The following is a 57,671-nucleotide window of genomic DNA, read 5'->3' as shown; positions in this document are numbered from 1 at the left end:
AAGGTATCTTTTTCGGTATTTTGACGGGCATGGCAACTGGTGCTGTGTTTTTGGCCGTGGACAAGAACCCTGCTTTGGCGAGGCTTGGTCCCTTAATTGCAGCATTTGCGAGTGGCCTGATTGCTATGGTCGGTTGGCAAACGGGTTATGCCTTAGCTGCACCGGGACTTTTGCTGATCGCATCCACTTTTGTCTTCATCCCAGGAGACTCCATCAGTATGCAGGCTTACGAGCTGGCGCAGGGTAGGTGGTCGCCTGCGGTAGATCGATTTTTCTACAGTGTCTTCATACTGGTGCTGTTGGCTTCTGGTGCATACTTCGCTGCGGTTGTTACTTCGACACCGGTCTCAGCTCTTCTCCCTGTTGCGCCTGACGGCGAGGAGTTTCCGTGGTGGGCCATCTATTTTGCTCGAATTCCATTCCTTCTTGGTATCATGTGGGCGTTTCAGATGGACAAAGACCATTTCCTGACTGCACTGGGCGTCTTGCTGCTCTCCACGGCAACAGCGCAGGCTGTAGCGATAGGCACAAATGGTATCTTTGGGACGTTGGTTTCAGCAGCAGTGTGTATGTACGTAAGCTTGTGGATTTCACAAAAACCACGCGCTGTTCCGACGTTTGTGCTGATGGTGCCGGTCGTTTTTGCGTTGTCGCCGGGATCTCACGGTGTTCGTGAAATCGAAACGTGGATTTCTCATGGTGAGATGACAGGTATTGCAGACCTCATGCCGCTGTTTGGTAATCTCCTCGCGATTGGCCTAGGGATGCTGATTGGACGAATGATCTCCGGGAAGCATTGGATCAGGGGGTTTGAGGAAAAAATGAGCGCATGATCAACCTTCCAGCAAGCCAAGAACACGAGCTACGCGTCACCCGAAAGCAAGAAGATTTTTGCGCGAAGTGTGCTGCAAAAAGATGTTCTTTTGGCACGTCAGTGCTGAGTGTTCTTGGTTTACGCCGCTGGACAAAGGTCATCGCCGCATTTCTTTGCTGGATATTTATCGGTCAGCAAGTGATTGCGCAGGCAATTACGGAAGATATTGAGCCATTCGAAAGCCTGCCGCCAGTTTTGACGCATTCGCCACGAGACACGTTGCAGTCATTGGAAAATTTGCGCGATGCACTCATTGGTATCTACTTGGAATACCAGGTTGGGAAATCAGCTCAACAATGGGAGCAACTGGTTCTAATCGGTGATGCGCTCATTTCACTTCTTGATCTAACGGAAGAAAACGTTGCGGAGAGACGTGATGCGAGCATTAGAACTGCCCTGGCTCTCATCGACATCATTGGTGAAGTTGGAACGGAAGAAGCGGAAGCTCTACCCGACGATGAGACGGTGTACTTGGAGGATCGAACTACTTTTTTGGTGCCCAATACCCCACTAATAATCCAAAGGGTCAACGCGGGAAACCGGGAGGGTGAGTTTCTTTTCTCGGCGAGTTCGTCGCAAATCGCTCCACGCTACTTGCGTGAAATTGCAATGCAGTCACCGCATCGCATCGGCGAGTTATGGAGCACTCGTTTTCTTCAACTGAGTGGACCGTTTATCCCTTTGTTTGTCGAAAACGCCCTTCCCCCCGCCTCCCGTAAAATCTTTTGGGGAACTCCAATTTGGAAGATTTGTTTCACTGTCTTCTTCTTAATTGTCTCTCTGGCACTTCTTTACGGGCTTAGTTTTCTGCTTAACCGTCGCGTTGCTTCGGGACAAATGCCAGAGTCGACAAGGAAGTTCGTTTTTGCCAGCGCAGGGCTTTTGATCTTACTCGCGCTCAACAATTTCTTTAACAACCAACTCTTTTTGACAGGTTCTTTGGCTCTAACGGAGACGTTCTTTGCAACAATCGCGATCTATGCAGCTGCGGCTGTAACCTTCTGGCGATTTATGTCGCTCTTAAGCGACAGGGTAGCCGAGAAAAAAACGTCCATTGTGCGTCAGTATGATGAAAGTATGATGCGTTTGCTCAACCATATTATCGCTCTTGTTGGAGCCACATGGATTCTCGCCTACGGTGCGCAAACCCTAGGATTCCCGCTCTTAAGCATTATAGCAGGACTTGGCGTTGGCGGTCTTGCAGTCGCGCTCGCGATCCGCCCGACCCTTGAGAACCTGATCAGCGGCTTTGTGATCTATATGGAAAAGGCTGTGAAGGTTGGTGATTATTGTTCGTTCCTCGACAAGGAAGGAACAATTGAAAGCATTGGAGTACGATCAACCCATGTTCGTGGATTGGACCGAACCACGATAGCCATTCCGAATTCAAAGTTTGTGAATATGGAGCTCGTCAACTGGGCCCGTTGTGATGAAATGATGATCCGGACAACGCTTGGCTTGCGACTTGAAACGGATACTGACCAGTTGAGGTATGTTCTCGCCGAAACTCGTTCAATGATGTACGCACACCCACGTATCACTTCAGATACAGCGCGGGTGAGGTTTATAGGGTATGGAGACTCATCTCTGAATATTGAAATCCGTGTTTACGCTCAAACCCGCGAGTGGAACGCTTTTTATGCTATTCAGGAAGATGTCTTGTTCAGAATGAAGGAAATTGTCGAAGCTTCGGGTACTGGCTTCGCGTTTCCCAGCCAAACGGTTTACATGTCTCAGGACGGAGGGCTTGATGCTGCAAAGTCAAAGCATGCCGTCGAACAGGTTGAACAGTGGCGCCGCCGGCGTGAACTTCCATTCCCGGATTTTGCAACTGCCGAACGCGACAGGCTTGAGGGCACGTTACGTTATCCCCCAAGAGGATCTCCGGAATTTGATGGCCCGGACGATGAGAAAAGCAGTGTTGAGGAACCGTTGTCGGTTGAGGAGCCTGAGGCTGAAGAAACAAGCAAGAGCGAGGAAAGTACACCGAACGATGAAGAAAACAGCCCGCTCCGTCAATCTCGAGAAGACAAACCCTCATGAACGAAAGCCGTGGAAAGTCCCACCTTCAAACCCCCACTTGGTTTTAGGAACTTGGCCGCAAACAACCGGAAACTAGAAAGATACGACCAAGTATGCTTTGTTGCAGTCTGCGGTACGGAAACACGTTTCGATATCAATATGGAAGCAACGCCAGGTTGCAAACCAATTGAACCTTAAAATAATCGGCTCAGGGGATTGATGTTATGAACGATGAAGTGGAATCTCGCGCTACCAGTTCTTTGATCGCCTCGCTCGTAACCGTCGGTGGAATGGTGTCACTGATATTCGCATCAGTTTTGCTGTTCGGTGAAAAAGCCGAAGATGGTCCATTACAGATTGCCATGACGCTTGGTCTCACACTTGCACTTGTGATCGCCATCACGACTGGCAATTCCGCCGAAGACCTCGCGGCGGTCATGTCCGATAGTATCAATTCAGCTCTGGGAACAATTTTTGTGCTGATTGCGGTGGGTGCTCTAATTGGAGCACTTTTTATGTCTGGGACGATTGCTTCAGTGATTTATTTCGGAGCTCAATACGGTTCGCCGCGCTTTCTGTACATAATCGTCTTTGTGGTCGCATCTGGTCTTTCGTATGCAATTGGAAGTTCATTCACCACGATAGCCGCTGTGGGTTTGCCGTTTGTAGCTCTCGCACCAGCTATGCATGTTTCTCCACTGGTCACAGCAGCCGCTGCCGTTTGTGGAGCGTTTACGGGGGACAGCCTAGGTCGAATTTCGGATACCTTCATTCTCACGGCATCGGTGGTGGGTGCCGAAGCTAAGGACCACGCACGCGCGCTACGTACTGTCCTTGCGCCTGGCTGGATTGCTAGCGCAGTGCTTTTCCTTTTTCTTGGTTGGCGACACGGTATGTCTGACAACTATGACAGTGCTCAAATACTCCAGGCTATTGAAGAGCATTTTACCGTGTCTTTCATCTCATTCTTGCCACTCATCTTGGTTCTCGTGCTGTCGGCGCGGACGACCGCGTTCTTGTCGCTAATGGCAGGAGCAATAACTGCGGCAGTACTCGCTGCATTTACACAGCAGGATCTGATTGACGCGTTAATGATCGACGAGGGCCTTGGAACGTTAGGAGGCTGGGGTAAGCTTTCACTTGAAGTATTGGGCAACGGTTTTTCACTAAACAGCGGGAGTGAAACACTCGACTCCACATTCGTAGGCGGTGGCGTTGTGTCCATGTTGCCGACTATTTGGTTGATACTCGTTGCGGCTGCATTTGGAGCGCTGGTCGAGTTTTCCGGGATGCTTAGGCGCTTGCTTGCTCCGCTGCTGGCATGGGCCACTGGAGGCGCACGTCTGATTGTCGCTACAGCAGTAACTGGAATTGGCTTGAACGCGGCTACGGCAGATCCTTACATGTCGATAATACTAAATTCAGCGACCTATCGAGAACGCTATATAAAGGCTCGTCTGGAACCATATGTCGCCTCAGCAGCAATAGCGGGATCAGGGTCCATTTTTTCACCATTGATTCCGTGGAACGTTCATGGCGCCTTTGTGGCGGGCACAATGGGCATAGGCGTTCTTTCGATAGCGCCTTACGCCGTCCTGCTCTGGATCACACCCGTCGTTTTGATTGGTATTGGAATTACAAAGTTCAAGCGGGATGAAATCCCAGATTCCGTGACCGCGGAAGAGTCCTATGGTTCCGAACCCAGCGAACTACCGCAGCGGCGAACCTCAACTTAGAGGGCCGAAAATTTTCCGTCTTGGGGTCGCTTTCTGGAACGCGTTGAAACTTTGGCGACTATGCGGCTAACTGCATGATTAAAAAACTTTTCATACAAATGCATATGTGAGATGCCAATGAAAAATGGACTTATGCTATCTGAGAAGGGCAGGGCGGTATCAGTCAAAGCTCTCTCAAGCCAATAAATGATTGGAGCTAAAAACAAAAAACCCGCCGGGTGTGACGGGGTGCCGGCCAGTGGCGAAATTGTGCATCGGTTCAAACCATCGAAAGAGCCAGCATCGCTGCCCGGCGGCGCAGTCTTACAAATGACGCACTAAAAACGGAGTCCTGCGTCTGCCCTCAGGCGCAGGGAAAAGCCAAGAAGCAAAAGCGATTTTGTTGCTATTTTTGTGCGACGGTGTGCAGACTGTCGAACATGAGTGTATGCATGTCAGTCGCTTCGTAACCTTTTTCTGTTAGGAAGCCGAGGGCGTCCACATTTTGCTTGTCACGAATGGGGCTTGCGACCCATTGCTCGTAGGCGGCTTTATCCGTCCAGTTGCACATAACGCAAAGCTGCCCATCGCCTTCATGCGACACCATCAACTCGCCGTGGCGAAAGCCTGGAATGGCATCGGCGCATTCCTCGATAATGTTGCGGTGAATGAATGCTTCTGCGGTTTGCTTTGCCTTCTCCGCAGGCACTTTTATCATGAGAAGTGTCCAAAACGACATTTTAGAATTCTTGTTTCCATAATCACGAGGGATAAGCCCGAAGTGGCTCATAAGAATCTGTGTCCAGTCTCATACACGATGCTGACACGGATCCTCCCACTCACGTAACTCAAAATGCTTATTTTTCGTTTTAGGCGAGGATTGCGGTTGTGTGCATTGTCCGACTCTCCACAATTTACTTTGATTGCCCGATCCCGAGCATTAACCTTGTTATGGAGATATTTTAGGAGTTTGGGATGACCAAGGAAAAAGTCACGGTTTTCATCGCTAAGAAATTTCGCACGATGGACCCGGGCCGACCTGAGGCTGATGCCGTCGCGGTTTTGAACGGCCGTATCCTTTCGCTCGGAACGATAGATCAGATGCAGCCTTGGCTGTCGCGCTACGACGTGACGGTCGATGAAACTCTGAAAGACAAAATCGTCTTGCCAGGCTTGATCGAGCCGCATTCGCATTGCTGGATGTCCGCAGGCTTCATGGCGGTCGACTACATCGGGCCGCTGCCTTGGCCGGGACGCGAGGGCATGAACCCTGCGCATCCGCACTTTGACGATGTGATCGAATATCTTGGCGAACTCCACGAGACGAAAAAGGAAGGTGAACCCATCATCGCATGGGGCTTTGACCCTGCGAACCAAGGCGGGTCGATTGATCGTGACACGCTCGACAAGATCACGGCCACGCGGCCCATTTACATTTTGGGTTTTGCACCGCATTTCGCCTATCTGAACTCAGCTGCCATCGAAATGGCCAACGTGGCGGATGGTGCAAACCCGACCCACATTTTGCAGTATCCGGACGGGCGCTTGAACGGCGTTTTCACGGAGGTGGAAGGTGTTTCGATTGGCATCGCCCCGATCATGCCAATTATCGCCCAATTGGGTGGCGTGGACGGCTTGAAGTTTTTTGGTCAAATTGCTCTAAAGGCAGGCATTACGACAGTCGCCGACCTTATGTTCGGCGTGATGAACATTGACGCCGAACTGAATGACCACGAAACTGCAACAGAAGACCCGAACCTGCCTATCCGCTTCTGTCTGAAACCGCATGCCATGTCCTTTGTGGGGGCGCATGGGGACAAGGCATCGGACGTTGTTTGGGAGCTCGCCAAGCACGAAAAGGACAACCTGTTTATTGGCGGTGTTAAATTCCTGAGCGACGGGTCGTTCCCACTCATGGGAGCGCTGTTGAACTTTCCCGGCTACCTGGACGGTGGAAATGGTTTCCCGGGCGACGCCACTTATGAAGGCATGGTGCCGTTTTGGAAAGGTGGCCACCAGATCCACTGCCATGCCAATGGCGATCAGGCGGTAGACTTTACTTTGGACTTACTTGCTCGATTACAGGCAGAACATCCTCGGTTCGATCATCGGTTTACCATCGAGCACTATGCCATGAGCAACCCGATGCAGGCGCGCCGCCTTAAGGCCCTAGGCGGTAACGCCAGTGTGAACAATTACTTCTCGCATTTCCGCGCTCTCCTGCATTCTGAAAATGCCTATGGCCCAGACCGCGCGCAGACCGAAGCCCGCCTTGGAAGTTTGGAAAAAGAGGGCGTGATTTTTGCGCTGCACTCCGATTACCCGCAGGTCGTCGTGCCAATGCATCCTTTGACTGCCGTGTATGCAGCCGTCACTCGTCTGGCCGAAGACGAAAAGACAGTCGTCGCACCTGGCGAGCGGATCAGTGTGGAGCGGGCATTGCGCGCTGTTACTATTGATGCCGCCTACATTCTCAATCTCGAAAACGAAATTGGAAGCCTTGAAGTTGGCAAGTTCGCGGATTTTTGCGTCTTGGAGGAAGACCCGATGGAAGTCGAACCAGAGAAAATCAAAGACATTGGTATTTGGGGCACAGTCTTGGGTGGACGCGTTATTGAGGCGCCGAATGACTGAGCGCCCGCATGCTCAAAACACCGCGTCGCGGCATGATCAATTCATGCGAGCGCTTGACCAGAGGCAAACAATTGCTGGCTTGATCTTTGCCGCCATGTCGATGCCTCGCGAATTGGCGGCCCCTGCAAGGTCGCTGCCTTTAACAATCATCGGAGGATTTCTCGGCGCGGGGAAAACCACTCTACTCAATCGGTTACTGGCGGACCCGCAAGGCCGCAAAATCGTTGTTTTGGTGAACGACTTCGGCAAGATCAACATCGATGCGGAACTTATTGCCGAACAAACCGACGACACGATTACTTTGACCAACGGGTGCGCCTGTTGTGCTGTTGCGAGTGACCTGTCCAAATCACTCGTCGACATTGCCCAGCGTAGAGATCGCCCAGATGCCATCGTTCTGGAATGTAGCGGCATTTCCGAACCCGGCTCGATTGCTCAGATCGCGCTTGCAAATGAAGCGATCCGGCTTGACGGTATCATCACAGTTGTCGACGCGGAAACACTTGAAGCACGTGCGAGCGACCCTGCGACACGCGAATTATTCAACGCCCAACTCGTGTCAGCGGACATGATTTTGCTGAGCAAACTTGATTTGCTTTCCGATGAAAGCCGCGCTCGAGCAAAGTCGCGCGTCGGGGCTCTGTATGCGGATACGCCAATACTTGAGGCTATTGAAGGCCGGATACCGACAGATGTGGCGCTTGGCATTGACACAAAACAAGACGTCTCCGATTATGAATCCCCTGTGCCCGAAGCCGAACACGGTTTTGAAACCATCAGTGTGGAAACCAACGACGCGCTCGACGAAAAAGCTTTGCAGCAGTTCTTCTCTGATCTGCCTGATACGATACTCAGGGCAAAGGGATTTGTTTTCATTGCCCAAAAGCCGGATCAGCGTTTGATCTTCCAAAGAGTCGGTTCCAGATGGAGCATGCGAGAGGGCGACTGTTGGACAGAGACAGGTCCACACACGCGTCTGGTCTTTATAGGGCCGAAAGGACAAGTCTATGGCGACGCACTGCGCGGGGGTGTTCTTTCTTGCAAGGCGCAAAAAACAAGATAAGCGCTTCTACAAATGTCACTGTGCCCTTAATTCCCGGACAGTGTGTCCTGTGGATAAGTCGTGTGGGGATGATTTTGTCTAATTTAGTAGAGAACCCGACCAATCGATGACCGCTCTCAGCCCTGTACGTCGTCAGGGTTTTCCGGAGAATTTAGGCCGTTTTGTAACGGAGGCTCTGGTTCGGTTTCTGTTTGAGTTTAGGCAGCAGCGGCTTGGTGCTGCAACCTGCGTTTTCGGATTGTCTGCTTCTTGATCTCCTCTCTCCTCTTTAGGTTCTTCGCGCTGCGGCCGTGATAGACATCGGCGGGGGTTAGGTTGTCCCGGCTCTCGTGGTAGCGATGGTTGTTGTAGTGATCGACGAACGCCCCGATCTGGCGTTCCAGGTCGCCGGGCAGGAAGTAGTTTTCCAAAAGGACACGGTTCTTCATGGTCTGGTGCCAGCGTTCGATCTTGCCTTGGGTTTGCGGATGGTGCGGCGCACCACGAACATGATCCATGCCCTTGTCCTCAAGATAAACGGCAAGATCAGAGGCGACGTAAGACGAGCCATTGTCGCTGAGCAGCCGAGGTTTCTGAAGGATCGTCGCGTTGTTGCAGCCAGACGCCTCCAGCGCCAGTTCCAACGTGACGTCCACAGCCTTCATCGTCGTGCAGAGCTTCCAGGCGATGATGTAGCGGCTGTAATCGTCCAGGATTGTGCTGAGGTAGAACCAGCCCCAACCGATGACCTTCAGGTACGTGAAGTCGGTCTGCCAGAGTTCGTTCGGACGACTTGTTTTGTCCCGTAACTCATCGGCTGCGCAGATCACGACATGGGCCGGTGCCGTGATCAAATCCTCGGCGCTGAGAATGCGATACACGGATGATTCCGAGACGAAGTACCGCTTCGCATAGGGTGCGGCGTCAGTTTTCGAACTCCAGCTGCTCTGGAGGCGTCTCTGAACACATCGTCAATTGCGGTCTTGGACATGGGCATGCCATACATAGTGGGATCACGCGCCAAGTTGACAAACATGAAGGGGTTTGAGTTTCTACCGCTTTGAAAATCGATGTCGTCCCTCACATCCATCCATTCATCGAGGGTCTCGATCAGCAACGGCGACTCTTTCAAACTGATTTTCCGGTCGAAGGTCTTTGCGTTTGGCTGACGTTTCCTAGGGTCTTCTGGGTCGTTGTGGCGGCGAACGACCTCGATCAAATCATCTTCGCTCTTATAATCTTCGGTCTTCATTTGACCCAACTCGCCAGCGCGCAAACCAAGTTCGGTAAACATCAATAAAATTAGGTAGTTTCGTAGTGCACGAATTCGGTTCTTGGGCCAAACATCATACGGATTGCAGATCGCTAACCATAGGGAAAAGCGGTCAGCAGCTTCCTCATGATCGTATGCCTTGATCCGGCTTTGTGGCATACCTTTGCGTATCTTTCGATAGTAATGCGCATAACTCCCCGGCGCTGTGTGGTAGCCGCCGTCACTTAGCTTGATCGCTGGTTCCAAGAGTTGTTTGCGACGGCACAGTTTCTGTTTGGAAACTGGACTTGGCATTTTTTGAAGCAAGCGATTGCCATATTCGCCGAGCCACAGGAGGTATTCTTCAATACCTATCTGCCGTTGGATTATTGTGCCAGCTTGAACGCTTCGCTCTTCCAGACACCTGGTAAGAAACTTCTGCTCATTCATGGGCAAAACCCACGCCAGCTTACGCAAATCCTGGATTTGAAAATTCAGGAAGTAGTTTAAGTCTGCTACTTGCTCTAAGCTAAGGCATTCTCCGTCTAGCATGATGGTGTAAAGCTCGATACCTCGGTGAATTGCCCAAAGTTCAAGAATGGCGATGTGAGACAGTCGAGTGGAGATAGTATCAGGGGTGTAGTTGCGTTGACGTGTCTCGCTGACAACCCAAGCCCAAGGCCACAGAGCGATGCTGCCATCTTCCCGATAAATCGAAAATCGGGTTTCGCCAGCTCGAGTTTGAGTTTGTTTCACAGGTTGTCGGCCTAGTGTTGAAATGGGCTTCAAGGGTTTCTCCGAGGCAGTGGATGGTCTCCATACGATACTCGAATGGAGGTTAATCTTCAACTTTCTCGCGCTTGGTGCAGTCTTAAATATTTAGCAAGAACAAATGCTTATACTGTTCTTGGTCCCCAATGGATAGATGAGAGGACTGTTCTTGGTTTCAAGGATAAAAGAAGAGTGGAGAGGCAATGGTGCCCTACGAATGTCTATTCTTGGCGATGAGGGCGCTAAGATTTTTTTTGCCGGTCTAACGCGCTTTTGAGCATTGTCGGTGCCAGTTTTGACCAGCGCTGCGAATCACCGGAGATGTCCGCAACTGCAAATGATCGAAGGGAACAATCTCGACAGCCAAAGCAACTTGGAGGCGCGGATCCACGCGGCCTCACCAGGCTGCACATTTGCAACGATCATCGGCAACAACGCTTGTACCTGTCACGGTTTGATATTGTTGACCGGAGCCTTTCTCAACGGGCTTACCCATCATGTCAGAATTCTTGAGGTGAACGGTGACAGCTATAGCCTGACGCAAAGCAGGGCAAATCAGCTCAAAGACAACTCTTGAAATGGAATTTCGATTGGTCCTGACGGACCAAGGCACCTCGGCACACGCCAGCTATTTGGAGAGCGCGCGTGCCAAGGTGCCAGTCACTCTGAAATGGCCGGGTATTGCGCCTCTCAGTGGTCGGAAAACATACCGCCGTTGGCAGTCCAATAATAAAAACGTCGGAAGTAGTTGAGACCATCTGAGTCTCCGTCCGTGACTGTAAGTCAAATCTAGTCAGCAACGAGTACCTAACTAAGTGGCATCAAGTGCTGTCGGTCATTTTTGATCCCAGAACGTCCAATCTTGTAAGGCATTGTGATGATTTGTTTTTTGTAGGCGCTGCGTATGTGTATGTGGCCACATTTCGAAAGTTCCATCCGAAAAATACTTGTTCTGTAATCCCAAGTGATGAAGCAAGTCTTTCGAAGCGAGAACCTGACCTGATGAAAATATTTTTAATAATTTACAAAGGTTTAGGTGCTCGAAGCTCCCTCTGGAACGAAATGGTTGGCATATAAGTCGAACCAGTCCATATCCTCATCCTCGGAGGTCATGTCCTCGCCGACATCCAGATAACCATGCTTGGTCCATTCACCTTTCGGACGCGACCCGCCGAGGAATTCGTAATAGGCATTGATCGGGCCGCGGATGGTATTCACCGCTTCTTCCATGCTTTCACCGACATAAAAGGCCGTGCAGACACCGACGCCTTCGCCAAGTTTCACATCGCGCCCTTTACGCTTCGACAACGCCTGACGATAGGGTTCCCAACAGGCCAGCGTCGCCTTGGGGCCTGCCGCCATCGAGATCACACCCCAACCGCGCTCGCCAGCCAGCTTAAACGTTGGCGGAGCATTCGACATCAGCCAAACCGGCGGATGAGGGTTGGAGTAGGGGCGCGGATGCACATACATCGCTTTGTATTCGCCATCCTCGCCGTGATAACGCGGGTTCAGAGGGTCAAAGAACCGGTTGGTTTCTTTCCAGCCAGGAACCGGGAATTGATAGAACTCGCCGTGATGGGTGAACGCTTCGTTGGTCCAGGCTTTCAGGATGATCTCAAGGCTCTCCTGATACAGCCGCATGACCTTGGCATTGTCGCGCCGGTCCGCATTCTTGTTGAATTGGAGGGTCGAGCGTTCGTTGATGCCTTTGGCCACCCCGAAATCGAACCGGCCCAAAGTCATGTTATCCAGCATCGCCGCATCTTCGGCCACACGCAACGGATGCCAGTCAGGCAGGATGATAGGGGCTGTTCCAACCCGCAGTTTTCTGCAATGCGCAGCCACATGAGTGCCCATCTGGATCGGGTTGGGCGGCGCATTCATGTACCCGTTATGGGCAAAGTGATGCTCGGTAAACCATGCGGTTGTGAACCCTGCCTGCTCGGCCAGCGAACACTGTTCGAGGATCATTTCCAGCGTGCGCGCCCATGGAATCGTCTCGCCGGGGCTGAAATTGGCAATCAAATCAAAGCGCATAGCTTCCTCCCAGTTGATCGTGATTAGTTGAATTTCAGCTCTCTTTTCAACTAAGTTGAATTTCTCTCGAAAAATCAACAAAAATCTTTTATCTCGAATGCATGAAAAACGACTTTCCAGACACTGATGCCCAGCGACTGGGCAGTGAAATCCGCGAAGTACGCAAGGCGCGCGGACTGACCTTGAATGACTTGTCCGAGGCCGTATCCTGTTCGACCGCCTACCTGAGCCGGATCGAGCTTGGCTCGGCGAAGGTATCTGAAGACCTCCTGACAGAAATCAGCACGGCTCTGGAAGTGGATCCCGACTGGTTCTTTCCCAAACAATCAGGAGCAGGCTCGCTTGAACGCAAACATGTTGTCCGTGCAGAAAGCCGCCGCTCGTTGTCGGGCATGTACACGCGGACAACCGAAGAACTTGGTTTCGAGGATGAGCTTCTATCCAGCACTCTATCGGGGCAATGTTATCTGATCCTGTCCCGCTTTCGCCCGGGCGCGGGTACCCCGCCAGAGCCGTTGGAAGGATATTCATTTGAAGGTGAACAGCATGCGATTGTCTTGACCGGAGAAGTCGAGCTGCGTCTTGACAACGAAGTCATCGTCCTGCGCAAGGGCGACAGTTTTTCTTACCCCTCGATGATCGCACACCGGTTTCGCAATCGAACAGACAAAGAGGCCACCATGGTTTGGGCGATGCTTCCTGTAAGGATCAGCTGGTAAGGCCAAGCGCATGTTGGCCATCTGCGGTACAGATAACTATGGTTATGTTAAAAATCGTGACAACTCTGCTTGGCTCTACGTGTTAATGTTGACCGCTGATCTTTGATCAACCATCGTGTTTCATATTGATTTCAACATCATGTTAAACACCTGATTGGTTTGTTCTGGGTTCGTCTCATGTCCTTAAACTCACAGAAAAAATACATTTTGGACACGCATCGGGCGCGTGATCCTGAACAAACGCTCAGTTTGGTCAAGCCGCACCTGAAGGCGATGGGTATTACGCGAGTGGCCAACCTGACAGGTCTGGATCGAATAGGTTTGCCGACGGTTATGGTGACGCGACCAAACTCTCGGTCGGTTGCAGTGTCTTTAGGAAAAGGCTTGTCTCTTAGCGCGGCGCGGGCTTCAGGCGTCATGGAGGCGATCGAGTCCTGGCATGCAGAACAGATTCAACTTCCGCAGCGGTTGGCCCGTTACAATGATCTGATCCAGCGGGCCTTTATTATTGACATTGACGCCCTGCCCCGTGTGACCGGAGGGCGTTTCGATCCAGATCAAGCTATTATGTGGGTTCAGGGCCGTGACCTGAATACACAGTTAGACTGTTGGGTTCCTTTAGAGATGGTAGACACGGATTACACCAGTGCCCCAGTTGGAGGACATTGCGCTTTTCCAAGAACCACCAATGGGCTGGCGTCTGGAAATACGGTGACCGAAGCAAGTTGCCATGCAATCTGTGAAGTGATTGAGAGAGACGCGACAACCCTCTGGCATCATAGGGTAAAACCACATCGGATAGATGTCAGAACAATTGAAGACGACCGATGCCAACAGGCTCTGAACATGATCTCACATGCGGGGTTGGAGATTGGTCTTTGGGACACGACGTCTGATGTTGGCATCGCTTGTTTTCGCTGTGTGATATGCGAACCAGAAGGTAAGACCGGCCATATTGGCATCGGAGATGGGTGTCACCCGGATCGTTCGATTGCACTTTTGCGCGCGGTAACCGAAGCTGCGCAGACACGTCTGACCTATATCTCTGGGGCACGGGATGATTTGGATCCGTCAGAGTTTACTGATCAGGCAAAAATTGATCGGAGCGCTTTTGTACAGAGCTTGATCAAGGAAACCTCTCCGCTTCAGGATTTTACAGAGTGCGCCACCTACTCAACCGATTCATTTGACGAAGATATAGAGTTGTTACTGAACCGTTTGCGCGAGGTTGGACTTGCTCAAACAGTAGTCGTCAATCTGTCTCGCTCAGAATTGGATATCTCGGTTGTCAGGGCGATTATTCCCGGTCTTGAGGCCCCGCATGATGACCCCGATTATGTTCCGGGGCGCCGTGCGAACGCTGTTGGCGGTGCCCAGGCATGAGTGTCGTTGTATTTGTCGGCCCCACTCTGCCCCATGAAAGGATAGCAGAGTATTTGGAGGCCACGATACTCCCTCCGGTTCGGCAGGGGGATGTTTATCGGGCCGCGCGCGACCGACCAAATGCTATCGGGATTATCGACGGATATTTCGAAGGGGTGCCGTCGGTTTGGCACAAGGAAATTCTTTGGGCTATGGAGCAGGGTATACCAGTCTTCGGAAGCGCCAGTATGGGTGCGCTCAGGGCTGCAGAGCTGTCGGACATGGGAATGATCGGTGTCGGGCAGATTTTCGAAGACTACCGCGCGGATGTTTTGCAGGACGATGATGAAGTTGCCGTCCTGCATGGACCAGCAGAGCTTGGATATCCTGCGCTTAGTGTCCCGATGGTGTCGGTGCGTGCGACGGTGGCAAAGGCGGTGGCCGACGGGCTGGTGTCTTTGGCGAATGCTGATGAAATGCTAGGCGTGGCAAAAAGCATTCATTACCAGCAAAGAAGCTGGGAAAGTATCTGCCAGGCCCTCAGTCATCTTAAGGGTATCGCCGACTTCCAAGCTTGGGTGCAAACCGGGCAGGTCGATGCGAAGGCTGAGGACGCTTGTGCAATGCTTCGAAAGATGGCCGAACACTTTGCCAGATCTACCCCATCATTAGAAAACCCAATTCGAATGGAAAGGACGCTGGTTTGGAAGGGGTTGCGCGCCCGGGTTGATGTAGAAACAACCAACGGTCACGCGGTGTTGGATGAATTGCGCCTGAACCCTCAGCTTTTTTCCAGATTGCGCGAACGCGCCGCGCTAAGCCTATTGGCGCAGGAAGCGGATGTGCGTACTGGAAACTCGCTAGACCGAGACGCGGTCATGCACCAAATGTCGCTCCACCGGGCCAGCGCGGGTCTGCCACGTCATTCCGATTTAATGCAGTGGCTCGATGACAACGATCTAAGTCTTGATAGCTACGAGGCCATGCTGATCGATAATACCCGAATTGAAGGGGCGATTGCCGATAGAAAAAACCGGATTGAGGTTCAGCTCATTGCTGAACTATGCCGTGCCGGCCGTTATGCCGAGTTTCGCGACCGGGCAAGAGAAAAGGCGGCCTTATCCCTCTCGACCAGCCAAATGGCGAACGCCGAAAGGTTGTCGATGGTGTTGTGGTACTTTGAAACAATACTTGACCGGGACATACCGGATGATTTTGACTCATACGCAGTTTCATTGGGACTTCCCGATCGGGATGCCTTGTTCGATTTGATAGAAGCCGAGTTTTTATTTTGCCATAGGACCGATAGCTCGTCGCCTTCTGGCGCGTGACGGACCAGCGAACCAAGCGGGAGGGCGCATTATGAACTTACCCGAAGAAACGGAGAATGAGGAACCGGGCACTCGGTTTTTGCTTTTTCCACAGTCGCCTTTTCTCGAACCTGACGCGGAATTGGAACTGGTCGAGATATCTGCACCACAAGGCAGCATCGGTCCCGGACCTTCTGGTCCGCGTATGTACACGGTGAATCCGGTTGGTAAAATGACACCCTATGGTGCCATTGTTCCAGGTCCCAACGGGCCGGGCATGTACCTACCCCCGTGGGACGGATACATACAACCGCCCGCAATGCCAGATGAGCTGGGAAATTTCATCCATATCGACCCATCCGATCCGTCCTTCGAAGCTGCGCATCTTTTCGGTTCCGCTCATTTCACCATGGATGTGTGGCAAGGCTATTTCGACCGCCCCATCCCGTGGCATTTCGCGCGTGATTTCGACCGTTTGGAATTGTCTTTATTGCCCAGTCTCGACAATGCTCATATTGGGTGGGGCTTTCTGGAAACCGGTGGAACACATGAGCACGGTAACGAATACCGACCCTACAGTCTGAATTTCGATGTCGTGGCGCATGAAATTGGTCACGCCATAATTTATAGCGTGATTGGAATGCCAGCCGATGGCGACGCTTCGGGCGAGTATTACGGGTTTCATGAATCCGCTGCCGATCTGGTCGCGCTGTTGGCGTCTTTGCATTTTGGATCAGTTGTTGAAAAGCTGTTGGAAAACACTCGGGGCAATCTCTACACATTCAACCGATTGAACCGATTTGCAGAATTGTCCGAAAACGCGCAAATCAGAACGGCGGCTAATAACAGATCCCTCTCGGAATTTTCCTCGGGTTGGTACAGCGAACATGCCCTTTCTGAGCCGTTGACCGGAGCAATGTTCGACATTTTCGTCGACATCTATCACGAACGTCTTTTGCTACACGGTCTGATTTCACCTGAGGAAGAGGATCTGTCGGACCAATTGGAAGACTCGCCCGATTACAGCGCTGTCATGCAAAACGTTTTTGACAAGCGATACGCGGAAAACCCCGAGGGTTTCCGCGTTGCCCTACTTGAGGCGCGCGACTACTTGGGGACCTATTTAGCTGATACCTGGAGCCTATTGGATGCTGATACCCTCAGCTATTTTGGTGTCGAAAAAGCACTAGTTACTGTGGATCAGGAAATTACCGGCGGCGCATTCCGGCAAATAATCGAGGGTAATTTTCGGATGCGCGATATCGGTTTGACGACGGCAGGTCCGCGTTTGCCGAACCCAGACGAAGACAGTCATGCCAATTCGGTTCGAACTTTGGTGCCGGGTACAGAGTGAGTAAGTTCTTTTTTTTCAATTCAAATTATGGCATTCAGGAATAGGATGATTTTTTGGATTTGTTGGCCCGTCTATAATTTGGGTCGTGGTGGAGGGCGAGGTGGTTGGTGCATCTCGTCCGCAATTGGGAGATGAGTTTATGGCGGAGACATTACTCAGTTTTTCAGAAGTGTTGATTTACGGAAGAGTATTGGAAGACTTGAGCTATACGGCAAAGTCGAACAACGGCCAGGGCAACAACAAGCATCTGGAAAAGCAATTGGGCGATGAAGGAAACAACAAAGCACAATTCGCAAAAATTTATGGGTTTGCTTACGAAGGCACATATTATGACCTTCCCGAACCTGTGATTTTTCTAGTTCATGGTGACGGTAAGGAAGTTGCAAAAGCAAACGTTCCAGACGACAACGCATCACGGGCCCCGAAAAACCCGTCTATTGGTGGGGTTGCAGCCGCAGACTATCAGGTTGCTGATGACATACGTGTTTGGAACTACGACAAGTCCGATCAGACCATGCGCATGGATGTGATGGCTGGCCAGTTCGAGCAAGTCCTACTGGATATCTATTTCGGCTTCGATAGCCCGGCGATCAGTGGCGCAAAGGTATCTGGAGCCAAAGTGAGCGGGGCTAAGGTCAGCGGAGCCAAAGTATCAGGCGCAAAGGTCAGCGGCGCCAAAGTAAGTGGGGCCAAAGTCCGGGGCGGCGACTGAGGGTCGCTTACGATCAATGTAACGAGGGCGCGCTTGACGCGCCCTTTTTCTTATTCAGAACCCGGCCTTTTTCAATCCTTCGACAAAATGCTGGGTATCGTCTTCCAAACGGTCGGGCATAACCTTGGCCCACCGTTGCAAAGAAAAATTTGGATGCGCTTCACGGTGTTTGTCCGCAATCAACCGGGCCATCTCCATATTGCCCAACTGGGCGTGACTCGCTGCAAGCATTCGTTGACCTTCGGTTGGGTTGTTCATTTTGTTGACGGTTTCGATAACATCTTGGTAACGGCGTAGGTTGTAATATGCCCCGCCAAGGTGCCACAGATACTGATCCGGGAAGTACGGGTTCAGCCGCATTGCTTGTTGCAGATGGGTGATTGCTGTTTCGTTGTCGCCCGAATGCGCCAGCGCGTCGGCATAGTCCGAATGCATATCTGCATCATTTGGGTTGAGCGCCAAGGCGCGCTGGTATGACTGGATCGACGCATCGTGATCTTTGCGATACAGGTGGACATAACCCAGTTCGCCAAACCCACGCGCGTCAGTCGGGTCGAGCTCGATAGCACGTTGCGCAAATCTCAGAGCCTGATCCAACGCGGTGCTTGGGTCTTCGGTCCAAGAATACCGCCAGTCTATATTCAGTGTGCGCGACAGCGCTGCGGCCGCGCGGGCATACCCTTCGTCTCGTTCCAGTGCCGATTGATAGAAGCTTTGCGCCTTGCGATTGTCGTTTCGCGTATACTTGAAGATGTGATGCTGCCCCTGAAGAACCGAGCTGTACGCTTCGAGGTTGGATGGCATCGCCTGGATCATTCGCTGCTTTTCATGGGACTCGATCATCACGGCGGTCGCTGCAACGATGCACTCGGTCACCTCGTCCAATATGTCGAAAATATCGTCGATTCTGCGGTCGAACCGTTCCGCCCAAATCGTCCGTTCGGTGGTGGCGTCCACCAGTTCCGCCGAAATGCGAATTCGGCTGGCCGACCGGCGGACGCTGCCCCGCGCGATGTAGCGTACATTCAATCGCTGGGCGGCCTCTTTTGGAGGCATCGATTGTGCCTTGAAAAAGAAAGAGGAATTTCGCGCGATTATGAAAAGGTTCCGGAACTTTGACAGATTCATGATGATGTCGTCGGTCATGCCTTCGGCAATCCAACTGTCGGATTCATCTCCGCCTTGGCTGCCGAAGGGAAGCACCGCGACGGACGGAGTGTCCGGTCGTTCCAGAACCTGACTCGTGGGCGTTTCCGGGCGCATGGTGCCGGCCATTGTTGCGCCTGCAACTTCGCTGCGCACACAATAAGTCGAGACAGGATTGAGTATGTTTTTTAACTGCTTGGGGCCCAGGAATTCGTAGCCGTACCGCAGCCTGTTGCAGACTTGGTCATAGACTGCAGAGCTGACGTAAACACGCTCGGGTTCTGCAATTTCCTGCAACCGCGCCGCGATATTGACATTGTCGCCGTGAATGCCGCGATCGTCGATCAGAATTTCACCGAGATGAACGCCTGCGCGGAATTTGATTCGCTGATCATCTGTTCGAGTTTCGTTGTGTTGGCTTGCGATCCGATGCAGTTCGATGCCAAATTCAACTGCGCTTGTGGCCGTTTCAAACAAGGCAAGCAGCCCATCTCCACGTACTTCGACGACCCGCCCCTGATATTTTGCACAACATGTTTCAAGATGAGATAGTAACGATTTCAGAGCGTTATATGTGTCCAGCTCATTCTCGCTCATTAAGCGGGAATAGCCGACCACGTCGGCGAACAAAACAGCACCGAGCTTTTGCGTCATTGAAAAATTCGGACTAGAGGTATTCACAGGCAATACTCGTTTAATTGGTGCCAAATAGGCACCCGTTTCAACATATAGCAATTTTTAGTTTTTTCGACTGTCGGCTGTTTCTACCTTTCGTTGCCTGTTGCCAACCTGGGTGGCCATGACCAGTTTGATGATGCCGACACTCCCATTTCCACGACAGTATCCGTGGATAATTCCGAGGCGAGAACTTCTCTGTGCTGCATCCAGTCGTCCTTTAGGATGCCCACAACAATCATGTCGTGGAACTCTCCATCCGCAAACCACGCTTGCCGCATTGTGCCTTCGACCTGGCAGCCAATTCTACTGACAAGGTCACGGCTGGTGTGGTTGTCGGCGCGGTAATATGAAGTCAAGCGATTCAGGCCGAGTTGTCGGAACGCAAAGTCAACGATCATCGCGGTTGCTCGGATTCCAACTCCGTGTCGGCGTGCGGACTTGTGTACAAACATTGCAACGACCGCGTCGCGATTGATATTCGAAATCCCCTCGAGACCAGCCATGCCCAAGGCTTCTTCTTCCTCGGACTCAACAATGAACCAGCATTTGCAGCCGGAACCTTCAGATGTGAAGGCATCTTTCCAACTGTCTTCAGTCTGGAGGCGGTTTTGGGGAACGCGGGATGTTCGATCAAAAAGAGCGAGGTCTTCAATGTTTTGGAACCAAGGCGCGACGATTTCTACATCAGCCCTTTCCAACGGTCGAAGCCGAAACAGATTTTTCGATTTATCGGACACAGTAGCAATAACCTTTAACGTATAAAAACAACTATATCGGGAACAGTAGCACATTCCTTGCGCATTTTCTAAGTTTCATTGCGAAACTGGCCGCGATCGCCAGATCGATTTTTTAGTTTAAACTGCGTTTTGCAAATCCAAACGAAATCCGGCCCGCCAAATTGGCGAGCCGGAATAGTCACCGTGAGTGGGTGGTTTTAGTCGTACAGAACGGCCGAGATCTTCGGGTCGTCCATGTTCGACGCATCGTAATAGTAGAAACCAGTGTCAATCAGGGCCGGGACTTCTTCACCCTTCAATGCGGAAACAGCCGCTTTGACGGTCTCATAGCCGATTCCAACCGGGTTCTGAGTGATCGCACCAGCCATCAGGCCGCTTTTGATCGCATCCTTCTGCGCTTTGCCGCTGTCATAGCCAATGATGACCAGGCCTTCGGTTCCCAGCTCCTGAACACCATTCACAACGCCAATGGCCGAACCTTCGTTGGTGCCAAAGATACCGTCCAGATCAGGGTTGGCCGTCAGGATCGCTTTGGTAACTTCAGTCGACTTCAGGTGGTCGCCCTGACCGTATTGAACGGTGACAACTTCGATATCGGGATATTTTTCTTCGATACGGTTCACAAAGCCATCACGGCGGTCGATACCGGTCCGGCTGGTTTGGTCGTGTGCTACAACGGCGACTTTGCCTTTGCCGCCGATTTTCTCAGCCATTTTGTCGGCAGCCAGCCCGGCCGCAGCAAGGTTGTCGGTGGTAGCGGTTGAAAGCGGGATGTCGCTGTCAACACCGCTGTCGAACGCGATGATCGGGATACCCTTGTCATTCGCCTGACGCAGCAGCGGGATAGCTGCCTGGCTGTCCAGTGCAGCAAAGCCGATGGCTTTTGGGTTGTTGGCCAGTGCAGCTGCCAGCATGTCGATCTGACGGTCCACCATGGTTTCGTTATCGGGGCCTTCAAAAGTAATTGTGACGTTGTATTCGTCTGCCGCCTGCTCGGCCCCGGATTTCACGGCCTGCCAGAACTGGTGCTGGAAGCCTTTGGATACCAGCGGGATGTAGATTTCCTCGGCAGTGGCCATCGAGGCCGGGGCTGCAAGGGTGGCAGCGCTCAGCGCTCCCAGAATGAAACGACGTGAAAACATGTTTTTCTCCTCCACAGTTGGTCGTTTATTATTTGGTTTCTTCAGCCGGATTTTTTGCGCCGGGCCATGTCGGCATAGACCGCCAGAATGATGATTGCGCCGGTGACAACGGTTTGCCATTCCTGCGCCACGGACAGCACGCGCAGCCCGTTGGTCAGGACCGCCATGATCAGAGCGCCGATCAGTGTCCCTAGAATGGTACCGCGTCCACCCGACAGCGACGTGCCACCGATCACCACGGCCGCGATCGCCTCAAGCTCGTATCCTAGACCCAGCGCAGGCTGCGCCGAGTTCAAGCGCGAGGCGATCAAGATGCCGCCGATGCCGCAGATTGCGCCCGCCAGAGCGTAAATGCGCATCTTCCAAGCGTCGGTGTTCACACCGGACAAGCGAACTGCTTCTTCGTTCGAACCCAAGGCAAAGGTGTAGCGACCAAGAACCGTGCGGCTCAGGATGTACGACGCTGCAATCGCCACCAGGAACAGGATCAGAACGCCGTTCGGGATGGGCAGAGCCGGGAAGATCTCTCCGATCAGCGACCCACGCGAGATCTGGTCAAAGCCCGGCGTGTCGTTGAAGTAGATCGGCCTCGTACCCGAGATGACCAGCGACAGGCCTTTCAGGATCAGCATCATGCCAAGCGTGGCGATGAAAGGCGGGATTTTCATTTTGGCAACGAAAGTGCCCGAGCAAAGCCCACAGAACGCGCCCGCCGCGATGGCTGCCGCCACGCCCAGCAGCAGGGGCATCCCCAGATAGGTCAGCACCACGCCTGCGATCACGGCGCAGAAAGTCATCAGCGTGCCCACCGACAGGTCGATCCCCCCGGTGATGATCACCAGCGTTGCCGCCACTGCCAGCACCCCGTTGACCGAGGTCGCCTGCAAAATGGCGATCATGTTCGAGGTTTGCATAAAGTTTGGCGACGCGATTGAGAAGCCGATCAGCAGCGCGATCAAACTGGCGAATGCTAGCAGTTTTTGATACGCGCCGCTGTCGGACAGTCCCGCGAGTGGTTTCTTCTTTTCAACGTCTGTTGCCGTGGTCATTGTGGTGCCCCCGTTACCTGCATCGCCGCCGCACGTTGGGTGGCCAGATGCATGATGTCTTCCTGAGTGGTGTCTTTTCCGCCGGGCAGAATGCCGGTCAGTCGGCCTTCGCACATCACAGCGATGCGATGGCTCAGGCGCATGATCTCGGGTAGTTCCGACGAGATCACGATGATAGTCTTGCCCTGCTCGGCGAGTTCTTCGAGCAGTTTGTAAATCTCGGACTTCGCACCGATGTCGATGCCCCGCGTGGGTTCGTCAAAGATCAGGATATCGCAATCGCGCAGCAGCCATTTTGCAATCACAACCTTTTGCTGATTGCCCCCTGACAGCAGTCGGACCTCTTGCACGTCCGAGGGCGTGCGAATGCCCAGCTGTGCGATATATCCCTTGGCCGTGGTGCTGATTTCACCGTCATTCAACACCCCTCCGGTGCCGGTGAACAGATCCATCGAAGCCAGCGCGATATTGTCGCGCACGTTCATGCCGGTGGCCAGCCCGAAATGTTTGCGGTCCTCGGACAGATAGCCGATGCCCGCAGTCACGGCATCCTTGGGCGACTTGATCGAAACCTCTTGGCCATGAACGCGGATCGTTCCGCTGTCCTTCCCATCCGCGCCGAAGATTGCGCGCGCAACTTCGGTCCGACCGGCCCCCATCAGGCCCGCGAACCCCAGAATCTCGCCCTTCTGGACCGAGAAGCTGACATCCTTGATCTCTTTGCCGCGATTTAAACCGGACACCTCAAGCGAAACTTCGGCGTCGCCAAGATCAGGCACGTCCAGAGGTTTCTCGTTCACCTCACGCCCCACCATCATGGCGATGATTTGGCTGATTGGTGTCTCAGCCGCGCCTACGGTGCCCACATATTCGCCATCGCGCATCACGGTGACGCGGTCCGCGATCTGCTTAAGCTCGTCCATTTTGTGACTGATATAGACGATGCCCACGCCCTCGGCCTTGAGGCGGCGAATGATCACGAACAGCTCGGCTATCTCAGCATCGTTCAGGGCCGCTGTGGGTTCGTCCATGATAAGAACCTTGGACCGGAAAGACAGCGCCTTGGCAATCTCGACCATCTGCTGTTTCGCAATGGTCAGGCTGCCTACCAGTGTCTTTGGATCCAGCGACAGGTTCATCGAGGCGAAAATCTCGGCCGTCTGTGCGTTTAGCGCGGCCTCGTCCAGTCTACCAAAGCTCTTGCGGGGCTCTCGACCGATAAAGATGTTCTGCGCTACGGTCAGATCATTCATCAGGCTCAGTTCCTGATGGATGATACCGATGCCCAGATCCTGCGCTTCGCCGGGCGTGGTCGGGCTGACCGACTTGGCTTCGATCACCAGATCACCACCGTCGCGCTGATAAATCCCCGACAGGATCTTCATCAGCGTGCTTTTCCCGGCACCGTTCTCGCCCATAAGTGCGTGAACCTCGCCCGAAAACAGATCGAACTGCACTGTTTTCAGCGCGTGCACGCCGGGGAAATACTTTTCGATCCCCGTCATGTCGACCAGTTTTGTCATGTTCCCTCCCATGCTACCCTCATCCCCCAGGGTGCGTAATTACATTACCGCGCCGATCTGCCAGGGGACGAACTCGACCCCCCCAAATCCAAGCTCTTCGCTTTTAGTTTTCTCGCCTGAGGCAACGCGGATCAGAATTTCAAACAATTCCTCTCCTTTCGCCTCGATGCTGACACCATCGGTGACGATGTCACCGCAGTTCAGGTCCATATCGTCGGCCATCCGTGCGTACATCTCAGAGTTCGTTGCCAGCTTGACGCAAGGCGTCGGCTGATAGCCCGAGACCGAACCCCGCCCGGTGGTGAAAACGATCAGGTTCGCGCCTGAGGCCACCTGCCCCGTCACCGAACACGGGTCGAAACCTGGGCTGTCCATGAAGACAAAGCCCTTCTTGTCCACGATCTCGCCAAACTTATAGACGTCCCGCATCGGAGCAGTGCCGCCTTTGGCAACCGCACCCAGAGATTTTTCGAGGATGGTTGTCAGTCCACCGCGCTTGTTGCCGGGGCTTGGATTGTTATCCATCTCGCCGCCGTTGCGTTCGGTGTAGTCTTCCCACCACTGGATGCGCTCGATCAGCTTGGCGCCAACTTCGGGCGTTTCGGCGCGGCGAGTCAAAAGATGCTCGGCACCGTATACTTCGGACGTTTCCGACAGGATTGTCGTTCCGCCGTGACGCACTAGCAGGTCGGATGCATATCCCAGTGCAGGGTTTGCAGTGATGCCCGAATACCCGTCCGAGCCTCCGCATTGCATTCCTACCGTAATTTCGCTGATTGGCGCGGGTTCGCGTGTTACTTGATTGGCAAGTTCGGCAATACCCTTGATCTCGGCCAAGCCCCGGTCAATTGTGCGCCGCGTGCCGCCTTCGTTTTGGATAGTCATATAACGCAGAGCACCATCGGCGCGGATCGGACGACCCCCCACCAGATCTGCCACTTGCATGACTTCGCATCCCAGACCGATCAGAAGAATACCCGCGAAGTTCGGATGTTGTGCATAGCCCGCAAGAGTGCGGAACAAGGTCGCGTACCCTTCATCCTTACCGGACATCCCGCAGCCTGTGCCGTGCACAATTGGGACCACGCCGTCTACATTGGGAAACTCGTCAAGAATTCCGGATTTCTCGGCTGCCTCGGCGATGAACCGTGCAACCGAGCCCGAGCAGTTCACCGTGGTCAGAATCCCGATGTAATTCCGTGTTCCCACTTTGCCATCCGCGCGGTGGTAGCCCAAAAATGTGCGCTCTTCCGCAATTGCGGGTAACGCGGAGTTTGCAGATGCGTAGGCATAGTCCTGTTGATGCGCGCCCATGCCCAGGTTGTGGACGTGAATATGGTCACCCGGCGCAATATCCGATTTCGCCTGGCCAATGATCTGACCATAGCGAATCACGTTCTGCCCTTTGGAAATTGGCGCAACCGCGATTTTATGGCCGCGCGAAATCTGAGAGATCAGCGGAACCGGCACGTCATTGGGCTGCTCGCCTGCTTGCAATTCACGCAGTGCGATAACGACATTGTCATCGGGGCTCAGCTTCACCGTATCGCGAGTCGGGGGCGTGAAAGCCTTTATTTCTTGATCTGCTTGCATCGTTTTCCTGCTTGCTTGCCAGTGATTGCTAAACTGCGATCACATACTTGTCAACTAACATGTTAGTATGCTAGATCAACTTTCATGAATAAGCCACAAGATATCGACGCGACGCTTTTGCGTGACATTTCATCGACCGAAGGTTCGTTGGCCAACCGTGTTTATTTGTCTATCAAACACGCAATCCTGTCTCTGGACTTTGCGCCCGGAGCGAACCTCAGGAAAGCGCCGATATGCGAACGGCTTGGCGTGTCCCGCGCGCCGGTTGCCGAAGCCATCGCGCGACTGGATGCAGAAGGGTTGGTGGACGTCGTTCCGCAATCCGGAACCCGAGTTTCTTATTTCTCGATGTCAGAGATACGCGAAGGCATGTTTCTGCGCGAAGCGTTAGAATTGGCGACAATTGCCAAAGTCGCCCGCGACCTAACCGAGGATCAGCGTCGCAGGTTAAGTCGCAACATGCGTTTGCAAGAGCTTCTGGTCGAGGATGAGGATATCTCGGGCTTTTATCAGGCCGATGAAGAATTTCATGCTCTGCTGATGGATTTCACGGGTTTCCACCGTTTGGCAGATGTTGCGCAGACCGTTTCCCTTCAGGTTAGCCGCGCACGTATGCTGCTGCTGCCGACGCCAGGCCGGATCGTTGAAACGCTTGAAGAGCACCGGTCGATATTCAACGCAATAGTAGAGCGCGATGAAGACATGGCGCAGCAGGCCATGCGCCGCCATATGGGCCAGCTCATGCCTCGGATCGAAGTCTTGCGTCAGGAAAAACCCCACCTTTTCAACTTATCGCTCCAAACCGAACGAGAGGCAGGATGACCGCTTCAACTACAGAATTACTGAACAACCGCACGGCGCGCCCTGTACCATTGACCCGCATGGGTTTCGGTGGCGCACCATTGGGGAACCTCTATCGTAAGGTTTCCGACGAAGACGCCCAAGCGGCCCTGCAGGCGGCCTATGATGCGGGTATCCGCTTTTTTGATACTGCACCGCAATACGGGCTTGGACGCTCCGAGCAACGCTTTGGCGAAGCAATCGCCCGCTTTGGACGCGAAAATATCCAGCTGTCGACCAAGATCGGGCGACTTCTGCTGGATTGTGAACCGCATGAAGTGACCCCTGAGGCTTTTGTTGACGTGCCGCAAAAGCGGATCGTGTTTGACTATACCTATGACGGAGTGATGCGTTCCTACGAGGCCAGCCGCGAACGGATCGGGGTGGCCAACGCGGATATTCTGCTGATCCATGACGTCTGTGTTTTCAGCCAGGGCAGTCAGGAGATGTCCGATGCCAAGGTGCGCGAGCTGTTTGACGGCGGCGGCTACAAAGCGCTGGTAGAGCTGCGTGACGCCGGTGAAATCGCAGCCATCGGAGCGGGCGTGAACGAATGGCAAGTTTGCGAAAAACTACTTGGTCTGGGCGATTTCGATGGCTTCCTTCTGGCGGGGCGCTACACCCTGTTGGAACAAGAGGCGCTGGACAGCTTTTTGCCGCTTTGTGAAAAGCGTGACGTAGGAATTATCCTGGGCGGTCCCTACAATTCGGGGATTCTGGCAACCGGTGCAGTGCCGGGCGCAAAGTACAACTATGATGATGCACCAGAAGAGATTTTGCAGCGCGTCCGCAACATCGAAGCTGTATGTCAGGCGCACAAGACACCTCTGATCGCGGCGGCTTTACAGTTCGTGTTGGGGCATCCGTCCGTCAAAACTGTGATCCCCGGCGCGGTAAACGCCGCCGAGGTGCAGGCCAATGTCGCGTTGCTGGATCGCGAGATTCCTGCCGGCCTTTGGTCCGACCTGCGCGGCGAAGGGCTGATCCGGCCTGATGCTCCGCTTCCTTCGGAGGCCGCCGATGCTGCGTGACATCGACCCGATCCTGTCACCCGAATTGCTGCACACCTTGCGTGCGATGGGCCATGGCGATGAAATCGTGATCGCGGACGCCAATTTTCCGGGAACGAGTACCGGACCGCTCTGCATTCGGGCCGACGGATCGTCGGCCAGTGAGATCCTGCGCGCAGTTTTGTCGGTGATGCCACTGGACAATTTTGTGCCGGACCCAGCACTGACGATGCAGGTGGTCGGAGACGCCGATGCTGTGCCAGAGGCGGTCGCGGATTTTCAGCAGATCATCAATGAAACGGCAGACAACCCGGCTGTGGTGCAGGGTCTTGAACGCTTCGCGTTCTATGATCGCGCCGCAACAGCTTTTGCCGTTGTTCAGACAGGTGAGCGCAGGTTGTATGGCAACATCATCTTGAAAAAGGGTGTGATTGGATGAAGATCGACGCGCACCAGCATTTCTGGGCTTTGGCTCGGGGCGATTATGGTTGGCTCACTTCGGAACTGGCCACGATTTATCGGGACTTTGGTCCGTCAGACCTAGCCCCTTTGATCGAAGCGGCCGGGATTGAGGGGACCGTTCTTGTACAGGCGGCGCCGACTGTGGCCGAGACGGAATATATGTTGTCTCTGGCTGACCACACGCCTTTTATCAAAGGGGTAGTCGGGTGGGTCGACTTCGAAGCAATGGACGCGGCCGGTCAGATCAAGGCGCTGTCCGCGCATCCGGCGCTTGTCGGTTTGCGGCCGATGATTCAGGACATAGCTGATCCCATTTGGATGTTGGACGACGCATTGTCTTCTGCGTTTTTTGCCATTCAGCAGAACGACCTGACATTTGACGCTCTGACTTTGCCCCAACATCTGGCCCCTCTGCGTCAGTTGCTGGCGCGCCATCCCGAGATGCGCGTGGTCATCGATCACGGCTCCAAGCCTTTGATACGCGATGGTGTGATCGACGGATGGGCTCAGGATATGGCGGCCTTGGCGCAGGAAACCTCGGCCTATTGCAAATTGTCCGGCCTTGTGACCGAAGCAGCTGCGGATTGGAGCACTGACGACTTGCGCCCATACGTTAACCACCTCTTGGACACGTTCGGCTCGGAACGCCTGATCTGGGGCAGCGACTGGCCAGTTTGTACCTTGGCCAGCACTTATCAGCGCTGGTTGGATACCACCGACACACTTCTGAGCGATCTCTCGGAAAACGAACGCAATGCGGTTCTGGGCGGTAACGCCGCCCGTGCCTATAACCTCAGGGACTGAAATGACTTCTCCTAAACTGGATTCAGACGGGCTGTGGCTCGGGCGTGTTGAACGCCCCGGTGTTGGCCCTGCTGTCGTAACCCTGCGCGATGGTCAGGTTGTCGACATCACCTCGAAAACTGCACCGACCGCGCGCGACATCCTCGAAATGGACGATGCCGCAGGGTATGTGCGCTCAGCTTCGGGCGAGACGCTCGGACCGCTAGATGGGGAACATCAATGGCTGGCGCCTTGTGACCTGCAGGCGGTGAAAGCCTGTGGTGTCACGTTCGCCGGCTCTATGGTTGAACGTGTCATCGAAGAGCAGGCAGCCGGCGACCCGGCCAAGGCCGAAGCCATCCGCAAGCGCATTGGTGCCCGTATTGGTGACAGCCTGTCCAATATCGTGCCCGGTTCGGAAGATGCGGCACAGGTAAAGGCGGCGCTTATCTCGGAAGGTCTGTGGAGCCAGTATCTGGAAGTTGGCATCGGGCCCGACGCCGAAGTGTTTTCCAAGGCGCAGGTGCTGTCTTCGGTTGGGTTCGGTGCGGATGTTGGGCTCCACCCAATTTCGACGTGGAACAACCCTGAGCCCGAAGTCGTACTGGCTGTGACGTCCAAGGGTGAAATCAAGGGGGCGACGCTGGGCAATGATGTAAACTTGCGCGACGTTGAGGGGCGCTCGGCCTTGCTGCTGAGCAAAGCCAAGGACAACAACGCCTCTTGCGCCATCGGACCCATGATCCGCCTGTTCGACGACAACTTTGATCTGGACGACGTGCGCAATGCCGAATTGACCCTGACTGTTACCGGCCCGGATGGGTTTGTGCTGAACGGAAATTCGTCGATGTCCCAAATCAGCCGTGATCCCGCGGATCTGGTGAAGCAAACCGTCGGGCGTCATCACCAATATCCGGACGGATTTATGCTGTTCCTCGGAACGCTTTTCGCTCCGACACAGGATCGCGACACTCCGGGTGGCGGGTTCACTCACAAGATCGGTGACGCTGTCACGATTGCAAACGACAAACTGGGCGCTCTGACCAATACGGTGCGCCTGTCGACGGAATGCCCGGAATGGACGTTCGGGGCGTCTCATCTGATGCGAAACCTGGCCCAACGCGGGCTGATTTAAGGAAAATTTGAACATGTTGACCGGAAAACACCTGATCGCGGGCGAATGGGTCGCGACCGACGCTTCTTTTACCTCGGAACCGGCGCACGGGCCCAGCCACGACTTTTGCGTGGGCACGCCTGCGTTGGTCGATGCAGCCGTCGAAGCCGCTGAAGAGGCATTTGCCAGCTTTGGTTGGTCTTCGCGTGCGGATCGCGCCGCGCTGCTGCGCAAAATCGCTGATGAGATCGACGCCTGCGGCGATGCCATCACCGAAATCGGAACGCAAGAAACCGGCCTGCCCGAGGCGCGTCTGCAGGGTGAGCGTGGCCGCACCGTCGGCCAGCTGCGCCTGTTCGCAGATCATATCGAAAAGGGCGACTATCTGGACCTGCGCCACGACCCGGCTATGCCGGACCGCGCGCCCCTGCCCCGCCCCGATCTGAAGATGATCCAACGCCCGCTGGGCCCCGTCGCCGTGTTCGGCGCATCGAATTTCCCGCTGGCGTTCTCGGTCGCGGGTGGGGATACCGCTGCGGCGCTGGCCGCAGGTTGCCCGGTGGTGGTCAAAGGCCATTCGGCGCACCCCGGCACGGGTGAGATCGTGGCGCAGGCCATTGATGCCGCGATCAAGGCGACCGGTGTGCATCCGGGTGTTTTCTCGCTGGTTCAAGGCGGTAAGCGCGATGTGGGCACTCGTTTGGTGCAGCACCCTCTAATCCGGGCCGTGGGCTTTACCGGCAGCCTTGGCGGTGGTCGTGCCCTCTTCGACCTGTGCGCGCAACGCGATGAGCCGATCCCTTTCTTTGGTGAGCTGGGCTCGGTCAATCCGATGTTCATCCTGCCTCGGGCCGCCGCTGCGCGCGGGGCCGAGATCGGGACGGGTTGGTCGGGTTCACTGACCATGGGTGCGGGGCAGTTCTGCACCAATCCGGGTATTGCCGTTGTGATCGACGGGCCAGACGCGGATGCGTTCCAATCGGCAGCCGAAACCGGCCTGTCCGCTGTTGCCAACCAGACCATGCTAACCGACGGGATTGCCGCCGCGTATCGCGATGGCGTATCGCGCGTTGCGTCCGGCACCGGCGTGACTCAGATCATTGGTACCAGTTGCGAAACCCGCGACGCGGCACCCTATCTGTTCACTGTCTCGGGCGACGATTGGCTGGCCGACCACAAGCTGCAGGAAGAGGTCTTTGGCCCTCTGGGTATAGTTGTTCGTGTTCGCGATGCCGACCAGATGCTGCAGGTGGCGCGCGCCATCGAAGGTCAGTTGACTTGTACCCTGCATTTGGACGCGGGTGATACAGCCGACGCACAGGCGCTGCTGCCGTTGCTAGAGCGTAAAGCAGGGCGTCTGCTGGCCAACAGCTTCCCTACCGGGGTCGAGGTGTGTGATACCATGGTGCATGGTGGCCCCTACCCCGCGTCGACCAATTTTGGTGCAACTTCTGTGGGCACGCTGTCGATCCGTCGCTTCCTACGTCCGGTCTGCTATCAGGACATTCCTGTCGCGCTTTTGCCCGAGCAGATGTAACCTAAGGCAAGTCCGCCCGCTCCCATTTATGATGTATATGGCGACCCTTCTTTGGGGTGCCGCTGTCGTCGGGGGCGGGTAATCACAGTTTAAAAGGATGGTGGAATGAAACTGCTGCGCTACGGACCCACGGGTCAAGAAAAACCGGGGTTGATGGATGGAAACGGCGCGATCCGTGATTTGTCGGGCGAAGTCGGTGATATCGCAGGCGCCGCGCTGAGTGATGACAGCCTCGCACGTCTGCGCGCGATCGACCCTGCAACCCTGCCGCTGGTCGAGGGCGACCCGCGCATCGGCGCCTGTGTGGGCCAGGTTGGCAAGTTCATTTGCATTGGCCTCAACTATGCCGATCACGCGGCTGAATCGGGCATGGACCTGCCCGCCGAGCCGGTGATTTTCTTCAAGGCCACATCCGCCATTATCGGCCCCAATGACACGGTCGAAATCCCCCGCAACTCGGTCAAGACCGATTGGGAGGTCGAGCTGGGCGTGGTGATCGGAAAAGAGGCCAAATACGTCTCGGAAGAGGACGCTCTGGACCATGTGGCGGGCTATTGCGTGGTCAACGATCTGTCCGAGCGTGACTTTCAGCTGCACCGCTCGGGGCAATGGGTCAAGGGCAAGTCGGCGGATCTTATAGTTTCCGAACAGAACTTCAGCATGAGCGAGCTCGACCCCTAAAGCCAGACAGTCGAACACGGTGGCCGCCAGTAAAAGGTGGGATATGCCGTGACCGTGATAGTCGTCCAAAACCGTACAAGCGATTTCGACATCCTTGTCTTGCCGGTTACCCCGGATTGCATGCACGGCGGCGATGGGCCGCCCATTCTGTTCAGAGTCTACGGCACCCCAAGCTACGTGTTTGTCGCCATCCACGTTGGCCAGAAGGTCCAAAACGGGTTCTGGGGCGTCGTGAAACGCAGAAAAGAAGCGCATGTATCGGGATTGGTCGGACAGATCATGGATTGCTTGCGCAATCAGATGTTTGTCGGAAACGCCCATTGGGCGCACGTAGATGCTGACACCGTTGTCCAACCTTGCCTTGAAGCCTCGGTCATTGTCCAGATATAGGGAAGTTGAACCCATTGCACCGCCGCTTTCGTTTGGTTCCCCGTTTTTCTTGTCTTCGCGGATCTTTCAAATCACGCTCTGTAATTTAGTCTTATGACGCATTTGGCAAACTTTTTCGAACTGACCTAGCGTTCCAGATGCTTCCTGTCCTGAGCTGTCAGTAGATTGTCCGATTTTGCTTGTTTGATACATGAGTCAGCTAGGCACCATGCGCCTCGTGCTGTGTGTTTGTAAGGTAGCAGGCGGGGTGCCCGGCACGTCGTGCCGGGCATATAAGTCACGCCCATGTGACGATATCGGCCATCTCGCGGCGCGTTTTGGCGAACATCGGACCATCCGCACGATAGCCGAACGCCACCATAACGGCAGGTTTGTAGACGTTGGTATCAATCCCAAAATGATCGCGCAAAACAGCTTCGGTTTTGTCCAACTCGAACCCTTCGATGGGGCATGAATCAATTCCCATAAGCGCACCGGCGGTCATCATGTTGCCGAGAACGATGTAAGCCTGCCGCGCAGCCCATTTTTCGATATCCGCGTCGGTTTCCAATTTGAAATCATGCGCTTGAAACTTGGCGTAAGCCCCGCCGAGCATCTCGATGACTTCTTCGGGGAACTGTTTGACCTCGCGGTTGTGCTGGGCCAAATAATCCGACCCTGCTTTCATGGTTGCGCCAGTATGTGACAGGATGATCACGTAATGGCTTGCGGTTCCAAGCTGTCCGGCAGTACCATTCGTGGCGCCGTTCGCGCCCCAGGTGAAGTCACGAAACAGCTCTCGATTCTCGGGGGATTGCACAACCAGCAACTGGAACGGTTCGGTCCCGAACGAGGTCGGCGACAGGCGTGCCGCTTCCAGAATTGTGTTGAATTCGCTCTCAGTGATTTTTCGTTCAGGATCGAACACTTTAGTTGCGTGGCGGAAATTGAAGGCGTCGATGATCTGAGTCTGAACATCGCTGGTTTCGATGAGGTCTTTCATGGAATGAGGCTCCGAATTGGTGATGAGCCGCATCTATGCCCTTCCATTGTCTGCCGCTATCTGCAGAATTCGGAAATGATAATCCCGTGTACCGGAAGAATAGCTTCAGATCAGGTCGGCGTAGAGCACCTTGTTGGCGGCGATGATCCGAACACGCATGAAATCCAAAAACGCGCGGACTCGGGCATGCATCAATCGGCCCGGTGGGCGCACGGCCCAGATTTTCGAATCCGGCCAGGCGCGTAGATGTGGCAGAACCCGAACCAGACGCCCGGATCGAATGTGATCTCCGGTCTGCCACAGGCAGGCTTTGTTGATCCCCAATCCGGCCAGCGTCCAATCCATCGCTGCATCACCAAGGCTGACGGTCGCGGGGCCAGACACGCGCACATCATGCATGGTGTCCGATTGATCAATCAGGTGCCAGACCTCACGCGGGTGCATTGTCAGGCAAGCGTGATTGGCCAGGTCGGCCGCAGTTTCAGGCGCCCCTGCCCGTTCCAGATAGGAAGGTGCCGCAACCAGCAGACGCGGATCGTCGTCCAGTTTCTGGGCCAACAGGCTGGATGGGCCAAGATCGCCTAGACGAAACGCCAGATCGTACCCCAGTTCCACAATGTCGAGCACCGTATCGGTTAGGTTCAGATCAAGCTCTACATGCGGGTAGAGCCGAAGGAATTCGGGTACATGTGGCACTATATGTGACCGCCCGAATGACGCGGATGCTGTTACCCGCAGTTTGCCTGATACTGTTCCAGAGTTTCCAGACAGCATGGTTCGCGCATCTTCGACGTCTTCGAGGATGCGCTTGGCATGCTCCAGAAACAGCTCTCCGTCCGGGGTTAGGGATACAGCCCGCGTGGTGCGGTTCAGCAGTTTGACATCCAGTTCGGTTTCAAGCGCCTGCAGGCGTTGTGAGGTGTTGGTGGCCGAGAACCCGAACTCCGCCCCTGCCCGTCCAATGGCACCCAGGGTGGCCACTCGGACAAACAGGTTTAGGTTTTTCAAATCAAATGACATGGCGTCAGGGATAGTACGAAACACCCATCTGCGCCACTAGCCGGGCCAGGGCAGCGAATAAGTTTTGACGTTGGTAAAGAACTTCATCGCTTCGATTACGCCTTCTTTCACGCCGTTGCCGCTGTCCTTGATCCCGCCAAAGGGCGACATCTCGATCCTGTAGCCTGGTTGTTCCCAGATGTTGCAAGTGCCAACGTCCAACCCGTTGATAAAGGCGATTGCCCGGTTCAAATCGTTGGTGCACACGCCCGAGGACAGGCCGAACTCGGTACTGTTCGAGATTCCCATAACCTTCGCATCGTCATCGGGCACGCGCACGATAGGTACGATGGGCCCAAAAGTTTCTTCCATCACCAACTCGCTGTCATGGGGAACCTTGTCGACCACAATCGGAGGCAGCAATGCCCCCTGGCGACCGGGGTGGTACAGGATTTCCGCACCTTCGGCCTCGGCCATGTGGACGCGTTTTTCAAACAGCGCGGCGGCTTTGTCATGGATCACACAGCCCAGTTGAGTTTCCGGGTCCTGAGGGTCACCGAACCGGATCGCCTTCGCTTTCTCTAACACCAGAGGAACGAATTTGTCGGCCACGCTTTCTTGTACCAAAATGCGTTTGATCGCAGTGCAGCGCTGGCCCGAATTGCCGGTTGCACCTGCGACCGCGATGGTGGCGGCCTTGTCCAGATCATCATCACTGAGATCGTTCAGAACGATCAATGGGTCATTTCCGCCCAACTCCAGCGCCTGGCGTTTGTATCCGGCTTTCGACGCGATCAATTTGCCAACCGGAACACCTCCGGTGAAGGTGATGATGTCGATGTTTTCGTTGGTGATCATCTCGTCACCAATATCCTGCGGCCAACCGGTTACAACCTGGAACATCTCGGGCGGCAGACCGGCCTCATACAGAATATCGGCCAGCGCCAAACAGGTTAGCGGCGTCAACTCGGTGGGTTTGCAAACCATACAGTTATTGGTCGCAATTGAAGGTGCGATCTTGTGGCTGACCATGTTTAGCGGATGGTTGAACGGTGTAATGGCGCTGATTGCCTTGACGGGTTCACGTTTGGTGAAAATCTTACGCTCTTTCCCGTTATGGGTCAGATCGCACGAGAAAATCTCCCCATCGTCTTTTAACGCCTCGGCAGCGGCAAACTGATAGACGTCCTGCGCGCGTTTCGTTTCGTAAATCGAATGCTGATGGCAAATGCCCAGTTCCAACGTCAGCCATTTGGCCAGGTAATCCCGCTTTTCACCGATCAACTCGCCCGCGCGCTGCAGGATCTGGCTGCGTTCGTATCGAGTCAGTTTCGGCGTGTAGTTTGCGGCAATCTCAAATGCCTTGCGTGCGTGTTCCGCTGTCCCTGCCGGGACGGTGCCCACGACCTCATTCGTATAGGGGTAGTGGACCGGTACAGTGGCATCGGTAAAGACAACCTCTCCTCCGATACGCATTCCTTCGTGGCGAATGTCTGAAGCGTTCATGATCCCGTCCATTTTATTGCGCTGCGGCGGTGGTAGCATAGAAAAACGCGTCAAAGTTCCTCAGTTCTGGTTGCGAGGGTAAATCCAGGACGCGGTTGACAATAAAGGGAACTTCTTGCTCGGTCAGGCCGCCATGGCTGCGCAACGGTTCCTTCAAGGCGGCCAGATCGTGACGATCCTCGGAGGTGCCGATGCAGATATTCTCACCCGAGACCATGACGATATCCCCAATCCGATCACCGGGAAGTTCGTATTCCGCGATGGCTTCTTCCTTGGTCAGGACATGGGTGATACCGTCGGTCGCTTTCAGCTTGTCCACAATATCGGAACGGTTCGCACCTTCAGGAAGATAAGCGGTGGCAAAGCTGCCAAGCGCGCCATGGTGAACCACATAAGGGTCAGTGATCGGCAGGATCACACGGGCTGCATCCTTCCCCATCCAGTCGTCCATTAGGTCCTGGACATAGACTACGTTAGGTGTTCCGTCCGTATGGTGTTTGGGCTTCATGCCATGATCTGCAGTGACGACGATGGCTGCGCCCATAGCATCCAACTGCGCCAGATACCGGTCGAACATCGCGTAGAAATCCAGTGCACCCTGCTGGTCAGGCGCGAATTTGTGCTGAATGTAGTCTGTGGTCGAAAGGTACATGATATCAGGCTTGAACTCCTCCAACAGCTTCACACCCGCAGCGAAAACAAATTTCGACAAGTCCGCCGAGTACACTTCGGGCACAGGCATTCCCAGCCATTGACTTGCGTTGTCGATACCGTGTTCGGCCTTTGTCGTCTCGCCCGAGCGTTCGGACGAGAACGCGACGGCGCGCTCTTCGTCAAACTTCAATCCGGCACCAAGCAAAGCGCGCAGCTTGTCCTTGGCAGTCACCATGGCGACCCGGTATCCAGCCTCGTAGAACTTTGAAAAGATAGTAGGCGCACGCAGAAAACGAACGTCATTCATCATTACTTCTTCACCGCTGTCAGGGTCGATCAAGTAATTCCCACAGATTCCATGAATGCTGGGCGGACGTCCGGTCGCGATTGACAGGTTGTTGGGGTTGGTAAAGGACGGAATGACCGAGTGCGCTAGTCGGTCCGTGCCGGTCTCACGTATTCGCTTGAGCGTGGGCATCAGCCCTTTGGCGATGGCTACATCCAGATACTCTGGCTCGCAGCCATCGAGACAAATCGCAATCGCGGGAACTTTGGGAGTCGGATAAACTCTTTCATTTGCGGTGATCGGGGTTTGAGCTGTCATAGGGCGGTCCTTGCGTATGAGCGATAGTCAGATCAACAGTGGATGACACACGGGGTCTATTTTGAAAGATGGTTCAGGCGACCTTGGATTTTTTGCCATCCTGCGCGTCCAGCGTTTCCAGGAATGCCTCTTTTGTGCCCGCAAAATTACGGCCGCGTTCACCGGCAAAGGCTTCATCGACAATATTCATTCGTTGAGCGTCGGATATGCCGTAGTCTGCAAACCGGGTGGAAACACCTAGCCGATTCAGGAAGGTCGTCAGTTCAATCGAAGCGGAACTCAGATCCGAACCGAAAACATCGTGCAGGGCAGCCTGTCTAAACCCGCCAATGCCGTCGACCGAACTTAAGATCACTGGCAGCGTGAACGAACAAGCAATTCCGTGCTGTATACCCCAGCCGAGGGTTATTGGATAAGACAGGTTATGGGCGATGGCAGTCTTTGTATTGGAAAAGGCTAGCCCGGCGCTGAGTGCTGCATCTGCGATCTGCGTGCGCAGACTAAGGTTGCCTAGATCGTTTAGCAGATCGGGCAAAGTGTCTAGAATGGTGCCAGCTGCATGGACGGCATGTCTGGCCGAAATAGAGTTTGCATTGATGTTCCATATGCTTTCCAAAGCATGGGAAAGTGTGTCCAACCCAGTGGACAGGGTCAGTTCATGGGGTTTGTTGACCATAAGTTCAGGATCAATCACCGCAGCTTCTGGGTAGAGATTTTGTCGCGAAAGCGAGTATTTTCTGCCGCGCTGCTCGTCCCAAACTGTGGCCCAACATGTAACCTCACTACCGGTGCCAGCAGTCGTCGGAACCGCAATAATGGGAATGGTTCCCAAGTTTGCCGCGCCGCCGCCGGTTTCTAAATACTTCACTACATTGTCAAAACTGCCATCTGCGGCCGCAAAAACCTTGGCCGAGTCGATTACGGACCCACCTCCTAAGGCTACAATCACCTCGATTTGGTGTCGTATTCCAGCTAACTGCGCGCACTGGTGCCCAAGCAGCTGGAAATCCGGGTTGGGTGCGATGTCGTTTATTACTACCGCAGCTGGTCCAGCCGCTTCTTCGACCCGCTGCGCGAGGCGCTGGAAGGGATCACTTGGATAAGTGACCAAAGCATAATTTCGGCCGCCAATCAGTTTTGGCAGTTCCGAAACAGAACCGGCGCCAAACATGATTTCAACCGGATTGGAATAGCGCCACATTGGACCCTCATAGGAAATTGGCCTACTTTGTTCGGCGGCAATCTGGATCACTTTATTCCATCGGTCCAATAGATTGTTTGGATGATAAGTATTGATTGTTGCAATAGAATTGCAAAATTCTGACATTACTGATTGAGAGGCTTGGAAATACGCAAGTGACTTTGTATTTTGGATACACACTCCACCACTCGAGATACAACATATGAGCGGAACACGCGCGATCCCACGGCAAAGCCTGCCCGATGTCATAACAAACGATCTGCGCGAGCGGATACTAAGCGGGGAGATGGCCGAGGGAGAGGTTATTCGGCAAGAAGCGCTGGCCGAGGATTACGACGTTTCCCGCATGCCAATCCGCGAGGCACTCAAACGACTGGACGCCGAAGGTCTTGTTCAATTGACGAACAACCGTGGCGCGTCGGTGACCACTCATTCTCTGTCCGAGATCGCCGAGATTTTCGATCTGCGCGTTTTGCTTGAGGTCGATCTTTTCCGGCACGCAATACCGCGGATGACCCTAACCCATTTTTCCGAGTGTGAGCGCATTCTGGATGAGATGGAGAAGTCTTACGATGCCAATGACGTGGGCCGTTGGGGCGGGTTGAACAATGCTTACCACATGGCGCTATATGCTGCCGCTGATCGCGGGTTGAGCAATGAAATCCTGCAACGCGTCAACTTGCAATCGGACCGCTATGTCCGAATGCACCTGAGTGTAATGAAACAGCGAGAGCCTGCTAAGAAAGACCACCGCGAGCTGCTATCGCTGGCCCGAGCCGGACAGGTCGAGAGCGCCTGCGCTCTGTTGACCCGCCACATAGCACGCACCAAGGATCAGTTGCTGGAGATGGTGACTGCCACGCGCAACGGTGACTAAAATCAATCCAGCGGGTGTAGGCAAGCCACCTGATGCGACTCACCACTCAGATCTGGCGGTGCGGCGCGGCATTCATCGGTTGCAAGCCAGCAGCGTTGCGCGAAGGCACAGCCCAAGGGGATGTTCATGGGTGAGGGCAACTCGCCCTCCAGCTTGATCCGTTCCTTGCGCGCCTCAGGGTCCGCGCGCGGCGTGGTCGATAACAGCGCTTTGGAATAGGGATGACGGGGGGCGGCGAACAGTTGGTCTTTCGTGGCGTGCTCGACCGCGCGGCCCAGATACATAACGATCACATCATCGGCGAAGTGTTTAACTACCGACAGGTCATGCGAGATGAACAGATAGGCAAGGTTCAGGCGTTCCTGCAACTCGACCAGCAGGTTCAGGATTTGGGACTGGATCGATACATCCAATGCCGAGACCGGTTCGTCCAGGACCAACACCTTAGGATTCAACATTAGAGCGCGGGCAATGGCGATCCGCTGGCGCTGACCGCCCGAGAACATATGCGGATAACGGTCGTAGTGTTCGGGACGCAGGCCGACAAGGTTAAGCATTTCGCGCGCCCGCGCCTCGCGGTCGGAGGCGGACATGTTGGGGCGGTTGATAGTCAGCGGCTCCTGTAGGATCTGCCCGATCCTTTGCCGGGGGTTGAGCGAGCCATACGGATCCTGGAATACGATCTGAACGGTCTCACGCATTTCGGCCCATTTCGATGGGGTGACATCGGTGCCGTCTATTGTAAGTGTTCCGGACGTCGGTTCTTCGATCATAGTGACGACACGTGCCAATGTGGATTTGCCGCAGCCGGATTCTCCGACGATGGCAAGTGTCTTGCCAGGATTCAGTTCAAAATCTACTCCGGACAGGGCTTTGACCGTTGCGGATTTCGACAACAGCCCGCCTCTGACCTCGTAGTGCCGAGCCAACGCAGTTGCCTGAACGATAGGGGCCGTCATGCGATTTCTCCGGCTGCAATTCTTTCGACATGGTGACACCGGGCTTTGCCGAATGATTCACTATGTGGTGTGGGGGGGATGGATTGGCAGGTGTTATCCGCAAACATGCACCTCGGGCTGAATAGGCACCCCTTTGGTCGGTCAAACTGGCCGGGAACGACACCGGGGATGGTTGGCAGCATTTTCGAAGTTGCCCGTTCCGGCAGTGCGCTTAGCAACGCCGAGGTATAGGGGTGGCGCGGGGTGCGGAACAGATCTTTGACGGGCTGTTCTTCAACCTTTTGACCAGCGTATTGTACCTGCACGCGTTCGGCGGTTTCGGCTACCACGCCCATATCGTGGGTGATCAGCACCAGACCCATCCCCTGTTCATCGCGCAGGCGCACCAGCAGATCCAGAATTTGCGCCTGAATGGTGACATCCAGCGCTGTTGTCGGCTCATCAGCGATCAGCAGCTTGGGGTTGCACGCAATCGCCATGGCGATCATGACCCGCTGGTTCATCCCCCCAGACATCTGGTGTGGAAAGGTGTTCAGCCGGTTTTCCGGCGCGGGAATGCCGACCTGATCAAACAGCTCGATCGCGCGTTGGTGACGATCTTTGCGGTTCATGCCCAGATGGATGCGCAGCGCCTCTTTGATCTGGAACCCCACAGTGAAACAGGGGTTGAGCGACGACATCGGTTCCTGAAAGATCATGGCGATGTCCTTGCCGATGATCTTGCGCCGGTCGCGAGCCGAGATTTTGGTCAGGTCGATGCCTTCGAAACTCAGCTGGTCGGCCGTGATCGTGGCGGTCCAGGGCAACAGGCCCATCAACGCCAGCATCGACACGGATTTGCCCGAGCCGCTTTCGCCGACGATGGCCATCAGCTCGCCCCGGTCGACAGACAGGTCCACCCCGTCGACGGCGCGGAACTTACCCGAGGCGGTAGCGAATTCGACAGTGAGGTTTCGGATGTCCAACAAACTCATATCGTCAGCTCCGCTTCAGTTTCGGGTCCAGCGCGTCGCGCAGGCCGTCGCCCATCAGGTTGATCGCCAGCACCGTGATCAGAATGGCAAGGCCGGGGAAGGTGACGACCCACCAGGCGCGCAGAATGAACTCGCGCGCTTCGGCCAGCATGGTGCCCCATTCCGGCGTGGGGGGCTGTGCGCCCATTCCCAGAAATCCAAGGGCAGCGGCGTCCAGAATAGCGGTTGAGAATGACAGCGCCGCCTGCACAATGATCGGGGCCAGACAGTTGGGCAGCACAGTCTTGAACATCAACCGCGCCTTGCCCGCGCCCGCGACACGGGCCGAGGTGACATAGTCTTTCTGTCGTTCAGACAGAACCGAGGCGCGGGTCAGGCGCACGTAATGCGGCTGAAATACGATAGCGATAGCGATCATCGCATTGGTCAGCGACGGCCCAAGGATGGCTACCAGTACCAGCGCCAACAGCAGCGAGGGGAAGGACAGGATGATATCCATTACCCGCATGATCAGCGTATCGACCCATTTCGGCGCAAAGCCGGACAGAAGCCCGATGATTACGCCGCCTGTCACGGCCACACAGACCACAACGATGCCCACAAAGAAGGAATAGCGTGATCCCATGATCAGCCGCGACAGCATGTCCCGACCCAACGGGTCGGTGCCCAGCGGGAAGGCCCAACTGCCGCCCTCTTGCCACGCGGGGGGTTGCAGAATGTTGTCGCGGAACTGCTCGGTCGGGTCATAGGGCGCCAGCAAAGGCGCAAAGGTCGCGCAGATTACGAAGGCCATGAACACATACAACCCGATCACTGCGCCGCGGTTTTCGCTGAAATAGAACCAGAATTCGCGCAGGGCGCTTGGGCGGTCCTCGGTCTTGGGGGTGGTTGCGGAAAGCTCGGCCATCACCGTCTCCGGATTTTGGGGTTGATGATGCCGTAAAGGACATCGACCAGCAGGTTCACCAGCATCACGATCACGGCGATCATCAGCAGCCCGCCCTGCACAACCGGGTAGTCGCGGCGGAAAATACTGTCGACCATCCACTTGCCGATGCCCGGCCAGCTAAAGATTGTCTCGGTCAGGATCGCGCCGGCCAGCAGCGTGCCGACCGACAGACCGATCACTGTTATCACCGGGATAAGAGCGTTGCGCAGCGCATGCAGCCCGTTGATCCGCGTGGGCGCAAGGCCCTTGGCGCGGGCGGTGCGAATGTAATCCTCGCCCAAAACTTCCAACATGGCCGAGCGAGTCTGGCGCGCGATCACCGCCAGCGGGATGGTGCCCAGTACGATGGTCGGCAGGATCAAGTGACGCACGGCTGACCTAAACGCCCCCTCCTGCCCAGATAGCAAGCTGTCGATCAGCATAAAGCCAGTCACACTGGGGAAGTAATACAGCAGGTCGATCCGCCCTGATACGGGCGTCCAGCCCAGATTGCCCGAGAACACGATGATCAGAAGCAGGGCCCACCAGAAGATCGGCATCGAATAGCCAACCAAAGCCGAGGACATCAGCGCGCGGTCAAAGAACTTGCCTCTGTTCACCGCAGCAATCACCCCCGCGGGCAAGCCCAGAGCCACGGCAAAGATCATTGCGCAGATCGACAGTTCCAGCGTGGCGGGGAACAGGGCGAAGAACTCATCCCAGACCGGTTTCTTGGTGACAAAGCTCTCGCCCAGATCGCCATGCATCACGCCGACCAGATAGTCCCAGTATTGCTGCAGTACCGGTTTGTCGAAGCCCAGCTTGACCACCATCTCCTGATAGCGTTCCTCGGTCATGCCGCGTTCTCCGGCCATGACGATGATGGGATCGCCGGGAAGCACCCGGATGAACATGAAGGAAATCAGCGTCACGCCCAGAAATGTCGGAACGAACATTCCTAGGCGCGAAAGGAAGTAGCCAAACATCAGCGACCTATGATTGTGAGATCTTTGGGAAAGCGGGTCAGTGACCGGCAGCCATCCTGCGTCACCAGAACATCATCTTCGATCCGAACACCAAAATTTCCGAGGTCATAAAGCCCGGGCTCATTGGTCCAGACCATGCCGGGAAGGATGTCCTGATGATTTCCACGCATGATATAGGGCGCTTCATGTACGTCGCGGCCCAACCCGTGCCCGGTTTTGGTGCGGATACGGTCAGCATATGGCGATGCCTCAAGTACGCGGGTGACAGCATCGTCGATGTCATGCGCAGTAGTGCCCGGGCGGCAGGCGTTGAACCCTTCAAGGTTGGCACGCAGGACGGTGTCATAAACATCCCTGCCCTCGTCCGAAACTTCGGCCACAAAGAAAGTGCGGGTGATATCGGCGGCAAAGCCGTGTTTGCGCGCGCCAAAATCGAACAACAACGCATCGCCGGGTTTGACCTGATAATTCGCTCGCGCCTTGCCATGCGGTTGGGCCGAATTGTCACCAGCCGCCACAATTGGTGTGAACGCCAACGAGGCCGCACCCTCGGCGAACAGTGCCTGAATCAGCGCCTGTTCGATCTGTTTTTCCGTCTGCCCGATGCGCACATCGGCTATCACACTCTCCAGCGCGCGTTCCGAGATATCAATGGCAGCTTGCAGTGCTGCGATATCGTCATCGGTCTTTATGACCCGCAAGCCCGAGATTTCGCGTTCGGCATCCACAATGCGCAGATCGGGCAGGGCGTTAGTGAAAGCCTTCGACACAAAGACCCGCATCACTTGCCCTTCGACTGCCAGCGATTTCAGCGGCATGTGCGCAGCCAAAGCGGTAAAAGCGCTGTCATAGCCAGTCTGGTCCATCCAATCGAACACTGCACCGTCAAAGCCGACCAGCGCCCAAGTGCCAAGCTCCAGATTGGGGACAACCGCGGCGGGACTACCTTGGGCCGGGATAACGACCACGAAGGGACGCTCATGGCTCATGAAGGGTTTCCCCAACGCGCGGGTGAAATTGGGACCGGGCACGAGGGCCACGGCATCGACTGAGATGTCTTTTGCCAGTTGACGGTACTCGGACAAATCCGGCATGGGGGCCGACCTCCAAAAAAGAAAACCGGAGCCGCCATACGGGCGGCTCCTATCCGTGAGTGATGATTTATTCGACGCTGACGCCGTAGAAGATGTGGCCGCCCAACGGGTGGACTTTATAGCCCTGCACCTTGTTGCTCATAGGCATATAGACAACCGAGTGTGCGATGGTGGCCCAGGGGGCTTGCTCTTTGAAGATGACCTGCGCCTCTTCATACAGCTTGGTGCGCTCGGCCTGATCAGTGGTTTGCTTGGCCTTCAGGATCAGATCTTCGAAAGGCTCGTGGCACCATTGTGCACGGTTCGAGGCTTCGCGGCCGTCACAGCCCAGCAGCACGGCCAGGAAGTTGTCCGGGTCGCCATTGTCACCGGTCCAACCCAGCAGAACAGCACCGTCGCGGTTCAGCTCTTTTGAGCGCGACAGGTACTCGCCCCATTCATAAGAGACAATCTCGACATCCACACCAACCTTGGCGAAATCTGCCTGGATCAGCTCGGCCATACGGCGGGCGTTCGGGTTATAGGGGCGTTGCACCGGCATCGCCCAGATTTTCATCGACAGATCGCTGACGCCTTCGGCTTCCAGCATCGCCTTGGCCGATTCGGGATCATAGGCATCGTCGGTGATGGCCTCGTTATAACCCCACATGGTCGGCGGAATCGGGTTCTTGGCCGCTTGCCCCGAGCCCTGGAACACCACATCGATGATCGCCTGCTTGTCGATCGCCATGTTCAGCGCTTTGCGCACCTTCGGGTTGTCGAACGGCTCCATCGTGGTGTTGTAAGCCAGATAACCCACGTTCAGGCCTTCTTGCTCCATCATGTTGATGTCCGCGTCATCCTGCATCGCCTGAATGTCGGCGGGGTTCGGATAAGGCATGATGTGGCATTCACCCGCCTTCAGCTTTTGATAACGGACCGACGCATCAGGCGTAATCGCAAAGATCAGATTGCTCACATCCGCCGGTGCTTTCCAGTAATCAGCGTTCTGCGCATAGCGGATCACGGCGTCTTTCTGATAGGCCACGAATGAGAACGGGCCGGTGCCGATAGGCGCGGTGTTCAGCTTTTCAGGTGTGCCCGCTTCCATCATCGCATCGGCATATTCCGCCGACAGGATCGAGGCAAAGTCCATCGCCATGTTGGCGACAAAAGGCGCCTCGGGTTTAGACAGCGTGAATTTCACTGTGTAGTCGTCGATCTTTTCTATGGACTCGACCAGATCGGGCATACCCATGCCCTGGAAATATTCCCACGTACCGCCAGACACCTGATTATATGGGTGGCCTTCATCCTTCTGGCGCATGAACGAGAAGATCACGTCATCGGCATTGAAGTCGCGGGTTGGGGTGAATTCGTCATTCGAGTGGAATTTGACGCCCTGACGCAGCTTGAACGTATATTCCAGACCGTCATCGTTGGCCTCGACGCTTTCGGCCAAGCCTGGGATCACATTGGTGGTGCCGGTCTCAAATTCCAGCAGGCGGTTATAGATCGGGTGCGAGGACGCATCAAAGGTGGTGCCAGCGGTGAACAGCGCCGGGTCAAAACCTTCGGGCGAGCCTTCCGAGCAATAGACCAACGTATTTGCCTGTGCCGCAGCGCTGGACAACGCAATCGCTGCGGTTGCGGCCAAAAACTTAAGTTTCATGAGTTTCTCCCAGTAAATATTGCTTGGTTTTCGCTTAGCGTTTTTTTTTGTCAGAACACTCTTTGGCAACGCCTGCCGTCGCGAAATCACTGCTTAATGTATCCAAAATACAAAATCCATTGTCAACAAAGTTAAAGATTCCGCGAACACGTACCCGCAAAGACAGCCATCTGTCGCGGGACTGCCCGGTTCTGTTCCTAGCTTTGAGGGGAATCAGTCGCGCCGACTTTGATACAGCGCAAGTTTCCGGCTTTCCGCGATCACATCTGGAATGTTGGGGTCACACCGATCGGAGGCTGTTCCAGAATGAAAGCCCCGATCCGATCCAAGAGCGGCCGTCTTGGACAGCCCGGACGGGTCGCCGCGCCCAGATCACGCAGGTTGCCCGGCGCGTCAAAGGGGATAAAGCACAAAGGCCAGCGGTCGCGTTTGAATTGCTCAGCCGCCAGGGCCGACACGATTGTACAATCGTCGGAATGACAAATATGCCGACAGATCGTCTCGAACCGCAGCGCGCTTAGGTCAAACCGCTTGCTGGCGCGGTTTGCCGGGTCGATCCTAGGCAGTCGGTTTTCCAGCTCATAGCCGAAACTATGCGGCAGTCGGATGAAGTCGTGACGAGGCACGTCCTCTGGGGCAATCGATGGCAAGGTGCTCAGCGGGTGACCGTCACGAACAGCCAAGAACAGAGGTTCGGACCAGATCGAGGTAAACTCGAGCGCTTCGGAATTGTTGACTTTGGCGACCAGAGCAAGATCCAACGTGTGGTCTTCGACCATACGCAACATATTCTGCGGTAAATCCTCGATCATCGTCACGCGCATATTGGGAAACAATGCGCTAAACAGATCTGAGAAATATTGTGTCAGGTAGGGCGCGAGAGTCGGCGTCATTCCAATCGTGTATGGAACCGCCTCGGGTTCGCGGAACTGGGTCGCCGTATCGCGGATCTTTTGCGCATCGTTCAGAATGCGTTCGGCAATGCGCAACACTTGAACACCGCACAGTGTCGGTCGAACCTCGTTATTGAGGCGCAAAAACCGGGGATGTTCTGGCCATTATCGGCCACAGCGGATCTGGCAAAACCACCTTGGGTAAAATGCTTGCCGGTATCTGGTTTCCTCAACGCGGAGAGGTCTTGCTGGATGGAAGCCCGATGTCGAAATGGAACGGCGAGGATTTGGGCAAACAGATCGGTTACTTGCCGCAGGATGTTGAGCTGTTCGACAGGACCATCCGTGAAAACATCGGGCGTTTTTCTACCGCGATAGACGATGCCGAAGTGCTGCGCGCGGCGCGCGAGGCCGGGGTTCACGAGATGATCAGCAGCTTGCCGGAAGGTTATGAAACACGCATCGGTCAAGGGTTTTTCCTGTCAGGTGGGCAACGTCAGCGTCTGGCTCTGGCCCGCGCCTTATACGGTGATCCGTTCGTTCTTGTGCTGGATGAGCCCAACTCGGACCTTGATGCCGATGGTGAGCAGGCTCTGCGCGATGCGCTGTTGGCGGCTCAAGCGCGTGGGGCCATCGCGATCGTCATGACCCACCGTCCGGCAACACTGCAGGCGGCAAACAAGGTCATGGTGCTGCGCAATGGGAACCAGACCCAGTTCGGCGAAAAAGACGATGTCATGAAGGTCAACCGCCGCAACGTTTTGAACACCCCGACGCAATCGGGCGCGGTCAAGCCGGTTGCCCACCCATCAAGTGAAACTCAGATCAGCGGAGCAGCCCAATGACCGACCTGGTGAAGTATTCCAAATCCAACACCGCGGTGTCCTTTCACGAGGCACAGCTGAAAGAGATCAATGAAACCTCGGCGGGCATCGGACGCTATGTTCTTTTCGGCCTGTTCACGCTGGCGGTTTTCGTCGGCGGCAGTGCCTATTGGGCGGTCGTGTCCAAGCTGGATGGCGCTGTGGTTGCCCCTGCCTCATTCGTGGTCGAAGGCGATCGCAAAACGGTCGAGCATCTGGACGGCGGCATCATCCGTTCGATCCTTGTGGCAGACGGAGAATTCGTGCAGCAAGGCCAACCTTTGGTTCAGTTAGACAGCACCGAGATCGACGTCGAACTAGGCGTGCAAAGTAGCCAGTTGGGTGAGCTGTCTGTTCGCCGCGCGCGCCTACTGGCGCAAATGAGCGGGCAGGAGCAATTCGACGAAACCACTGCGATGTCGGCTTATCGGGACGGTATGGATCGCTTGCACTGGGTCTCGCCTTATCTGACACAAAAACAATTATTCGACGCCGAAGCGCGGGCTCGTCGGACCGAGGCGCAGATCAATGCTCAACGTATCTCGGCTCTGCGTAACCAGGTTGCTGGGATTGAGGAACAACGTCGCAGTACAAGAAATCAGATCGACATTACCAATGTCGAGTTGGCGAACCTTCAAAAGCTGTTGGACAAGGGTTTGGTCGCGGTCACGCGCGTCAGCGCACGCCAGATCGAGCTTGAGCGTCTAAACGGCGCAGATGCATCGTTGCGCGCTCAGATCGCGCAGGCCGAAGACCAAATGCAGGAACTGGAATTGTCCCTGCTGAGTCAGAAGAAGCTGCGTGATGAGGTGATCGCCGGAGAGCTGGCCGTGGTTGAGGCGCAGCTTGATCTGGTTCGGCCTCAGTTCGCGGGAACGCTGGCGCGGTTGCAACGTACTCAAGTTCTGGCCCCAACCAGTGGTCGGGTCGTAAACCTTGCGGTGTCCACCAATGGAGGCGTCATCCGTCCGGGTGAACCCATCATGGATATCGTTCCGGCGGATCAGAACCTGATCGTAGAAGCGCGGATCAAAACGGGTGATATCGACAAGCTCTATATCGGTCAGACCACCCGTATCCGTCTGTCCGCCTTTGCCCAAGCCGATGTGCCGGAGGCCAGTGGCGAGATCTTTGATATCTCGGCTGACGCGCTGGAAGACGACCGCACCGGCGAGGCGTACTACAAGGCGCGCGTCAAACTCGACGCCCGGCAGCCCATCGCTGTAACGGCGCTGGACCTCGTGCCGGGAATGCCCGCCGATCTGTTTGTGAACACAGGCGAACGAGCAGTGTTCACCTATCTGGCTCAACCTATCAGTGACCGTCTTGCGAAGACATTTATCGAGTAAGCCAGATCGCCCGCGCCTAATTTTTGGGCGCGGGCAACTCAATTGACCGGAATTTCGACAGAATGGATTTACATCCCACAAAGCGGGATTTTACCGTTTCAGGGCATGATACAACGAATTGACTTAAGCCCGAGATGAAACGCCCGCTGCCTATACTGGTGTTTTCTGATTTGGATGGGACGTTACTGGACCACAACAACTATAGTTGGTCTGCCGCCAAGCCGGGATTGCAACGCCTTGCTGAGATAGGCACCGGTGTGGTTCTTGCCAGCAGTAAAACAGCGCAGGAAATCATCCCCCTACGGGACGCTATGGGACAGGCAGATATGCCTGCGATTGTGGAAAACGGCGCTGGAATACTTTGGCCGGGCAATGCCGATGTGGGTGAAGATGACTATCCACGCTTGCGCGCCTTGCTGAAAAAGCTGCCCCAGGGATTTGTCGGCTTCGGCGATATGACGATCGATGAGGTTGCGCAGAAAACCGGGTTGAGCTCCCAGCAAGCAAACTTGGCGCGTCAACGAAAGTTTAGCGAGCCCGGAGTTTGGACCGGTTCTGATGTAGACCTCGCAGAATTTCTAGAGGCGGCTCGCGCTCATGGGCTTTACGCACGAAAAGGCGGGCGGTTTCTGACTATTTCCTTTGGTCAGACCAAAGCCGATGCGATGCGTGAAGTCGTGCGGCATATGCGTCCTGTCCGCACGATTGCGCTGGGTGATGCGCCCAATGATATCGAGATGATACAGGCCGCAGATCAGGGCGTCGTGGTGGCCAACCCGCACGGCCCCAACATACCACCTTTCCCTGCGCCGGTAGAAGCGCGGGTTCTCAGAACACAACAGAGTGGACCGCAAGGGTGGTCGGATGCGATCCTGACCCTGACGGCGGACTTTCGATAAGAACGGGGCATTTCATATGGCAGATTTCCATCAAAACGGAAACATCACGACGCTGCATAATTTGCGCAGTCGACCGGCCGGGCATCTGACGCATGAAATCTCGGTTTTTGCCGAGACCCGAAAAATCACGCTCATTCTGCCTTGCCTTTATTCCGAACTGGAAGGCCCTGCGCTGACCGGAATTCTAAATGAGCTGGCACAGGTGCCTTACCTCCACCGGATCATCATCGGACTGGATCAGGCGGATGAGGATCAATACCGCCGTGCCCGAACCTTCTTTGCCGATCTGCCGCAAAACCATGCGGTCATCTGGAATGACAGCCCCCGCCTGACCGCGCTGGAATCCCATCTGCGTGAGATGGGTCTGGCCCCGCAAGAGCCGGGCAAAGGCAAAAACGTCTGGTCCTGCATCGGTTATCTTCTGGCCTGCGCCGACAGTTCGGTGATGGCGATCCATGATTGTGATATCGTCACCTATAACCGCGAGATGTTGGACCGGCTGGTTTATCCGGTGGTCAACCCGACTTTTCCCTTTCAGATGGCCAAGGGGTTCTATCCCCGCGTCGGCAACGGCAAGCTGAACGGCCGCGTCACGCGCCTGTTGGTAAGTCCGCTGCTGATCGCGCTGAAAAAGGTCATTGGCGACCGGGACTACCTCGATTACCTGCGCAGTTTCCGTTATCCGCTGTCGGGCGAATTCGCCATCCGCACCCCTACCCTGCCCGACTTGCGTATCCCCTCGGATTGGGGGCTTGAGATCGGCGTGTTGTCCGAGGCGTGGCGTAATCTGGCTCCGAAATCCGTCTGCCAAGTCGAAATTGCCGATAACTATGACCACAAGCATCAGGACTTATCACCCGAGGACGCAAATCGGGGGTTGTCGCGTATGTCCACGGATATCTGCAAGGCGATCTTCCGCAAATTGGCCGCTGACGGCACGGTGTTCACGCCTAACACCTTCCGCACACTCAAGGCGACCTATTACCGGTCGGCGCTGGATCTGCTCGAGGGTTACTATACTGACGCCAAGATGAACGGGCTGGAACTGGATCGTCACAAGGAAGAGAAATCCATCGAGCTGTTCGCCGAGAACATCATCCGTGCCGGGCAAATATTTCTGGACAACCCGCATGAGACACCGTTCATCCCCACGTGGAACCGCGTGCATTCGGCTGATCCAGAGTTTCTGCTACGCCTGAAAGCCGCCGTTTCCGACGACCTGGGCGAATTCAGCCCGCGTTCGTGATCCAACGACACTGATACGGGGCCAGCACGATGTCGGGACCATTGGTGGCAAGGATTTCACCTGTCAGGGCGTCGGTCCAGACCTCTTCGGCGATCATGTTGATCTCTGTGGGGCTGACATGGACCTGCTCGGCCGAGATATTGTGCAGCGCAAAGATCGACTGGCTGCGATCCAGACTCTGCCGCCAGATGCCAAAGACGCGATCATCCAGCCGCAGAGTAAACTGCGTGGCGTTAGGGTGAAACGCCGGTTGCTGCGACCGCAGGCGCAGACGTTTGGACAGCTCCGACAACACCAGCGCCTGATTTGACCCCGGATCGGCCAGACGGGCCAACAAATCGGGATAGTGCCAGCGATGCCTGTTGATCGCCCGGTTCATGCCGCGCCGTTCGACAGCCTCGTGATCATTCGGCGTGGCCAACAGGGAATGAATGTAGAAGGCTGGTATCCCCTCTAGCGACATCACGATGGTCTGCGAGCAGATGAAACGCGCCAGATGGTATTGATCGGGGCCGTGAAATGTCTCGGTCATGGCTTCGAAATAACCGCAGTTCAGCTCGTAGGGTTCTTCCCGCCCGTCCGGCAGTGCGCGCATCGAGACCAGACCTCCGATCCTGCGGACCGTGTCGATCATGCGGTCTTTTTCGTTCGGCGGCAGCAATCCCTCAGCAGGGCGCATCCCGATACCGTCATGAGATGCGGTGAAGTTCAGATACGCGCAACCTAATTGCGCCGGGGGCATGGCGGCCTGCCATTCGCGTAGAAATTGCGCTGTGCCTGATTGCAGCGCGTGCAGGATCAACGGTGGCAGAGGGAAGTTGTAAACCGCGTGCGCCTCGTTCCGGTTGCCGAAATAGCTCAGGTTCTCGGTCCGCGGCACGTTGGTTTCCGTAAGCAGAACCAGCGTTTCGGTGGCATAGTCGCAGAGCAGCCGCAACAATTGCACGATGGCGTGCGTTTGCGGCAGGTGGATGCAATTCGTTCCGATCTCTTTCCACACGAACGCCACCGCATCCAGTCGCAGAATACGCACACCCTTGTCGATGTGCAGGCGGATGATCCGCAGCATCTCGATCAGAACCTCGGGATTCGAGAAATCCAGATCGACCTGATCGTGGGAAAATGTGCACCAGACGTATTTCTCACCTGTGCTGGTCTCGACTTGCCGCAGCAAGGGCGTGGTGCGCGGCCTGACAACCTGCGACAGGTCGTCTTCGGGAGAGGCCTCAAAGAAAAACCGATCGTGTGGCGCTTTGCCCTGCAAGTAGTTTGTGAACCAGCTGCCCTGACTGGACACATGGTTCAGGACCAGATCGGACATCAGATGAAAATCAGTGGCGATACGGGTGATATCAGGCCAATCCCCAAGCTGAGTACTGACGCTGTAGTAGTCTGAGACTGCAAAACCGTCATCGGAGGTGAATGGAAAAAACGGCAGGATATGCACACCGTTGACTACCCCACTTAGGTGTCGCACCAAAAAGTCGTGCAGCAGGTCAAGGGGCTTGTGGACCTGATCTTCGATCGAGTTGCCATAGGTTATCAAGACGCTGTCTTTTTCCGACCACAACTTGTTTCCCGGCTTGCGACCTTGTCTGCGTCTGTGCGTTTGCGATGGCCAAAATGCGTGTGTGATCTGCTCGGCGAGTGCGACCTGATCATGATCCGGATAAATCCGATCGAGCAACTCGCCCAACCGGCGCGAAAAACTGTTAGAGTCACTGGTCAATGGTCGAATACCCTTAGCTTGCTGTGATCAAGGGTTCTTCAGAACGCGCAACCTGTCAAATCTAAGGACGGCGCAGTGCAGGATGTTGAAACAAGTGCTTAAATTTTGGTCAGTTCAGGTTGTGCCCGGTCGTCATGCACCGTACCGCGCCATGAACATGTCGACTGCTTGCGAAGCTATTTCATCAATTTCGTCTTGTGAGAAGCTTGTCTGAATACCAAAGGCCGACAATGTCCAAATCCGCACCTTGCACAATTCCGAGAATTGTTCAGCAGCAAGTTGAACATCGTCAATAAGCAGTTCCCCTTTGTTTACTGCTTTTTGCAGATATTCGGCGATGTGGCCGGTGCCGTGTTTTGGTCCCGCCTCGTAGAATGCCTCGCCCAGTTCTGGGAACCTGTCGCGTTCGGCCACGCAAATGCGAAAAACCTGCTGCGCAAAATCTGAGACCAAGAAGGCCGTCAGTTGTTTGGCCGTGATCATCATGACGTCGTGTGCTGGCAGTGAATCGTCGACCAGGGACACCACATGCTCCGCCATACGTGTGCATTCGGTCTGGGCAACTTCCATGAACAAAAGGCGTTTGTCGGGGAAGTAACTATAAAGTGTTGCCTTCGAGACGCCGGCAACGCGGGCGATGTCATCAACGCTCGCACCTTCGAAACCATCGGCCATGAAGACTTCTCGCGCGCCTTTCAGAACCTGATCGAATTTGCGACCTGTGCGCAGAATGGCTGCGGTTTCAGACATGCTCTCTCCCAACGGTATATGTAGGAGTTTATAAACCGGTCAGTTCAGATACAACGATTCGCACCAAAGCAATTCTGAACGCGCAATCTAATATTGTAATTTCGCCAGTCAGGCTGTCGAATATCGGACCTTGCGATGGGGCTTGTCGCGCGATCAATCCGTGCTAACACTTCCGGCATGGTCGATATTTTTCTGCGCACGCTTCCTTTCTTTGCGATCATCGGCCTTGGATATTGGGCGGGTCGTACCCGGTTCTTCACCGAGGAAGCGACGGCTTATCTGACTAAATTCGTGTTCTATTTTGCACTGTCGGCCATGTTGTTCCGCTTTGCTGCAACGCTGCCCTTTGCCGAAATATTCAACCCCAGGCTTGTTGTCGGGTATCTCGCGGGAACAGTAGTGGTTTATCTGCTGGCAACGCTTGTCGCCTGGTTCCGAGGGCTGGACGTGCCGACCGCAGCGGTCGAAGCACAGTGCGCAGCCATCGGCAATGTCGGTTTCCTTGGCTTGCCTATGCTGGCCCTTCTTTTCACAGAAGCTGCAATTGGCCCCGTGATGCTGGTTCTGACGGTTGATCTGGTGGTATTTTCGTCATTGATCGTGATCCTGATCAACGGGGGCAGAGACGGACGGCTCACCCCAGCCACTTTCAAACTGATTGGGTTGGGTCTGGTGAAAAACCCGATGATCGTCTCGATTTCGGCAGGGATGCTTTGGTCCGCGTTTCAGATGCCTGTTCCCGCGCCGCTCAATGATTTTCTCACGATCCTTGGGGGGGCTGCTACGCCCGGCGCTCTGTTCGCTATCGGAGCCTCGCTGGCCAGCAAGTCGGCTGAGCGCGTGCATGTGGCCGGTTGGCTGAGTTTCTGCAAACTTGTCATCCATCCGGCATGTGTGGCCATTGCGTTGCTTTGGATCTTTCCCATCGCGCCCTTCCCCGCTGCTGTCGCAATTGCGGCGGCCGCGCTGCCGGTCGCTGGGAACGTCTATATGCTTGCGGCGCATTACAACGTTGCGCCACATCGGGCGTCGGCCGCGATCTTGCTGTCAACTGCGGCCAGCATCCTGACTGTGCCATTGGTGATCGCTTGGGTCGGAACGCCCTGATCTTCACCTTTTTTAAAAATGCCAGCAGTATTGACCACCGCACTTTACGAGCCGTGTTGGGAACGTTAGCCATGGCGCAAACCTAACGTAAGGACAAAAGCCAGATGGAAACCGTTTCGGAAAACACCTGCTTCGGAGGCGTTCAGGGCGTCTACCGCCATGCCTCGACTGCTTGCCAATGTGACATGACCTTTGGCCTGTTTCTGCCGGCCGAGGCAAAGGACGGCCCCGTCCCGGTCCTCTGGTATCTTTCGGGCCTGACCTGCACCCATGAAAACGCCATGACCAAAGCGGGCGCGCAGGCCTGGGCGGCTGAACAGGGCATCGCGGTGGTGTTCCCCGATACCTCGCCCCGTGGTGAAGGCGTGGCTGATCACGAGGACTACGATCTGGGTCAAGGTGCGGGCTTTTACGTGAACGCGACCCAGACCCCCTGGGCACCACATTTCAACATGTGGGATTACGTGGCCGAGGAGCTGCCCGCCCTGCTGGCCGAGAACTTTGCCATCGACATGGATCGTCAGGCCATCACCGGCCATTCGATGGGCGGCCACGGTGCGCTGACGCTGGCAATGAACCTGCCGGGGCGCTATCGCTCGGTCTCGGCCTTTGCGCCGATCTCGAACCCAACGGGGGCCGATTGGGGCCGCAAGCAGCTGAGCGCCTATCTGGGTGAGGATGAGGCCGCATGGGCCAAGCATGACGCCTCGCTTATGATGAAGGAAAAGGGCTTTGACGGCCCCGTCCTGATTGACACCGGCGCTAGCGATCAGTTCATCGACCTGTTGCGCCCCGAGGCGCTGGCGCAAGCGATTGCAGAGCGTCGCCAACAGGCAACCTATCGCCTGCAGCCGGGCTATGACCATTCGTATTTCTTTGTGTCGACCTTCATGGAAGATCACATCACCTTCCACGCCGAGGCGCTGTACGGGGACTAACGCATGAGCGATTACGATTACGACCTGATCATCATCGGGTCTGGCCCCTCGGGGCGGGCGGCCGGGATTCAGGCAGGCAAACTGCAAAGACGCGTATTGGTGATCGACCGCAAGGATAGGCTGGGCGGAGTGTCGGTACATACTGGCACCATCCCGTCAAAGACCCTGCGGGAAACGGTGCTGAACCTATCAGGCTGGCGCGAGCGCAGCTTTTACGGCCGGTCGTATCGGGTAAAAGATCAGATCCGGGCCGAGGACCTGAAGGCGCGCCTGCATATGACGCTGGACCACGAAGTTGACGTTCTGGAGCATCAGTTCAACCGCAACCATGTGGAAACGCTGAACGGTCTGGCCAAATTCACCGGCCCGCATGAAGTTGAGGTTGCCACTGACGCGGGCGAAACCTCTCGTCTGACTGCCGCCAAGTTCCTGATCGCCACCGGCACCAAGACCTACCGGCCCGATTACGTGCCCTTCAACGGTAAAACCGTGGTCGACGGCGATGATTTCCTTGAGATGGCCGAGATCCCTCGGTCGCTCTGCGTGATCGGCGCGGGCGTGATCGGGGTGGAATATGCCACCATGTTCTCGGCGCTGGATGTGCGGGTCACGCTGATCGAACCGCGCGAGACATTTCTGGACTTTATCGACAGCCGGTTGATCCATGATTTCACCCATCAAATCCGCGAAAACGGTGTGGATTTACGTCTGGGCTCGGCGGTCGAAAAGATTGAGGATGCCGGAGGTCATGTGGAAGTCACGCTGGACAACGGACGCCACGTGCGGGCAGAGATGCTGTTGTTCGCCGCCGGTCGCATGGGCGCGACCTCGGCCCTGAACCTGTCGGCTGTGGGGCTGGAGACCGACCACCGCAACCGGATCAACGTGGATCGCAAGACCTATCAAACCGCTGTGCCGCATATCTATGCCACAGGAGACGTGATTGGGCACCCCTCGCTGGCGTCAACGTCTTTGCAACAAGGTCGCGTCGCCGCGTGCCACGCGTTGGAGACCCCGACCCTGCCGGAAAGCCCGTGGTATCCCTATGGCATCTATTCGGTGCCCGAAATCTCGACCTGCGGCATGTCCGAGGAAGAGCTGCAGGAGCGCGGCATCCCCTATGAGGTCGGCGTGGCGCGGTTCCGCGAAACCTCGCGCGGGCATATCATGGGGCTGGAACACGGGATGCTAAAAATGTTGTTCTCGCTCAAGACCCGCCGGGTTCTTGGGGTTCAAATCGTCGGCGAAGGCGCGACCGAGTTGATCCACATTGCGCAGGCCGTGCTGAACCTGAAGGGCACCGTGGACTATTTCGTGCAGAACACGTTCAACTATCCGACGCTGGCCGAAGCCTACAAGATCGCCGGATTGGATGCGTTCAACCGGATGCCGATCCCCGAGGAATTCAAGGTCAAGAAAAAGCCCGCCGCGAAACAGGCGAAGAAGGCGTGACGACGCTCTATGTCGACGGCGACGCCTGCCCGGTGAAAGCAGAGGCCGAGCGGGTCGCCACCCGCCACAAAGTGCCGATGGCGCTGGTGTCCAATGGCGGGCTGCGGCCGTCGGCCAACCCGTTGGTGCAGGTCGTAATCGTCTCTGAGGGCGCGGATGAGGCGGATAAATGGATCGCCGAACGCTGTGGGGTTGGGGATGTGGTGGTGACGTCCGACATCCCCTTGGCCGCGAAATGCGTTGAGGCTGGCGCGCGGGTGCTGCGCCCCAATGGTGAGGCGTTCACGGCGGCCAACATAGGCCAGCAACTGGCGATGCGCGATCTGATGGCCGATCTGCGCGCAGCCAACCCGTTGGGCGCGGGCGGCGGTGGCAAACCGTTCAGCAAGGCCGACCGGTCGCGGTTTCTGGATGCGTTGGAACGGGAACTGAGGGCGGCGCTGCGGGCGTAACCCTCCCGCCGGTTGTCAGCGCATCAAAGATGCGCATCCTCCCGTTGGGCCAGGCAGCGCGTTCCGCGCTGCGGTTTCGCCTTGTA

Annotated in this window: 48 protein-coding genes and 3 pseudogenes (1 of these 51 running past the window's edge); 27 read left to right on the top strand and 24 right to left on the bottom strand. The window is 55.4% G+C overall.

Annotated features, from left to right (window positions below; all coding sequences use genetic code 11):
- The 3 genes from ABWV79_RS12375 to ABWV79_RS12365 all read left to right on the top strand — a co-directional run.
- Positions 1-833, top strand: the 3' portion of a protein-coding gene (locus ABWV79_RS12375; protein ID WP_170724471.1) for a threonine/serine exporter family protein. The gene continues 433 nt to the left of window position 1, outside the view; 833 of the gene's 1,266 nt are visible here — the last part of the coding sequence; the start codon falls outside the window, past its left edge; its stop codon occupies positions 831-833.
- Positions 830-2,917 (top strand): mechanosensitive ion channel family protein, encoded by a 2,088-nt coding sequence (locus ABWV79_RS12370; protein ID WP_353392271.1) that lies wholly within the window; start codon positions 830-832, stop codon positions 2,915-2,917. The genes ABWV79_RS12375 and ABWV79_RS12370 overlap by 4 nt, the downstream gene beginning before the upstream one ends.
- A 203-nt stretch (positions 2,918-3,120) precedes the next feature.
- Positions 3,121-4,632, top strand: coding sequence for a Na+/H+ antiporter NhaC family protein (locus ABWV79_RS12365; RefSeq protein WP_170724473.1), 1,512 nt, complete (start codon positions 3,121-3,123; stop codon positions 4,630-4,632).
- 385 nt (positions 4,633-5,017) lie between these two features.
- Here the strand turns inward: ABWV79_RS12365 and ABWV79_RS12360 are convergent, their stop codons facing one another.
- On the bottom strand, positions 5,018-5,329 hold the full coding sequence (locus ABWV79_RS12360; RefSeq protein ID WP_353392269.1) for an antibiotic biosynthesis monooxygenase family protein: 312 nt from the start codon (positions 5,327-5,329) through the stop codon (positions 5,018-5,020).
- Positions 5,330-5,586: 257 nt separating this feature from the next.
- On the opposite strand from ABWV79_RS12360, the gene ABWV79_RS12355 reads away from it, so the two are divergent.
- Together ABWV79_RS12355 and ABWV79_RS12350 are read left to right on the top strand one after the other, a co-directional pair.
- On the top strand, positions 5,587-7,245 hold the full coding sequence (locus ABWV79_RS12355) for an amidohydrolase (RefSeq protein WP_170788791.1): 1,659 nt from the start codon (positions 5,587-5,589) through the stop codon (positions 7,243-7,245).
- The gene (locus ABWV79_RS12350) at positions 7,238-8,308 is read left to right on the top strand and encodes a CobW family GTP-binding protein (RefSeq protein ID WP_170788790.1); all 1,071 of its coding nucleotides are present in this window, start codon (positions 7,238-7,240) and stop codon (positions 8,306-8,308) included. Before ABWV79_RS12355 ends, ABWV79_RS12350 begins: the two co-directional genes overlap by 8 nt.
- A 197-nt stretch (positions 8,309-8,505) precedes the next feature.
- Here the strand turns inward: ABWV79_RS12350 and ABWV79_RS12345 are convergent.
- The 3 genes and pseudogenes from ABWV79_RS12345 to ABWV79_RS12335 all read right to left on the bottom strand — a co-directional run.
- A pseudogene (locus tag ABWV79_RS12345) lies at positions 8,506-9,195 on the bottom strand (transposase); the annotation flags it as partial.
- A complete protein-coding gene (locus ABWV79_RS12340) occupies positions 9,138-9,581 on the bottom strand; it encodes a tyrosine-type recombinase/integrase (RefSeq protein WP_353392390.1) in 444 nt (147 codons plus the stop codon). The pseudogene ABWV79_RS12345 and the gene ABWV79_RS12340, both read right to left, overlap by 58 nt.
- Before the next feature lie 1,761 nt (positions 9,582-11,342).
- Positions 11,343-12,350: an LLM class flavin-dependent oxidoreductase gene (locus ABWV79_RS12335; RefSeq protein WP_353392266.1), complete on the bottom strand. Its 1,008-nt coding sequence runs from the start codon at positions 12,348-12,350 to the stop codon at positions 11,343-11,345.
- A gap of 101 nt (positions 12,351-12,451) precedes the next feature.
- Here ABWV79_RS12335 and ABWV79_RS12330 point away from each other — a divergent pair, with 101 nt between their 5' ends.
- From ABWV79_RS12330 to ABWV79_RS12310, 5 genes are all read left to right on the top strand, one after another.
- Positions 12,452-13,069 (top strand): helix-turn-helix domain-containing protein, encoded by a 618-nt coding sequence (locus ABWV79_RS12330; protein WP_353392264.1) that lies wholly within the window; start codon positions 12,452-12,454, stop codon positions 13,067-13,069.
- Positions 13,070-13,246: 177 nt separating this feature from the next.
- Positions 13,247-14,452 carry a YcaO-like family protein gene (locus ABWV79_RS12325; protein WP_353392262.1) on the top strand — a complete coding sequence of 402 codons (1,206 nt, stop codon included), beginning with the start codon at positions 13,247-13,249 and terminating at the stop codon, positions 14,450-14,452.
- Positions 14,449-15,762: a TfuA-like protein gene (locus ABWV79_RS12320; RefSeq protein WP_353392260.1), complete on the top strand. Its 1,314-nt coding sequence runs from the start codon at positions 14,449-14,451 to the stop codon at positions 15,760-15,762. The genes ABWV79_RS12325 and ABWV79_RS12320 overlap by 4 nt, the downstream gene beginning before the upstream one ends.
- Before the next feature lie 31 nt (positions 15,763-15,793).
- Complete coding sequence (locus tag ABWV79_RS12315; RefSeq protein ID WP_353392258.1) at positions 15,794-17,095, top strand: gluzincin family metallopeptidase; 1,302 nt, start codon at positions 15,794-15,796, stop codon at positions 17,093-17,095.
- A 139-nt stretch (positions 17,096-17,234) separates the two neighbouring features.
- Positions 17,235-17,807 carry a pentapeptide repeat-containing protein gene (locus ABWV79_RS12310; protein WP_170355087.1) on the top strand — a complete coding sequence of 191 codons (573 nt, stop codon included), beginning with the start codon at positions 17,235-17,237 and terminating at the stop codon, positions 17,805-17,807.
- Positions 17,808-17,861: 54 nt separating this feature from the next.
- Here the strand turns inward: ABWV79_RS12310 and ABWV79_RS12305 are convergent, their stop codons facing one another.
- From ABWV79_RS12305 to ABWV79_RS12280, 6 genes are all read right to left on the bottom strand, one after another.
- On the bottom strand, positions 17,862-19,607 hold the full coding sequence (locus tag ABWV79_RS12305) for an adenylate/guanylate cyclase domain-containing protein (protein WP_353392255.1): 1,746 nt from the start codon (positions 19,605-19,607) through the stop codon (positions 17,862-17,864).
- A gap of 110 nt (positions 19,608-19,717) precedes the next feature.
- Positions 19,718-20,368 carry a GNAT family N-acetyltransferase gene (locus ABWV79_RS12300; RefSeq protein ID WP_353392253.1) on the bottom strand — a complete coding sequence of 217 codons (651 nt, stop codon included), beginning with the start codon at positions 20,366-20,368 and terminating at the stop codon, positions 19,718-19,720.
- A 197-nt stretch (positions 20,369-20,565) separates the two neighbouring features.
- Complete coding sequence (locus tag ABWV79_RS12295) at positions 20,566-21,510, bottom strand: ABC transporter substrate-binding protein (RefSeq protein WP_353392251.1); 945 nt, start codon at positions 21,508-21,510, stop codon at positions 20,566-20,568.
- Between the two features lie 41 nt (positions 21,511-21,551).
- Entirely contained in the window at positions 21,552-22,559 is a 1,008-nt protein-coding gene (locus ABWV79_RS12290; protein WP_170355083.1) for an ABC transporter permease, read from the bottom strand.
- Positions 22,556-24,082, bottom strand: a complete 1,527-nt coding sequence (locus ABWV79_RS12285; RefSeq protein ID WP_353392249.1) for a sugar ABC transporter ATP-binding protein — start codon at positions 24,080-24,082, stop codon at positions 22,556-22,558. Before ABWV79_RS12285 ends, ABWV79_RS12290 begins: the two co-directional genes overlap by 4 nt.
- Positions 24,083-24,121: 39 nt before the next feature.
- Positions 24,122-25,675, bottom strand: a complete 1,554-nt coding sequence (locus ABWV79_RS12280) for a UxaA family hydrolase (RefSeq protein ID WP_353392247.1) — start codon at positions 25,673-25,675, stop codon at positions 24,122-24,124.
- Between the two features lie 84 nt (positions 25,676-25,759).
- Between ABWV79_RS12280 and ABWV79_RS12275 the strand changes: the two genes are divergently transcribed.
- The 8 genes and pseudogenes from ABWV79_RS12275 to ABWV79_RS12240 all read left to right on the top strand — a co-directional run bounded on the left by ABWV79_RS12275 (position 25,760) and on the right by ABWV79_RS12240 (position 32,492).
- Complete coding sequence (locus tag ABWV79_RS12275) at positions 25,760-26,497, top strand: GntR family transcriptional regulator (protein WP_353392245.1); 738 nt, start codon at positions 25,760-25,762, stop codon at positions 26,495-26,497.
- The gene (locus ABWV79_RS12270; RefSeq protein WP_353392243.1) at positions 26,494-27,546 is read left to right on the top strand and encodes an aldo/keto reductase; all 1,053 of its coding nucleotides are present in this window, start codon (positions 26,494-26,496) and stop codon (positions 27,544-27,546) included. Before ABWV79_RS12275 ends, ABWV79_RS12270 begins: the two co-directional genes overlap by 4 nt.
- Positions 27,536-27,964 (top strand): RbsD/FucU family protein, encoded by a 429-nt coding sequence (locus ABWV79_RS12265; protein ID WP_170355079.1) that lies wholly within the window; start codon positions 27,536-27,538, stop codon positions 27,962-27,964. The genes ABWV79_RS12270 and ABWV79_RS12265 overlap by 11 nt, the downstream gene beginning before the upstream one ends.
- Entirely contained in the window at positions 27,961-28,791 is an 831-nt protein-coding gene (locus tag ABWV79_RS12260) for an amidohydrolase family protein (protein ID WP_353392242.1), read from the top strand. Before ABWV79_RS12265 ends, ABWV79_RS12260 begins: the two co-directional genes overlap by 4 nt.
- Position 28,792: 1 nt before the next feature.
- Positions 28,793-29,905 (top strand): fumarylacetoacetate hydrolase family protein, encoded by a 1,113-nt coding sequence (locus ABWV79_RS12255; RefSeq protein ID WP_353392240.1) that lies wholly within the window; start codon positions 28,793-28,795, stop codon positions 29,903-29,905.
- A 13-nt stretch (positions 29,906-29,918) separates the two neighbouring features.
- Positions 29,919-31,421 carry an aldehyde dehydrogenase (NADP(+)) gene (locus ABWV79_RS12250; RefSeq protein ID WP_353392238.1) on the top strand — a complete coding sequence of 501 codons (1,503 nt, stop codon included), beginning with the start codon at positions 29,919-29,921 and terminating at the stop codon, positions 31,419-31,421.
- A 105-nt stretch (positions 31,422-31,526) separates the two neighbouring features.
- Positions 31,527-32,054, top strand: a pseudogene (locus ABWV79_RS12245) (fumarylacetoacetate hydrolase family protein); the annotation flags it as partial.
- 96 nt (positions 32,055-32,150) lie between these two features.
- Positions 32,151-32,492 (top strand): hypothetical protein, encoded by a 342-nt coding sequence (locus ABWV79_RS12240; RefSeq protein ID WP_353392236.1) that lies wholly within the window; start codon positions 32,151-32,153, stop codon positions 32,490-32,492.
- Between the two features lie 277 nt (positions 32,493-32,769).
- Here the strand turns inward: ABWV79_RS12240 and ABWV79_RS12235 are convergent, their stop codons facing one another.
- The 5 genes from ABWV79_RS12235 to psrA form a co-directional block, all read right to left on the bottom strand.
- Complete coding sequence (locus ABWV79_RS12235) at positions 32,770-33,474, bottom strand: NAD(P)H-dependent oxidoreductase (protein WP_353392234.1); 705 nt, start codon at positions 33,472-33,474, stop codon at positions 32,770-32,772.
- 105 nt (positions 33,475-33,579) lie between these two features.
- A complete protein-coding gene (locus tag ABWV79_RS12230; RefSeq protein ID WP_353392232.1) occupies positions 33,580-34,518 on the bottom strand; it encodes a LysR family transcriptional regulator in 939 nt (312 codons plus the stop codon).
- A gap of 12 nt (positions 34,519-34,530) precedes the next feature.
- A complete protein-coding gene (gene phnY, locus ABWV79_RS12225; RefSeq protein WP_353392230.1) occupies positions 34,531-35,979 on the bottom strand; it encodes a phosphonoacetaldehyde dehydrogenase in 1,449 nt (482 codons plus the stop codon).
- Positions 35,980-35,992: 13 nt separating this feature from the next.
- Positions 35,993-37,237, bottom strand: a complete 1,245-nt coding sequence (phnA, locus tag ABWV79_RS12220) for a phosphonoacetate hydrolase (RefSeq protein WP_353392228.1) — start codon at positions 37,235-37,237, stop codon at positions 35,993-35,995.
- Between the two features lie 73 nt (positions 37,238-37,310).
- Positions 37,311-38,618: an iron-containing alcohol dehydrogenase PsrA gene (gene psrA / locus ABWV79_RS12215; RefSeq protein WP_353392226.1), complete on the bottom strand. Its 1,308-nt coding sequence runs from the start codon at positions 38,616-38,618 to the stop codon at positions 37,311-37,313.
- 22 nt (positions 38,619-38,640) lie between these two features.
- On the opposite strand from psrA, the gene ABWV79_RS12210 reads away from it, so the two are divergent.
- Complete coding sequence (locus ABWV79_RS12210) at positions 38,641-39,315, top strand: GntR family transcriptional regulator (RefSeq protein ID WP_170356518.1); 675 nt, start codon at positions 38,641-38,643, stop codon at positions 39,313-39,315.
- Positions 39,316-39,317: 2 nt separating this feature from the next.
- On the opposite strand, the gene ABWV79_RS12205 is transcribed toward ABWV79_RS12210, so the two are convergent.
- From ABWV79_RS12205 to ABWV79_RS12175, 7 genes are all read right to left on the bottom strand, one after another.
- Complete coding sequence (locus ABWV79_RS12205) at positions 39,318-40,274, bottom strand: ABC transporter ATP-binding protein (protein WP_353392224.1); 957 nt, start codon at positions 40,272-40,274, stop codon at positions 39,318-39,320.
- Positions 40,271-41,248, bottom strand: a complete 978-nt coding sequence (locus ABWV79_RS12200; protein WP_170356520.1) for an ABC transporter ATP-binding protein — start codon at positions 41,246-41,248, stop codon at positions 40,271-40,273. Before ABWV79_RS12200 ends, ABWV79_RS12205 begins: the two co-directional genes overlap by 4 nt.
- Before the next feature lie 4 nt (positions 41,249-41,252).
- On the bottom strand, positions 41,253-42,155 hold the full coding sequence (locus ABWV79_RS12195; protein WP_170356521.1) for an ABC transporter permease subunit: 903 nt from the start codon (positions 42,153-42,155) through the stop codon (positions 41,253-41,255).
- Positions 42,155-43,162, bottom strand: a complete 1,008-nt coding sequence (locus ABWV79_RS12190) for an ABC transporter permease subunit (RefSeq protein WP_353392221.1) — start codon at positions 43,160-43,162, stop codon at positions 42,155-42,157. The genes ABWV79_RS12195 and ABWV79_RS12190 overlap by 1 nt, the downstream gene beginning before the upstream one ends.
- A complete protein-coding gene (locus ABWV79_RS12185) occupies positions 43,162-44,256 on the bottom strand; it encodes a M24 family metallopeptidase (protein ID WP_353392219.1) in 1,095 nt (364 codons plus the stop codon). The genes ABWV79_RS12190 and ABWV79_RS12185 overlap by 1 nt, the downstream gene beginning before the upstream one ends.
- Positions 44,257-44,323: 67 nt before the next feature.
- Positions 44,324-45,907, bottom strand: a complete 1,584-nt coding sequence (locus ABWV79_RS12180; protein WP_353392217.1) for an ABC transporter substrate-binding protein — start codon at positions 45,905-45,907, stop codon at positions 44,324-44,326.
- Between the two features lie 260 nt (positions 45,908-46,167).
- The gene (locus ABWV79_RS12175) at positions 46,168-46,899 is read right to left on the bottom strand and encodes a LysR substrate-binding domain-containing protein (protein ID WP_353392215.1); all 732 of its coding nucleotides are present in this window, start codon (positions 46,897-46,899) and stop codon (positions 46,168-46,170) included.
- Positions 46,900-46,955: 56 nt separating this feature from the next.
- On the opposite strand from ABWV79_RS12175, the pseudogene ABWV79_RS12170 reads away from it, so the two are divergent.
- The 4 genes and pseudogenes from ABWV79_RS12170 to ABWV79_RS12155 all read left to right on the top strand — a co-directional run.
- Positions 46,956-47,645: pseudogene (locus tag ABWV79_RS12170) on the top strand (ATP-binding cassette domain-containing protein); the annotation flags it as partial.
- A complete protein-coding gene (locus ABWV79_RS12165; protein WP_353392213.1) occupies positions 47,642-49,012 on the top strand; it encodes an HlyD family type I secretion periplasmic adaptor subunit in 1,371 nt (456 codons plus the stop codon). The pseudogene ABWV79_RS12170 and the gene ABWV79_RS12165, both read left to right, overlap by 4 nt.
- Positions 49,013-49,146: 134 nt before the next feature.
- On the top strand, positions 49,147-49,911 hold the full coding sequence (locus ABWV79_RS12160) for an HAD-IIB family hydrolase (RefSeq protein ID WP_353392211.1): 765 nt from the start codon (positions 49,147-49,149) through the stop codon (positions 49,909-49,911).
- A gap of 16 nt (positions 49,912-49,927) precedes the next feature.
- Positions 49,928-51,157: a glycosyltransferase family protein gene (locus ABWV79_RS12155; protein ID WP_353392210.1), complete on the top strand. Its 1,230-nt coding sequence runs from the start codon at positions 49,928-49,930 to the stop codon at positions 51,155-51,157.
- On the opposite strand, the gene ABWV79_RS12150 is transcribed toward ABWV79_RS12155, so the two are convergent.
- Complete coding sequence (locus ABWV79_RS12150) at positions 51,141-52,886, bottom strand: sugar phosphorylase (protein WP_353392208.1); 1,746 nt, start codon at positions 52,884-52,886, stop codon at positions 51,141-51,143. The genes ABWV79_RS12155 and ABWV79_RS12150 overlap by 17 nt on opposite strands.
- 132 nt (positions 52,887-53,018) lie before the next feature.
- Positions 53,019-53,636 carry a TetR/AcrR family transcriptional regulator gene (locus tag ABWV79_RS12145; RefSeq protein WP_353392206.1) on the bottom strand — a complete coding sequence of 206 codons (618 nt, stop codon included), beginning with the start codon at positions 53,634-53,636 and terminating at the stop codon, positions 53,019-53,021.
- Between the two features lie 177 nt (positions 53,637-53,813).
- Here ABWV79_RS12145 and ABWV79_RS12140 point away from each other — a divergent pair, with 177 nt between their 5' ends.
- The 4 genes from ABWV79_RS12140 to ABWV79_RS12125 all read left to right on the top strand — a co-directional run bounded on the left by ABWV79_RS12140 (position 53,814) and on the right by ABWV79_RS12125 (position 57,585).
- Positions 53,814-54,743: an AEC family transporter gene (locus tag ABWV79_RS12140; RefSeq protein ID WP_170356533.1), complete on the top strand. Its 930-nt coding sequence runs from the start codon at positions 53,814-53,816 to the stop codon at positions 54,741-54,743.
- A gap of 104 nt (positions 54,744-54,847) precedes the next feature.
- A complete protein-coding gene (gene fghA / locus ABWV79_RS12135; RefSeq protein ID WP_170755760.1) occupies positions 54,848-55,681 on the top strand; it encodes an S-formylglutathione hydrolase in 834 nt (277 codons plus the stop codon).
- A gap of 3 nt (positions 55,682-55,684) precedes the next feature.
- Positions 55,685-57,133: a Si-specific NAD(P)(+) transhydrogenase gene (gene sthA, locus ABWV79_RS12130; protein ID WP_353392205.1), complete on the top strand. Its 1,449-nt coding sequence runs from the start codon at positions 55,685-55,687 to the stop codon at positions 57,131-57,133.
- The gene (locus tag ABWV79_RS12125) at positions 57,130-57,585 is read left to right on the top strand and encodes a YaiI/YqxD family protein (RefSeq protein WP_170356536.1); all 456 of its coding nucleotides are present in this window, start codon (positions 57,130-57,132) and stop codon (positions 57,583-57,585) included. Before sthA ends, ABWV79_RS12125 begins: the two co-directional genes overlap by 4 nt.
- Positions 57,586-57,671 lie beyond the last annotated feature (86 nt).

The organism is Ruegeria sp. HU-ET01832, assembly GCF_040371315.1.
Taxonomy (GTDB): Bacteria; Pseudomonadota; Alphaproteobacteria; order Rhodobacterales; family Rhodobacteraceae; genus Ruegeria; species Ruegeria lacuscaerulensis_A.
The sequence above is the reverse complement of the archived record's forward strand: the minus strand, read 5'-3'. Positions and strand labels throughout refer to the sequence as shown.

What these genes read in the sequence shown, in the direction of transcription:
- ABWV79_RS12305 (WP_353392255.1), bottom strand. Translation starts at nt 19,607, where the DNA reads ATGACGCAAAAGCTCGGTGCTGTTTTGTTCGCCGACGTGGTCGGCTAT.
- ABWV79_RS12295 (WP_353392251.1), bottom strand. Translation starts at nt 21,510, where the DNA reads ATGTTTTCACGTCGTTTCATTCTGGGAGCGCTGAGCGCTGCCACCCTT.
- ABWV79_RS12180 (WP_353392217.1), bottom strand. Translation starts at nt 45,907, where the DNA reads ATGAAACTTAAGTTTTTGGCCGCAACCGCAGCGATTGCGTTGTCCAGC.
- ABWV79_RS12265 (WP_170355079.1), top strand. Translation starts at nt 27,536, where the DNA reads ATGCTGCGTGACATCGACCCGATCCTGTCACCCGAATTGCTGCACACC.
- ABWV79_RS12280 (WP_353392247.1), bottom strand. Translation starts at nt 25,675, where the DNA reads ATGCAAGCAGATCAAGAAATAAAGGCTTTCACGCCCCCGACTCGCGAT.
- sthA (WP_353392205.1), top strand. Translation starts at nt 55,685, where the DNA reads ATGAGCGATTACGATTACGACCTGATCATCATCGGGTCTGGCCCCTCG.
- ABWV79_RS12210 (WP_170356518.1), top strand. Translation starts at nt 38,641, where the DNA reads ATGAGCGGAACACGCGCGATCCCACGGCAAAGCCTGCCCGATGTCATA.
- ABWV79_RS12145 (WP_353392206.1), bottom strand. Translation starts at nt 53,636, where the DNA reads ATGTCTGAAACCGCAGCCATTCTGCGCACAGGTCGCAAATTCGATCAG.
- ABWV79_RS12250 (WP_353392238.1), top strand. Translation starts at nt 29,919, where the DNA reads ATGTTGACCGGAAAACACCTGATCGCGGGCGAATGGGTCGCGACCGAC.
- ABWV79_RS12355 (WP_170788791.1), top strand. Translation starts at nt 5,587, where the DNA reads ATGACCAAGGAAAAAGTCACGGTTTTCATCGCTAAGAAATTTCGCACG.
- phnY (WP_353392230.1), bottom strand. Translation starts at nt 35,979, where the DNA reads ATGAACGCTTCAGACATTCGCCACGAAGGAATGCGTATCGGAGGAGAG.
- ABWV79_RS12365 (WP_170724473.1), top strand. Translation starts at nt 3,121, where the DNA reads ATGAACGATGAAGTGGAATCTCGCGCTACCAGTTCTTTGATCGCCTCG.
- ABWV79_RS12315 (WP_353392258.1), top strand. Translation starts at nt 15,794, where the DNA reads ATGAACTTACCCGAAGAAACGGAGAATGAGGAACCGGGCACTCGGTTT.
- ABWV79_RS12285 (WP_353392249.1), bottom strand. Translation starts at nt 24,082, where the DNA reads ATGACAAAACTGGTCGACATGACGGGGATCGAAAAGTATTTCCCCGGC.
- ABWV79_RS12270 (WP_353392243.1), top strand. Translation starts at nt 26,494, where the DNA reads ATGACCGCTTCAACTACAGAATTACTGAACAACCGCACGGCGCGCCCT.
- ABWV79_RS12335 (WP_353392266.1), bottom strand. Translation starts at nt 12,350, where the DNA reads ATGCGCTTTGATTTGATTGCCAATTTCAGCCCCGGCGAGACGATTCCA.
- ABWV79_RS12370 (WP_353392271.1), top strand. Translation starts at nt 830, where the DNA reads ATGATCAACCTTCCAGCAAGCCAAGAACACGAGCTACGCGTCACCCGA.
- ABWV79_RS12200 (WP_170356520.1), bottom strand. Translation starts at nt 41,248, where the DNA reads ATGAGTTTGTTGGACATCCGAAACCTCACTGTCGAATTCGCTACCGCC.
- ABWV79_RS12185 (WP_353392219.1), bottom strand. Translation starts at nt 44,256, where the DNA reads ATGCCGGATTTGTCCGAGTACCGTCAACTGGCAAAAGACATCTCAGTC.
- fghA (WP_170755760.1), top strand. Translation starts at nt 54,848, where the DNA reads ATGGAAACCGTTTCGGAAAACACCTGCTTCGGAGGCGTTCAGGGCGTC.
- ABWV79_RS12310 (WP_170355087.1), top strand. Translation starts at nt 17,235, where the DNA reads ATGGCGGAGACATTACTCAGTTTTTCAGAAGTGTTGATTTACGGAAGA.
- ABWV79_RS12340 (WP_353392390.1), bottom strand. Translation starts at nt 9,581, where the DNA reads ATGTTTACCGAACTTGGTTTGCGCGCTGGCGAGTTGGGTCAAATGAAG.
- ABWV79_RS12360 (WP_353392269.1), bottom strand. Translation starts at nt 5,329, where the DNA reads ATGATAAAAGTGCCTGCGGAGAAGGCAAAGCAAACCGCAGAAGCATTC.
- ABWV79_RS12320 (WP_353392260.1), top strand. Translation starts at nt 14,449, where the DNA reads ATGAGTGTCGTTGTATTTGTCGGCCCCACTCTGCCCCATGAAAGGATA.
- ABWV79_RS12350 (WP_170788790.1), top strand. Translation starts at nt 7,238, where the DNA reads ATGACTGAGCGCCCGCATGCTCAAAACACCGCGTCGCGGCATGATCAA.
- ABWV79_RS12235 (WP_353392234.1), bottom strand. Translation starts at nt 33,474, where the DNA reads ATGAAAGACCTCATCGAAACCAGCGATGTTCAGACTCAGATCATCGAC.
- ABWV79_RS12165 (WP_353392213.1), top strand. Translation starts at nt 47,642, where the DNA reads ATGACCGACCTGGTGAAGTATTCCAAATCCAACACCGCGGTGTCCTTT.
- ABWV79_RS12275 (WP_353392245.1), top strand. Translation starts at nt 25,760, where the DNA reads ATGAATAAGCCACAAGATATCGACGCGACGCTTTTGCGTGACATTTCA.
- ABWV79_RS12260 (WP_353392242.1), top strand. Translation starts at nt 27,961, where the DNA reads ATGAAGATCGACGCGCACCAGCATTTCTGGGCTTTGGCTCGGGGCGAT.
- ABWV79_RS12160 (WP_353392211.1), top strand. Translation starts at nt 49,147, where the DNA reads ATGAAACGCCCGCTGCCTATACTGGTGTTTTCTGATTTGGATGGGACG.
- ABWV79_RS12205 (WP_353392224.1), bottom strand. Translation starts at nt 40,274, where the DNA reads ATGACGGCCCCTATCGTTCAGGCAACTGCGTTGGCTCGGCACTACGAG.
- ABWV79_RS12190 (WP_353392221.1), bottom strand. Translation starts at nt 43,162, where the DNA reads ATGTTTGGCTACTTCCTTTCGCGCCTAGGAATGTTCGTTCCGACATTT.
- ABWV79_RS12330 (WP_353392264.1), top strand. Translation starts at nt 12,452, where the DNA reads ATGAAAAACGACTTTCCAGACACTGATGCCCAGCGACTGGGCAGTGAA.
- ABWV79_RS12155 (WP_353392210.1), top strand. Translation starts at nt 49,928, where the DNA reads ATGGCAGATTTCCATCAAAACGGAAACATCACGACGCTGCATAATTTG.
- ABWV79_RS12195 (WP_170356521.1), bottom strand. Translation starts at nt 42,155, where the DNA reads ATGGCCGAGCTTTCCGCAACCACCCCCAAGACCGAGGACCGCCCAAGC.
- ABWV79_RS12325 (WP_353392262.1), top strand. Translation starts at nt 13,247, where the DNA reads ATGTCCTTAAACTCACAGAAAAAATACATTTTGGACACGCATCGGGCG.
- ABWV79_RS12255 (WP_353392240.1), top strand. Translation starts at nt 28,793, where the DNA reads ATGACTTCTCCTAAACTGGATTCAGACGGGCTGTGGCTCGGGCGTGTT.
- phnA (WP_353392228.1), bottom strand. Translation starts at nt 37,237, where the DNA reads ATGACAGCTCAAACCCCGATCACCGCAAATGAAAGAGTTTATCCGACT.
- ABWV79_RS12290 (WP_170355083.1), bottom strand. Translation starts at nt 22,559, where the DNA reads ATGACCACGGCAACAGACGTTGAAAAGAAGAAACCACTCGCGGGACTG.
- ABWV79_RS12140 (WP_170356533.1), top strand. Translation starts at nt 53,814, where the DNA reads ATGGTCGATATTTTTCTGCGCACGCTTCCTTTCTTTGCGATCATCGGC.